A 55,697-nucleotide genomic window follows, 5' to 3' on the forward strand; every position below is an offset into this window, starting at 1 on the left:
GGATCGAGGACATTTGCTTTAAAGATATTCACTGGGCGAAAGAGCTGTACGGCGTGCTGGAAGCGCGGGGTCAATCGCCTGTGCAACGTCCTCTGGCGGCGCTGAACACGGCTTTTGCGGCGGATGGGATTGCGATTCATGTCTCAGGCAAGCCGTCCAAGCCGATCAGCTTTATTTATCGCCATGCCTCGGAAACCTCTGACGCGATGCTGCACCATATCATCCGCGTCGAAAGCGGTGCCGAGGTGACGATCCTTGAAAATGGCCCTGCCGCCTCGCGTTTCAACAAATGCATGGAGATCGACATTGCCGATGGTGGGGTGTTGCATCACGTGCGGGCGCAAGGCCGCGATCACGAACGTCGTGCCGCGACCCACATGTTCACGCGTCTGGGGCAGGAATCGGTCTACAAATCCTTCACCCTGACTGTGAATGGCGTGCTGACGCGCAACGAACAAGTGGTCGAGCTGACCGGAGACGATGCGGTGGCCCATGTTGCCGGTGCCTGCGTTGGTGACGGCGATTTCCATCACGACGATACCGTCTTCATCACGCATGACGCCGTGAATTGCGAAAGCCGTCAGGTGTTCAAGAAGGTGCTGCGCAACGGTGCCACCGGCGTGTTTCAGGGCAAGATCCTTGTCAAGGAGGGCGCGCAGAAGACGGATGGCTATCAGATCAGCCAATCGCTGTTGCTGGACGACGACAGCCAGTTCCTGGCCAAGCCCGAGCTTGAGATCTATGCTGATGACGTGGCGTGTTCGCACGGTTCGACCTCGGGCGCGATTGATGAAACGGCCCTGTTCTATCTGCGCTCGCGCGGGGTTCCGACCAAAGAGGCGACCAACATGCTGACGCTGGCGTTTCTGGCCGAGGCTGTGGACGAGATCGAAGATGACGCCCTGTCACAGGCCATTGTTGATCGCCTTGAAGGCTGGTTGTCGCGGCACAGCTGATGCCGGTGACGTCGGATATCGCCGCCACGTATCGAGGGCCAGGGCGCGTTGTGCGTCGGCTGCTCGATCTGGGCCAGCGCGAAGATCGCGCGCTGGTCTTTGTGATGGCGTTTTGCATTGTAGCTTTCGTTGCGCAATTGCCCGGCCTGTCTCGCCGTGCCCATCTGGAAGGGCTGGAGCTGAATATGCTCATGGGCGGGGCGTTGCTGGGCACGGTGATCATCCTGCCCCTGTTCTTCTATCTGCTGGCGTTCGTCTCACATGGCGCCGCGCGGTTGGTTGGAGGGAAGGGGACAGCTTACGGCGCGCGGGTTGCTTTGTTCTGGGCGCTGTTGTCCTCTACCCCGCTGGTGCTGTTGAACGGTCTGGTGGCAGGGTTCATCGGGCCAGGGCCGACACTGACTGCGGTCGGGCTGATCTGGTTCGTGGTCTTCCTGTGGTTCTGGCTGGCAGGGTTGCGACAAGCGCAGAGGATTACGCAATGAACGGAATATCTTTACCCGATCTTGCGATCATGACGCTAACAGACCCGGCTCAGGCGGCACGGCATCTTTTGGCCCTGCGTCCGGGGCGTGAAGTCCTTTGGCTTGCTTTTTTTCTGGCCGTGGTTTTGAACGGGCTTGTTCAGGTCGGGATTGATCAACTGGTCCCAGTGCCCGAAGGTGTGCCGGTTCCACCGCCCGATCCGGTAGTCATGAATCTGTTCCTGTCTGCGGGGACAATGCTGATGGGCATCGTGGCTTTTTTTCTGATAGGTCGGTTTTTAGGCGGCGTTGCGCAGTTCGAAGACATAATGATCCTGTCTGTCTGGCTGCAGTTTCTGCAAACGGCTGCCCTGACCATTACTTTGTTGGTGTCACTGGTGGTGCCGTTCCTGATGGCGCTGTTCCTTCTGGCAACGGTCATCGTAAGCCTTTACGTCACACTGCATTTCATCAATGAGGCGCATAAATTCGGCTCGATCTTGAAATCCTTTGGGGTCATTGTGCTGTCCGCTCTTGTGGCGATGCCATTGGTCCTTGCTCTGGCGCCCAGCGGGCCTGTCTAGGAAGAATACTATGTACGATGTACAGAAAATCCGCGCGGACTTTCCGATCCTTTCGCGTGAAGTGAACGGAAAACCGCTGACCTATCTGGATAATGGCGCTTCGGCCCAGAAGCCGCAGGTGGTGATCGACGCGGTGACCCGCGCCTACGCTGAAGAATACTCAAACGTACACCGTGGATTGCACTATCTGTCCAATTTGGCGACCGAAAAATACGAGTCCGTACGCGGCACGATTGCGAAGTTTCTGGGCGCTGCAGATGAGGATGAGATTGTCCTGAATTCTGGTACGACCGAAGGGATCAACCTCGTCGCCTATGGCTGGGCCATGCCGCGTCTACAGGCAGGGGATGAGATCGTGCTGAGCGTGATGGAGCATCACGCCAACATCGTCCCCTGGCATTTTCTGCGCGAACGGCAAGGTGTTGTCCTGAAATGGGTTGACGTGGATGCCGAAGGTGGGCTGGACCCACAGGCTGTCATTGACGCTGTTGGCCCCAAGACCAAACTGGTTGCCGTCACTCAATGTTCCAACGTTTTAGGCACCGTTGTGGACGTCAAAGCGATCACCGAAGGGGCCCATGCCAAAGGTGTTCCGGTTCTGGTCGATGGCAGCCAGGGTTCGGTACACATGCCGGTCAATGTTCAGGACATTGGTTGCGACTTTTACGCGATCACCGGGCACAAGCTCTATGGCCCATCCGGGTCTGGTGCGATCTACATCAAGTCCGAACGTATGGCTGAGATGCGTCCCTTTATCGGGGGCGGCGACATGATCAAAGAGGTCAGCAAGGATCAGGTGATCTACAATGATCCGCCGATGAAGTTCGAAGCCGGAACACCGGGTATTGTGCAAACTATCGGACTGGGCGTGGCGCTGGATTACATGATGGACTTGGGGATGGAGAACATTGCCGCCCACGAAGCTGGTCTGCGCGACTATGCGATGGAGCGGTTGACGGGCCTCAACTGGTTGCAGGTTCAGGGCACCCGTGCTGACAAGGCCGCCATTTTCAGCTTTACGCTGGACGGGGCAGGGCATGCGCATGATGTATCGACCATTCTGGACAAAAAAGGCGTTGCGGTGCGCGCAGGCCACCATTGCGCCGGTCCGTTGATGGATTTCTACGGGGTCACTGCCACCTGCCGGGCGAGCTTTGGGCTCTATAACACCAAGGATGAGGTCGACACACTGATCGACGCGCTGGAACTGGCGCATGATCTCTTTGCTTGAAACCTGTTTGTTCCGGGTGGATTTGCAGTTGCACCCGGATCGGAACAAGGTTAGCTAACGGCCAAGGCACCTGTAGCTCAGCTGGATAGAGCGCTGCCCTCCGAAGGCAGAGGCCAGAGGTTCGAATCCTCTCAGGTGCGCCATTTTCCTTTGAATTTTCCTGTTCGCGCTCTGGGTCGATTGAATCTGGACAGGGGACGCGCGCGCAAAAAAACCGCCGGGTCTTGGGGGCCGGCGGTCGAGAATACGGGTTGGTTTTGTATGTTGGTGCTTACCCGCCCCAACTACGGATATCGCCGCAATCCATGTGCACGAAATTCGAGCGATAGTATTTGCCCACCCCGCCCGCACGGCAGGATATGGCGGCCTTGGCCATCTGCGAGACTGACCGGGACGACAAGCGCAGGTCAGCGGCCTGACCCTTCATATGAAGTGAGTTCTTGGCCACGCGGCGCGATCGGGACCGAAGCATCGCGTTGGTCTGAGGTGAGCGGTAGCCAGACAGCAGCGTGTAGGGTTCGTCAACGTCCAGCAGATTATGTGAGGCAGCCATGATGTCGATGGTGCGCAGGTCCATGTCCTTGACTTGGTCCGTCCGCCAGTCACGCATGAAGTGGTTCACTTCTTTGACAGCGTCCTTGATGTATTTTCCATCGACCCAATATATCATATCGATACGCTCGCCGGTGCGCCCGGAATACATCCGGATACGGCGAATGTCGCCGCCGCCGCGGAGGAAACCTGCTGCGTTGGAATATGTTGGTGCTGCAACCACTGCCGTTGCCGCAAATGCGCCCAATAGGGCCCGCCGGGTCATACCCGAGGAACTGCTCGTCGTCATTTTATGTTCGTCCCGTACTGTTCCTGCCTGCACACGATGTTACGTGCGCGTTCTTAATTTTTTCCCATCCCAAGTACGGGTTTTATGGCACAGACGCAAAATCCAGCCAAGAAGTCTTTCATATTCATCTTTTCAAGGGGGAATTTTCGGCAGTTTTTTGCGCAGATGACACAAATCCGTATAATTTTCAGGCGCCAAGGGTGAGCGGGACTGTGGTCGATGCAAACGCGCATCAGGCGGGTAAAGAAGCATCGATGTGATGTATTTGTGAATGGACAAGCCCGTCGACCGGCCAGCATATTTGTTCGGCGTGGATACAGGCGCGCGTAGAGTGTTGAAGAATAAAGGTTATCCCATGCGAGCATTTTTTCGTGCATCCAGTGTTCTCGCTCTTGCTGCTTGCTTGGCGGCCACGACCGGCGTGGCCAACACTCCCGACAAACCGGCCACTGCCTTTCAGATGGCCGTGGCCGAATCTGCTCCGTCCGGGTCGGAGATTGCTGATTTTTACCGCGCGAACGGGTTTACACCGATTTGGGTGGGAGAGACGCCAGAACATGCGACGCGTCGTGCGAGCCTGATTCAGGCGTTGGCCACTGCCCATATGCACGGCCTGCCCGATGCCTATAACGTCGAGGCGCTGTTGACCAAGATGCAAGAGGCCCGTTCGGTCCGGGATCTGGGCGCTGTCGAAATGGCGCTGAGCCGGACCTTTATCGCATATGCAAATGACCTTTATTCCGGAGCGCTCCGGCCTGCGGATATCGATGAGGGGTTGGTGCGCAAGGTACAGCGCCGCTCGACCGTGGATCATATGCAAGGGGTCGTGTCCGAGAACGCGGCCTATTTTGATCAACTTGCGCCGCAGACCGCCCAGTATCGGGCATTGATGAAGCAGAAAGTAGCCTTGAAAGCTTTGATCGATCAGGGCGGATGGGGTGCGACTGTGCCTCAGGACAAGCTGGAACTTGGTGATACCGGTCCCAATGTGATCAAGCTGCGCAACCGGTTGGTTGCCATGGGTTATCTGAAACCCACCGCCAGCCCGCGCTTTGATGACGCGATGCTTGCCGCTGTGAAGGACTTCCAAACTGCGCACGGATTAGCCTCGGACGGGGTCGCGGGGCAGGGGACGATTACTGAACTGAACCGCTCAGCCTCAGACAGGCTGCGGGCGGTCTACGTGGCGCTGGAGCGGGAACGCTGGTTGCCGCGCGAGCGGGGCGAGCGGCATATTCTGGTCAATCAGGCGGATTTCTCGGCCAAGATCGTTGATGATGGCTTGGTGACGTTTGAAACGCGTGCGGTCATTGGAAAGAACGTTCACGATCGCCGCAGCCCGGAATTCTCGGATGAGATGGAGCATATGGTCATCAACCCTAGTTGGTATGTACCACGCTCGATCATCACAAAAGAATACCTGCCGCAGCTGCAATCGAACCCGAATGCGGTGAACCATATACATATCACTGATCGCAGTGGGCGGCAGATTGACCGGGGCGCAGTGGACTTTACCCAATTCACCGCGCGCAACTTCCCGTTTGCGATGCGTCAGCCGCCCAGCAAAAGCAATGCGTTGGGGTTGGTGAAGTTCATGTTCCCCAACCAGTACAATATCTATCTGCATGATACGCCCCAGAAATCTCTGTTCGCGCGCGAGTCGAGGGCGTTTTCGCATGGCTGTATCCGGCTGGCGCAACCCTTTGAGTTTGCCTACGCGTTGCTGGCCAAGCAGGAGGAAAACCCAAGGGCGTTTTTCCAGCGGGTTCTGGCAACCGGCAAGGAAACCACGGTGCCTCTGAAACAGCACGTCCCGGTGCATTTGATCTATCGCACGGCCTATATCGGCCCCAAAGGCGAGGTTCAGTATCGCCGTGACGTCTACAGCCGAGATCAGAAAATCTGGGACGCTTTGCAGAAAGCGGGGGTGGCCCTGCCGGACGTTCAGGGGTAATCACCGGATTAGGCCTTAATCCGGGGAACCCGACATGCACTATACCATTCAGCAGATTGCCGATGCCCTTGGCGCGGAATGTCAGGGCGATGTCAGCCTGATCATCGCGCGCGCAGCGGAACCGGCGGATGCAGGTCCTGATGATCTGGCGATGGCAATGTCCCCCAAATATGCCGAGGCTTTGGGCAACGGCGCGGCCCGCGCGGCCGTGTTGTGGGAAGGTGCGGATTGGCAGGCCATGGGGTTGCAGGCCGCCATCTTTGTTCCGCGTCCACGGATGGCAATGGCGGGGATCACCGCGATGCTGGACCGGGGGCAGGGGATTGCGCCCGGCATTGACCCGTCAGCCGTTGTCGACCCAACGGCAGAGATCGGCGAAGACGTCTCGATCGGCCCATTGGCGGTGATCGGCGCTCGGGCCAAAATCGGCGCGGGTTCGGTTATCGGGGCGCATTGTGTGGTCGGGATGGATGCAGTTCTGGGTCAGAACGCCATGCTGCGCGAAATGGTCAGCATCGGTGCCCGCGCACAGATCGGAGACCGCTTTACCGCGCAACCCGGCGCGCGTATCGGCGGCGACGGGTTCAGCTTTGTCACGCCCGAGGTGTCGGACGTTGAAAACGTGCGCAAGACCATGGGCGACAAGGGCGACGCACGGGCCCAAAGCTGGTTGCGCATTCACTCACTTGGCGCGGTCGAGATCGGTGATGATGTCGAAGTTGGCGCCAACTGCACTGTCGACAATGGTACGATCCGCAATACCCGGATCGGCGATGGCTCGAAACTGGATAACCTTGTGCATGTAGGCCACAATACCCGCGTAGGGCGCGATTGCTTGCTGTGCGGGCAAACCGGTGTGTCAGGCTCGGTCGAGATTGGAAACAACGTTGTTTTGGGCGGTCAGACCGGTGTGGTCGACAATATTTTTATTGGCGATGGCGTGATCTCAGGCGGTGGCACAAAGATCCTGTCCAACGTACCAGCGGGCCGTGTCATCATGGGTTATCCGGGAATAAAAATGGAATCTCATACGGACATTTACAAAGCGCAACGCCGCCTGCCGCGCATGGCCCGTGACGTAGAGGCGTTGAAAAAGGCTGTTTTCAAACAGTCGCCGAGTGATTAAATCACCCTCAACGGGATAATCAGAGGATCGACATGAGCATCACCGATCGCGTCATCGCCATCATCGCCGAACAGGCCGTGCTGGACCCTTCGGATGTGACGCCCGAAAGTACGCTCGAAGATCTGGGGATCGACAGCCTTGGGCTGGTCGAAAGCATCTTCGCCATCGAGGAAGAGTTCGACATCTCAGTCCCGTTCAATGCCAACGAGCCGACAGCCAGCGATTTTGACATCTCGAATGTCGCTGCGATCATCGCCGGTATCGAAAAGCTCGTGTCGGAAAAGGTCTGACGCAGGATCATGAAACGCGTTGTTATTACCGGTGCGGGCACGATCAACTCGTTGGGCCACTCCGTTCCGGCGACGCTTGAGGCGATGCGCGAGGGGCGCTGCGGTATTTCCGAACTTGAGTTCCGCGATGTCGAGCGCCTTGCCATCAAGATTGGCGGTCAGGTGCGCGGGTTCGAGGCCGAGGGCCGGTTCAACCGCCAACAGATGACCCTGTATGATCGGTTTACGCAATTCACCCTGACGGCGGCAAAAGAAGCAATCGAACAGTCTGGGATCGAATTTCATGGCGATCTAGCGGCGCGCTCAGGCGTTGTTTTGGGAACAGCCGGTGGCGGCGTGTCGACCTGGGATGACAATTACCGCTCAGTCTATGAGGACGGTAAGAACCGGGTTCACCCCTTTGTCGTGCCCAAGCTGATGAACAACGCGGCGGCCAGCCACGTATCTATGGAACATAACCTCAAAGGGCCCAGCTTTACGGTCTCGACCGCCTGTGCCTCGTCAAATCACGCGATGGCTCTGGCGTTCCAGATGGTGCGCAGCGGCGCGGCCCCGGCGATGCTGACGGGTGGAGCGGAATCCATGCTGTGCTTTGGCGGCGTCAAGGCGTGGGAAGGGCTGCGGGTCATGTCCAAAGACGCCTGCCGTCCGTTCAGCGCAAACCGCAACGGTATGGTTCAGGGCGAAGGCGCAGGTGTCTTTGTTTTTGAGGAGTACGAACACGCCCGCGCGCGTGGGGCCGAGATCCTGTGTGAAGTGGTGGGGTTTGCCATGACTTCGGACGCCGCAGATATCGTGATGCCCAGCAAACAAGGCGCGGCTCGGGCAATTTCGGGCGCTTTGGCGGATGGTGGGATCAATGCCGATCAGGTGGGCTATATCAACGCGCACGGAACCGGCACGGCGGCCAATGACAAGACCGAATGCGCGGCTGTGGCGGATGTCTTTGGTCCGCATGCGGATGATCTGATGATCTCGTCCACCAAATCCATGCATGGACACCTGATCGGCGGCACCGGTGCGGTAGAACTGTTGGCCTGCATTATGGCCCTGCGTGACGGCGTGATTGCGCCTACGATCGGCTATGAGGAACCTGACCCGGAATGCGCTTTGGATGTGGTTCCGAACGAAGCCCGCAAAGCCAAGGTAGAAGTTGCGCTGAGCAATGCGTTCGCCTTTGGTGGCCTGAATGCTGTTCTTGCTCTAAGGCAAGTCTAAAAGGAACGCGCTGTCTTCTGACAGCGCGCTCCGGCGGTTCGGTTAGTTTTGCGCAGGCTCAAGCGTATCAAAACCAGCGGTGAATCCGGCCAGCGAGACTTCCATTTCCAACAACTGAGTCGGTGCCAACAAAGACACCAACGACAGCGTTGCCGTTGTCCCTGCTTTCATTGCGTCAATGTCACCTTGAGTGAACCCAAGCTGTGCGAGGCATCCGACCGGGTTGCAATGGTGATAGTTGTACCGCTTGCCAGGTGCGCCGTCGATGGACAGAGCAAGCTGTGCCTGCAACAGGATTTCAAGCGGAACTACGACCGTTGCTCGGGCGGCAGCAGGAGAGCCCTCGGGCAGATTCTGAATAGTGATGTCGGCAATGGGCTGCCCCTGGTCACCGGCCAGAATTTGGCGGAGGAAACAGGGATCTTCACCTGCTTCAGTCTTCACACACGAGATCATCCAATCACCGTGCTCTTCTTTGATGTAGCGGCTACCTACGCGTGGTCCTTCCTCGCCAAGATCCAAATCCGCACCAGCCTGAGTCTGCGGAGCAGTTGTAGTGTCGGCTTGATTTTCCTGCGCCGCGACCGCCCCGGCCCAAAGCATGGCGGCAACAACATTGAGAGTGAGAAGTTTCTTGATCATGAACGCCTCGGTTCTGTGGATACGCTTTTTGCACGGTCTAACACTGTTCCGGCAGGGTGTCAGGCACTATGCCAAGAAAATGCGTTGATGTGATCGGATTTTTGCCTGTCCACAGATGAAAACTATCGTTGGAGCAACAAAAAAAGGGAGCCGGTGGAGCGGCTCCCTTTTCTATAATTTTCTCCCCGTCGGACTGGCCGACTTAGTTATGCGCAGACGTTACGAGAGGGAATCGCGGCGGTCAACTGCTAACCTGAAAAATTGATCACTTCGGCGGTTTTCGTGAAAAAAGCCGCGCCCAAAGGCGCGGCCAGTCGACAGGGAGGAAGTCTGCCGCCTGCTTCCGGTTTGGTTACAGGCGGCGAATAGACTATCGCAGTTATTTGTTAAATTTGTATGCTGCCCTCAGACCGGTGGAAATTGGGGCAAATTTCATATGCAAAACAATATCTTTTTGGGCGGAGCCGGGGATGGCTACAGCGAACCGGAAAACCTGACGCTGAAATACGCCAACCGCCACGGGCTGATCGCGGGTGCGACCGGGACCGGAAAAACAGTGACTCTGCAAATTCTGGCAGAGGGTTTCTCGCAGGCCGGGGTGCCCGTATTTTTGTCGGATGTTAAGGGCGATCTTTCGGGGTTGGCCAAGGCGGGCAGCGCAGCGCACAAACTTCATCAGGCGTTTCAGGATCGCGCCCAGACAATCGGGTTTTCGGACTATAGCTATGGCGCTTGTCCGGTCACGTTCTGGGATTTGTTCGGAGAGCAGGGTCATCCCGTCCGCACCACTGTAACCGAGATGGGTCCGCTGCTGTTATCGCGCTTGATGGACCTCAGCGAGGCGCAGGAAGGTATCCTGAACATTGCCTTCCGTGTGGCTGATGACGAAGGGATGCCACTGCTTGACCTCAAGGACCTACAATCGCTGCTGGTTTGGGTGGGAGAGAACCGAGGCCAGCTTTCATTACGGTTTGGCAATGTCTCGACATCTTCGATTGGTGCGATCCAACGGCGGCTGCTGGTGCTAGAAAATCAGGGCGGCGCGAACCTGTTTGGTGAACCCGCACTGGAACTGGCTGATCTTATGCACACCGACGCGCAAGGGCAGGGAGTCGTGAACATCCTCGCCTCGGACAAGCTGATGGGGTCGCCCCGGCTTTATGCGACGTTCCTGCTGTGGCTGCTCAGCGAATTGTTCGAAGAACTGCCCGAGGTGGGCGACCCCGACAAGCCTAAACTGGTATTCTTTTTCGACGAAGCGCATCTTCTGTTCGAAGATGCACCCAAGGTTTTGGTGGACAAAGTGGAACAAGTCGCACGCCTGATCCGGTCCAAGGGCGTGGGGGTGTATTTCATTTCCCAGAACCCCGCCGACATACCCGAAGATATTCTGGGCCAATTGGGCAACCGGGTTCAACATGCGCTGCGGGCCTTCACCGCGCGCGACCGCAAGAACTTGCGTCTGGCGGCGGAGACCTACCGAGAGAACCCCGCTTTCGATACCGAAGCCGCGATCCGCGAGGTCGGCGTAGGCGAGGCGGTCACTTCGATGCTGGAGAAAAAGGGCGTACCTGGCGTGGTCGAGCGGACTTTGATTCGTCCGCCGGGGTCTCAGTTGGGGCCAATCACGAAGGCTGAGCGTCAAGCCATTGTTGCCGCTTCGTCGATGGAGGCGAAGTACCGAGAGCTGAAGGACAGAAAATCGGCCTTTGAAATCCTTCAGACCCGCGCAGATGCGGCCGCTCAGGCGGCAGAAAAGGCCGAGGAAGAAATCGAAACCCAATCCGTGGCCGAGCGGGAATTCGCAACGGCACGCAGATACTCCGGCAGCCGGGTTGGGCGGTCATCCTCACGCGTGATGCGCAAGAAGGACAGCTTTGCCTCCGCCATGAGCGAGGCGGTCATCAAAGAACTCAAAGGAACAACAGGCCGCCGCATCGTGCGCGGCATTCTGGGCGGGTTGTTCAAAAGCAGGTAGGGCCGGGGACAGTCGCGGACCGCTCCGGCGACGGGCTTATCCCTTAAGGCGGCGCTGGCCTTCTTGCTTGCAATAGGCGTCCGCCTCGGGGACCGTCATTTTGGTGGCCGGGAAATCAATCGCGCGGTCCCAAATGACGCGATCAGGGCGGTACAGTTGGCACGTAACTTCACCCTTCGGAGTTTGGACTTTGACCGGTGTGGTTTCAAAATCTTCCGGGCTTGGAACGCAAGCTGCCAATCCGGCGATCAGAGGAAGCAGCAGCAGTGATTTGGTCAGCGTCGAAGTCATGTGAACTCTTTTATACTCAACAGGGTAGTCGCATCATTCTACGGATTTTCTAAATTCCCGTAAACGCGTGGGATTTCGGCCAATGTCAAACTGGTTGTACCCCGTCTAGACGGACAGCGCGCTTAGATCAAGAAACCGCGCCTGAAAAGAGGCACGGTTTCGTCGCTTTTGAGATAACTGTTACTTTTCTGGTATCAATCCGCGTGGGCTGAACCTGAGGACGATCAACAGTATCAAACCCATCGTGAACAGGCGCATATGGGCAGCGCTGTCGATCAGATGCGCCTTCAATGCGCTGCCTTCGGGCATGGTTGAAGTAATCAGGTTCATCAGCCAAAGGCCCATCGGCTCGACCTGGACCCACAGGAACCAGATCAGGAACGCGCCCAGAACCGCGCCGAAATTGTTGCCCGAGCCGCCGACGATCACCATCACCCAGACGAGGAAGGTAAAGCGCAGCGGATTGTAGGTGCCCGGCGTCAGCTGCCCGTCCAGTGTGGTCATCATCGCGCCCGCAATACCGCAGATCGCGGAGCCCAGAACAAAGATCTGCAAATGGCGGCGGGTGACGTCCTTGCCCATCGCCTCGGCCGCAACTTCATTGTCGCGAATGGCGCGCATCATCCGTCCCCATGGGCTTTTCAGCGCCATCTGTGCCATCCAAAGCAGCACCAGCAGCACTATGGTGAACAGCAGCGAATAGCCCAGCTTGACCGAAAGCGTCGAGGCCGTGACTGGATCAAGACCTAGCCATTCGGCGCGAGCGATGAAACCGGGATCGGCCTGCAATTCGACCTCATAGCCGACCACGGGCGCAGGGCGCGGGATGCCGTAGACATTCTTGACGCCGCGGGCCAGCCAGTCCTCGTTCTTCATGATGGCGATAATGATCTCGGCAATACCCAGCGTCGCAATCGCCAGATAATCCGAGCGCAGACCCAACGCGGTTTTCCCGATCAACCAGGCGGCACCTGCAGCCAGCAGACCTCCGGCGGGCCAAGCAAGCAGAACGGGCAGGTTCAGACCTCCGATATTACCCGCGACGGCGGGGTCGATGGCCTCAATTGAGGCGACGTTGGGGTCGAAAATGGCGCGGTAGACAAAGAAACCGATGATCAGAATGCCGATGATCGCCAATGTTTGCACCCGCCCTTTGGGCATCTTCTGCGCGGTGATCACAGCGGCCACAACCGTCGCGGCCCCCAGCAGCAGCGCGAGGATGACGCCAAAGCCCCCGCCGGTCCATGCGCCCGGCGTCGGTGGGGTGGAAACCAGCACAACCGCTAGCCCGCCCAGCGCGACAAAGCCCATGACGCCGACGTTGAAAAGGCCCGCAAAGCCCCATTGCAGGTTCACCCCGATGGACATGATGGCCGAGATCAGCCCCATGTTCAGGATCAGGATCGCCGCGTTCCAGCTTTGCGTGAACCCGGTCAGCAGGATCAGGCTGCCGACGGCAACGAAAAGCAGCGTATTCTTGACAGTCTCGGTCATACCGCTTTCCCCTTGAACAGGCCCGTGGGTTTAAACAGAAGCACAATCAGCAGGATCACGAAGCTGACGGCGAATTTGTAATCAGTGGACAGAAATTGGACCAGGCCAGAGGGCTCAAGGCTTTCAGGGGCCAGATAGGTCAGTACCTTTTTCCATGCGTAGGTGATGGTCACCTCGGAAAAGGCGATGATGAAGCCACCCGCAATGGCCCCCAGCGGATTGCCAAGCCCGCCCACGATGGCCGAGGCAAAGATCGGCAGCAGAAGCTGGAAATAGACGAAGGGTTTGAAACTTTTGTCGAGGCCATAGAGCACACCCGCCGTGGTCGCCAGCGCGGCAACGATGATCCATGTGATCATCACCACGCGTTCCGGGTTGATGCCGGACAGTAGGGCCAGATCCTCGTTATCCGAGTAGGCCCGCATCGACTTGCCGGTGCGTGTTTTGTTCAGAAACCAGAACAGCAACGCAACGGCGACAACAGCGACGATCACGGTGATGCCCTGAGAGGTCTTGATCGCCAGCCCCTCGCGCAGCCCGGTCATCGCTTTGAAGTCGCGCGCCGAGACGATGAACCGCTCTCCGTCCGAAAAGCGCTGATCATCCGGGCCGATGATGAACCGCACGATCCCGTTCATGATGAACATCACGCCCATCGACACGATCACCAGAATGACCGGCTTGGCCTTTTGTTCGCGGTAGAACCTGTAAACCAGCCGGTCCGTGATCAGTACAAGCACGATACAGCCCAGAATTGCAAAGGGCAGGGCCAGCAGAGCGGTGGGCAGCGGCCCGAAACTGACCCCTGCGGCCTGCAGGCCCCACGTGACCAGAACAGCGATCATCGCGCCAAAGGCCATCGTGTCGCCATGGGCAAAGTTCGAGAACCGCAGGATGCCATAGATCAGCGTCACCCCCAAAGCCCCCAGCGCCAACTGGCTGCCATAGGCGATTGCGGGAACAAGAACGAAGTTGGAGAGCGCCACAAGGGCGTTGAGGAAGTCCATTAGTTTATCACCGTGCAGGCGCCATCATGGTTATAGGAAGTGTAACGCGTTGGAAGATCATCCATGCGCCACATGGCACCGCCTTGCAGAGAAGCTTCCATTGTCGATGCAATAACCATCTTCGAGAAAGCTCCAAAGTCTTTTTCACCGTTTCCTGAAGACATTGAATCGAAAACGAGCAGCTCCCCTATTTCGCCAAATTCTGCTTCTTGTTCGTGGGAATTTAGAGCGTCGAACAATTTATACTGATCCTCAGATTTGTAGTGTCTGACGATCATCCAGATATCGTATTTTTTGCAGTCCTGATTGTCTCTGGTACACTCAGGTCCGAACTTACAGGAAAACAGAGAAGATAGGTTTTGAGCCTGATCGGCAAAAGCGACTGTGTTTGCCGTAAACAGAATTGCTATCGGAGCAACCGGGTTGAACTTCAGAAACATCCTCACCCCCCCAAGAAACTCTTACGCACTTCTGGATCAGCCAGTAATTCCTTGCCCGTGCCGGTATAGGCATTCCGCCCTTGAACCAGCACGTATCCCTTGTCCGCGATCTCCAGTGCCTGACGGGCGTTCTGTTCGACCATCAGGATCGGCAGCCCGGTGCGGGAAACCTCGATGATCCGGTCGAATAGCTCATCCATCACGATGGGCGAGACGCCAGCGGTGGGTTCGTCCAGCATCAGCACCTTAGGTTGGGTCATCAGCGCGCGGCCCACGGCGACCTGCTGGCGTTGGCCGCCCGACAGCTCTCCGGCGGCTTGGTTGCGTTTGTCGCGCAGGATCGGGAAGAGGTCATAGACCTGCTCCATCGTTCCCGAAATATCGTCGCGGCGGATGAAGGCACCCATCTCAAGGTTTTCTTCCACCGTCATCGAGGTGAAGATGTTCGACGTCTGTGGCACAAACCCCATGCCCTTAATCACCCGATCTTGCGGCGACAGTTTGGTGATGTCTTCGCCGTCCAGTCGAACAGCTCCGGCGCGGACGTCCAGCATTCCGAAGACCGCCTTCATCGCGGTCGATTTTCCTGCGCCGTTGGGGCCGACGATCACGGCGATTTCGCCTTTATCGACCGCGATGGTGCAGTCATGCAGAATGTCGGGCCCCTTGCCGTAACCGCCGGTCATAGTGTCGCCGATCAGGAAGGGGCCGCCCTCGACCTTATGCGTCTCACCGCTTTTGCGATGGGCGGGGGTCATGGTGCCGACACCATGTGTGTTGGTGATTGAGGCGTCCTTGTTGCCCTTGTCGTCGTGATAAGGATTGTCGCTCACGCCAGCGGTCATGTTTGGGCCTCCAGCTTGTCTTTGTTTTTCAGGCCGGTGCCCAGATAGGCCTCGATCACGTGCTCATTGGCCTTGATCTGATCCAGAGTACCTTCGGCCAGCACCTTGCCTTCAGCCATACAGATGACCGGGTCGCAGATCTTGCCGATGAAATCCATGTCATGTTCGATGACCACGAAGGTATAGCCGCGTTCCTTGTTCAGGCGCAGGATCGTGTCGGCGATGGTCATCAAAAGGGTACGGTTCACGCCCGCGCCAACCTCGTCCAGAAACACGATCTTGGCGTCGACCATCATGGTGCGACCCAGTTCCAGCAGTTTTTTCTGTCCGCCCGAGACCTGACCGGCCTTGTGATCGGCCAGATGTTCGATGGTCAGGAACTCCAGCACCTCATCGGCCTTGGCCTTCAATGCGCGTTCTTCATCGGCAATGCGTTTGCGCCCGAACCACGTGTTCCAAAGCGATTCACCTGATTGCGCACCCGGCACCATCATCAGATTCTCGCGGCAGGACATCGAAGAAAATTCATGCGCAATCTGGAAGGTGCGCAGCAGGCCCTTGTGAAACAGCTCATGCGGGGGCAGGCCGGTGATATCCTCACCATCCATATGGACCTTCCCGCTGGTCGGCGGCAGAACGCCCGCGATCACATTGAACAGAGTGGTTTTTCCGGCCCCGTTCGGCCCGATCAGACCGGTGATCGAGCCCTTTTGGATTTCCAGCGATGCCCCGTCTACCGCATGAAACCCGCCGAAATGCTTGTGCACGTCTTCGACGACGATCATCTTTTCCCCTAGCCGCCGTTTTCCGGCGTTGTTGCCACATTCCTGTACGAATGGTGCGGGCTTTTGTCATTGAAACAGCCCGGACACAAGGCCCGGGCTGCTTGTTTTTATGACTGTTAACCTTGGATCAACGGAAGTTGACGGTTTTGTTCTCGCCGTCGGTCACTTCGATCTCGCGGTACGAACCCGCGCTTTCGCCGGGGCCGATCAGCTCAACGCCGGACGCGCCGACATAGTCGATGTCCTGACCTGCGGCCAGCAGTTCCAGACCCTTGGCCAGCTCACCTGGGTAGATCTTTTCACCCGGTGCGTTGGCGACGTCCATGATCTTGCTGCCGTAATCGGCGGGGCTGGTCGAGCCTGCGGCCTGCATGGCCAGCATGAACAGCGCAGCTGCGTCATAGGCTTCCGGCGAATAAGGCGACGAACCGTCGAAACCGGCGGCTTCAGCCATTGCAAAGTACTTCTCGGCGCCCTCGCCACCCGAACCGGCGATCTGACCGAACGAGCCGTTCAGGTCCGGGCCAACATTGTTGGGAAGCGAGTCACCGATCATGCCGCCGGGCAGACCGAACGTGTCAAACGCACCGCTGTCCAGTGCCGACTGGATGATACCCAGACCACCTTGGTCGAGATAACCCGCGACAACCAGAATGTCGCCACCGGCCGAGGCCAGCGCGCCCACTTCGGCCGAGTAGTCGGCCTTGCCGTCTTCGTGTGCGGCAACGATGGTCACTTCGCCACCTGACGCCTCAAACGAGGACTGGATCGCGTCTGCCAAACCCTTGCCGTAATCGTTGTTGGTGTAGGTCAGTGCAATCGAGCTGATGCCACGGTCATTCAGGATGTCCGCCATCACCTGACCTTCACGCGCATCCGACGGCGCGGTGCGGAAGAACAGGCCGTTGTCTTCCATGGTCGACAGGCCGGGCGAAGTCGCCGATGGCGAAATCATCACCATGCCGTTTGGAATAGCGACGTTCTGCAGGATCGCGCCGGTCACACCCGAGCAGTCGCCGCCAATGATGCCAGCAACTCCATCTGCGATCATACGCTCTCCGTTCGAGGTCGCCAGGCCATTGTCGATACAACCAGTATCGGCGCGGGACGCGCTGACTTTGGTGCCGTCCAGCAGCTTGCCAGATTCGGTGACTTCGGCCATTGCCAGTTCCGCACCTGAACCCATCGCCGGGGCCAGTGATTCAATCGGGCCGGTGAAGCCGAACAGGACGCCCAGCGTGATATCTTCGGCCAGAGCCGGACCAGCCAGCAGAGCGGATGCCGCAGTTGCAGTAAGCAGCTTTTTCATATGGTTACTCCCTATTGTGAACGTATTCGTTCTGGTCACGACCCTAGGCAAGCTGCTCGGAAAAGAAAAGTCCTAACGCAAACGTGTTTTTGCGCAAAGGAAAGCTATTTGGTCTCATAGGGCTGACGCAGTGATTTTGAAGGGAAAAATGATGGTCCGAGCATTTGCGCTTCTTCTTTTGACGCTGCTAAGCGTCCCGCTGCGTGCTGAGGTCTTAAGCACCTCTTCGGGTTCAGTGCAGGTTGAGCCGATGGTTCAGGGGCTGGATACGCCGTGGGCCGTCGGAATTATGCCTGACGGATCGTTTCTGGTGACAGAACGGGATGGAGAGTTGCTGCATGTCTCGGATGGCAAGGCAAAGAAGGTGCGCGGTGTCCCAAAGGTTGCGGCAAACGGACAGGGTGGGTTGCTGGATGTGACAATCGCCCGTGATTTCACGCAAAGCCGGGAGATTTTTCTGACCTTCTCAAAGCCTCAACGGGGTGGGGCCGGTACCGCTCTATCCGTGGCGCGGCTGTCTGAAAGCGGGGATCGGCTGACCAATCTGCGGGTCCTCTTCGAAGCCGTTCCCGGAGGGTCCGGTGGTCGACATTTCGGTTCGCGTGTGGTCGAGGCCAACGACGGCACTTTATTTGTCACTATTGGGGATCGCGGCGACCGCCCCCAAGCGCAGGAAACGTCCAACCCTATTGGTTCAGTGATCCGCGTGAACCGTGACGGAACAGTTCCTGCGGATAACCCGTTTGTGGGGGCGCCGGATGTTCGGCCCGAAATCTGGTCCTATGGCCATCGCAACCCACAGGGGGCCGGATTGGACGCACAGGGCCGCTTGTGGGCCGCAGAACACGGTGCGCGCGGCGGGGATGAGGTGAACCTGATCCAACCCGGACGGAATTACGGCTGGCCGATCATTTCGTACGGTCGTCACTATTCGGGTAAGAAGATTGGCGAGGGCACTTTCAAAGATGGGCTTGAACAGCCGAAATTTTATTGGGACCCGTCCATCGCACCCTCGGGTCTGTTGGTTTATTCCGGCAAGCTATGGCCGCAATGGGCCGGCGATATATTCGTTGGCTCCCTGAAGTTTGACTATATTGCCCGTCTCGCAGGATCGCCCCTGACCGAGGTCGAAAAGATCGAGGGCTCAGCGACAGAACGAGTCCGCGATATTGTGGAAGCGCCGGACGGGGCGATCTGGTTTATCTCTGTCGGGCAGGGCGCGGTTTACCGGATGACACCGGGTTAAACAGACAGTTTCCCGCCTTGAGCGCCTCGCTCGCGATATGGCGTGGTGTTGTAATGGGCGCGGTAGCATTTCGAGAAATGCGACGGGCTGGCAAAGCCACAGGCCAGCGCCACGTTGATCACGCTCATATCGGTCTGCATCAGCAGGTTTCGCGCCTTGTGCAGCCGCAGCTCCATGTAATACCGCTTGGGTGAGCGGCTCAGGTAGCGCCGGAACAGCCGTTCCAGCTGGCGCGTGGACATGCCGACATCCTTGGCCAGAATCGAGGGCGAGATCGGCTCTTCGATGTTTTTTTCCATCATAAGGATGACCTGGCTGAGCTTTGGATGCCGAACCCCGATCCGGGTGGGGGTCGACAGGCGCTGCGTGTCCTGATCCGTGCGGATCGACGAATAGATCATCTGATCCGCCACCGCATTCGCCAGATCTTCACCATAGTCATCCGCGATGATCTTCAACATCAGGTCGATGGACGAAGTCCCGCCCGCCGTCGTCATCCGGTTGCCGTCGATCTGGAACACGGATTTCGTCAGCTCGACCTCATCGAATTCCTCGATGAAGCTGTCCGAATTCTCCCAGTGGATTGTCGCGCGTTTGCCATCCATCAAACCAGCCTTGGCCAGAGTGAAGGCTGCTGTACACAATCCGCCAATTTTCAATCCCCGCCGCGCCTCGCGTCGTACCCAATTGAGCACCTTCTTGGTGGTGGCGTTCTGAACATCTACGCCGCCGCAAATCAGGATCACGGCATCGCGCTGAAGTTCAACGAGATCGGAATCAAGTTTGAAGTTGGCTCCAGCCGAACATGTAACGGTGTCACCGCCTTCACCGGCAAAGGTCCAGGTGTACAGCTCTTTATCGGCCATACGATTGGCGATGCGCAGGCTGTCCAGTGCCGACGCAAAAGACAGCAAAGAGAACTTGTCCAAAAGGACAAACACGAAATTCTTAGGGTTGGCCGCAGTGTCTTGCACCGTGACAACTTGGCGTTGCTCTTGCATGGCGAGGTGTCCTTGATTCGCCGCCAGGGGACGATAGGTCCGGCGGCACGTATTAAAACCACCATGATCAAAGCTTGTTTACGACGTCAAGGGGGCGCAATTGGGATATGGTCACTCTGTCACGCATTTTGTATAGAGACGACCTGAATACTTCAGCGGAGATCAAAGCTATGACCGAGTGGCAAAAAACGAACTGGCGCAACAAGCCCCGAGTTCAGATGCCAGATTATACCGACGCGGCCGCGCTGGCCAAGGTCGAGGCCCAGCTTGCCCAGTATCCCCCGCTGGTTTTTGCGGGCGAGGCACGGCGGTTGAAACAACACCTGGCTGCGGCTGGACGGGGTGAGGCGTTCCTGCTTCAAGGCGGCGACTGTGCTGAAAGCTTTGAACAATTCAGCGCGGATGCGATCCGTGACACGTTCAAGGTAATGCTGCAGATGGCGATGGTTCTGACCTATGGTGCCAAGGTGCCGGTGGTCAAAGTTGGCCGTATGGCCGGTCAGTTCGCCAAACCGCGCAGTGCCCCGACCGAAGTGGTGGATGGTGTGGAACTGCCCAGCTACCGTGGTGATATCATCAACGAGCTGGCCTTCACTCCCGAGGCCCGCATTCCGAATCCGTCCAAGATGCTGCAAGCCTACACGCAGGCGGCGGCCACGCTGAACCTGCTGCGCGCGTTTTCGACTGGTGGTTTCGCGGATATGAGCCGCGTGCATTCCTGGACGTTGGGCTTCACGGATGAGCAGGACGTTCAAAAGTATTCCGAGATCGCCGACCGCATTCAGGACACGATCGACTTTATGGATGCTGCCGGAATCACCGCCGACACCACGCACGAGTTCTCGACCGTCGAATTCTACACCAGCCACGAAGGGCTGCTGCTGGAATACGAAGAGGCGCTGACCCGTCTGGATTCGACCTCTGGCAACTGGCTGGCTGGCTCGGGTCACATGATCTGGATCGGCGACCGTACCCGTCAGCCCGACGGCGCGCATGTTGAATTCTGCCGGGGCGTACAGAACCCGATCGGTCTGAAATGCGGTCCGACCACGACTGCCGAAGACCTCAAGGTTCTGATGTCCAAGCTGAACCCCGAAAACGAAGAGGGTCGCCTGACCCTAATTGCGCGGTTTGGTGCAGGCAAAGCGGGTGAGCATCTGCCGCGCTTGGTGAAGGCCGTCAAGGAAGAGGGTGCCAATGTGACCTGGGTCTGCGATCCGATGCATGGCAACACGATCAAGTCGGCCACGGGTTACAAGACTCGCCCATTCGATTCGGTCCTGCGCGAAGTCCGTGATTTCTTTGGCGTCCATCAGGCCGAGGGCACCGTCCCCGGCGGCGTGCATTTTGAGATGACCGGTCTGGACGTCACCGAATGCACTGGCGGCGTGCGCGCAGTGACGGAAGAGGACCTCTCGGACCGCTACCACACCGCTTGCGACCCGCGTTTGAACGCGTCGCAATCGTTGGAACTGGCGTTCCTTGTGGCCGAAGAACTGACGAACCTGCGCCGTAACCGCACTAAACGTGCGGTTGGCTAAGGCGGCGCGCTTCTTTACGCGAACCCAAAGGGGGCCAAGTTGTTTGGGCTGAGCTTCCTTTGGGCACGTTTGCGCCGTCGGCATTCTCGTAAGGCGTCACAGAGTTTCTACTGCCTGACGCCTTACTTGCAGAATCTCGACCCGATCGAGAATCCAAGAACCCGTATGCGCGCCGATGGCCGGTTCGAGCGCGAGGTTGGGCGAGACAAAAAAACCGGCAAGACGATCTGGTTGCCGGTTCTAAAATAACATCGGGTTCCGAACTCAGTCGTCGCGCGACACGACCAGCCGCAGGTGCGAACCCGGACGTTTGAATTCTGTCTGATCTTCGGCAAAACCAACCACAGACGGCCGTGCCGGTTTTTGAGGGGCCTGAACATCTGAGACGGGGCGCAGTTTCTGATCCGAGACGTCAAAGCGCCGTGGGGTTGCACCGATCACGCCGTCGCTGACCATCACGCCCAGAATGCGGCTGACATCACCCAGATCGCTTTTCAAAGGCAGCAGGATCATCCGTGCCTGCATTCGGGTGCGACCCAGTGCGCCGGACGAGATCAACCCAAGCTCCGCAATCGCGGGCTTGGCAAAGACTTCTTCCAATACGTCGGTGATTTGAGTCCGCGCACCCGGTTCGAAAAACGCTGTCAGAGGCATTCCGCGTACCTCCATACCTGCCAGGTTGTTCAGATGGCTGCCCGCAAGGCGAAACCTTGCCAGACCGGGTGCGATGCGTTCCAGGATGAAGGTGTATTCCAGAATATTCTCGAGTCCGCGCGGATCAATCTGCGACCGCATGGGCACACCGTCGCCCGTCAGCAACGCTGTCCAATATGCCTCAGCCTGCCGGATGGGGGACAGGCTGCGCCCACTGTCAAAACGATCCATTGCGACGATCTTTCCAAAGTTTGACCCGGAACCGTTCCCGAAAAACGTCTTCATTTTCATCACCCTAGTGTCAATCGACCGTCATTTTCATAAAATGCCACATATCGGGGACATCACCGACTGACCACCCCAACAGCAACCAGATTGACACGGGTTAATACAATTTTGGAGGAATTCTTTAATGAATGGTTAACTGGGTACTGGATGCGACAAACTCAGCAAACTCTTGCCCTGCGCTGGTGGTTGGCTTTAGGTGCTGGCGGAATAGGGCCATGGGCTATAACGAAAGGTCGGCTATGATCAGATCCATGACGGGCTTCGCCTCGGGCAAAGGCGCTTTGGGGCCGCATAGCTGGACGTGGGAGCTGCGCAGCGTCAACGGCAAGGGGCTGGACATGCGCATTCGCGTTCCTGATTGGCTGACAGGGCTGGAGGCGGCGCTGCGGGCGCAGATGTCCAAGGCGCTGAGCCGGGGGAATGTCACCTTGTCGCTGCGCTTGAACCGGGACGAATCCGCGCCTGAGATCGTGTTGAACGAAACGGCCATGGCCGCAGCCCTGGCGGCGGTGAAGCGCACCCAGCAGATGGCGGAGGAAGCTGGCGTAGCACTTGCAACGCCAAGCGCTGCCGATTTGGTGGCGCTAAAAGGCATGCTGGATGCAGGGGCCGATGTGGATGATCCGACCGCTCTGGTAAAGCAACTCAGCACCGAATTTGCGACCGTTCTGGCCGAGTTCATCGCCATGCGCGAGGCCGAGGGGCAAGCGCTGGCCAAGGTTCTAGACAGCCAGCTGGATCAGGTGGCAGCTTTCACCGATCAGGCCGCCGGGCTGGCCGAACAGCGCAAGGACAAGATGGCCGATGTCTTACGCGAAAATCTGGCCCGCGTGCTGGAAAACGCACAAAGCGCAGATCCGGACCGGGTCGCGCAAGAACTGGCGCTGATCGCGGTCAAAGCGGATGTGACCGAGGAAATCGACCGCCTCAGAACCCATGTCACGGCCGCGCGTGACTTGCTGGCACAGGATGTGGCCGTGGGGCGCAAGCTGGATTTTCTGATGCAGGAATTCAATCGCGAGACAAATACCTTATGCTCCAAGGCGCAAAGCGCCGAACTGACCTCGGTAGGGCTTGAGTTGAAAGCCGTAATTGATCAGATGCGAGAGCAAGTGCAGAACGTGGAATAACGACAGGAACACCCTTATGGCGGATCGACGCGGCCTACTCATTATTTTGTCTTCACCTTCGGGGGCGGGCAAATCCACTTTGGCCCGGCGGCTGATGCAGTGGGACAGCGACCTTGAATTCTCGGTCTCGGCCACAACGCGCGCCCCACGTCCGGGTGAGGAACATGGCCGCGAATACTTCTTCCTCAGTGAGGATGCGTTCAAACAGCAGGTCGCCGACGGTCAGATGCTGGAGCACGCGCATGTATTCGGGAATTTCTATGGCTCACCCGCGGGGCCGGTGCGCGAGTCGATCAACAGCGGCAAGGACGTGCTGTTTGATGTTGACTGGCAGGGCGAGGTGCAGATTCGCAACTCAGATCTAGGCAAGCACGCTTTGTCGATTTTCATCCTGCCGCCCTCGATCCCCGAACTGCGTCGTCGGCTGGAAAGCCGGGGTCAGGACGCCGCCGACGTGATCGCCAAGCGGATGCTGAAAAGCTGGGATGAGATCAGCCACTGGGGCTATTACGACTACGTTCTGGTGAATGACGATCTGGATGCGACTGAGGAAAAGCTGAAGACCATCGTCAGCGCCGAACGCATGCGGCGTATTCAGCAACCGGTGCTGCAAAACCACGTTCGCACGCTGCAAAACGAATTTGAGGAATTGTCATGACGGTCTACGCCCTCGGCCCGCACACGCCGCAAATCCACGAGGACACATGGGTCGCGCCCGATGCCAACCTGATTGGGAAGGTGGTGCTGGAGCAGTGGGCCTCGGTCTGGTTTGGCTGCACCATACGCGCCGATCACGAAGAGATCCGCGTGGGCGAAGGCAGCAACGTGCAAGAAAACTGCGTGATGCATATTGATGCGGGCTATCCGCTGACGATCGGCAAGAACTGCACCATTGGGCATAAGGTCATGCTGCATGGCTGCACGATCGGGGAAAATACTCTGATCGGGATGGGGGCAATTGTCCTGAACGGCGCAAAAATAGGAAAGAATTGCCTGATCGGGGCAGGGGCGTTGATCACTGAAGGCAAGGAAATCCCGGATAATTCGCTGGTGATGGGTGCACCGGGCAAGGTGGTGCGAGAATTGGATGCGGCTGCGGCGCAAAAGATCACGTTCAGCGCTCTGCATTATCAGGAAAATATGCGCAAGTTTCGTGAAACTTTGACACCCGTGCCCTAGAACGCCCTCGAATATCACCGAGTACCAACGATGTCAGACGATCTGCTTGCCGAAATTGTGTCGGCCATTCCCCTACCTGCCCTGATGGTCGATCAGACCGAGCGGATCATAGCGGCCAATACAGATGCACGGACGTTGCTTGGGCAAAACATCGTCACCCGTCATTTTGCCACCATCCTGCGTCAGCCGCAGGTGATTGAGGCGATGGAGCAAAGCCTGCGTGACAAGGGGCGGGCGAAGACGCGCCACCTTGCAAATGACGGCGCTCAGGACACCACGTTCGAGGTAGAGTGCCGCTATATGAACGGTGTTGGCGCTGTCTCAGGCGGGGCTGTTCTGGCCGTTTTTCAGGATGTGACCCATCTTGAACAGGCCAGTCAGATGCGGCGCGATTTTGTCGCCAATGTCAGTCACGAACTGCGCACGCCGCTGACCGCGTTGATGGGCTTTATAGAAACCCTGCGCGGCCCCGCCCGCGAAGATGCCGCCGCGCGCGAGCGCTTTCTTCAGATCATGACGGATGAGGCCAACCGCATGAACCGGCTGGTAGGGGACTTGCTGTCGCTGAACCGGGTCGAAAGCGAAGAACGGGTGCGACCACGAGAGGAGCTGGACCTGTCGGGCTTGCTCCAATCCACGATAAATTCACTGCGGCCACTGGCCGAGGATGCGGAAGTTGAACTTCGCCTTACCAATGATCCCCAGGGACCGGTGTCCTTGATCGGTGACAGCGATCAGTTGCGGCAGGTTTTTACCAACTTGATCGAGAACGGAATCAAATACGGCGGTAGCGGCGGCTTGGTTGAAGTACGAATTCAGTCTTTCGAACGGGACACCGCCATGCGCGGCCCGGCTGTGCGGGTTCAGATTTCGGATAAGGGGCCGGGTATCGACCCGACTCACCTGCCGCGTTTGACCGAGCGATTCTACCGGGCAGACAATCACAGGTCCCGGCAATTGGGTGGAACCGGTTTGGGGCTGGCGATCGTAAAACATATCGTCAATCGGCATCGCGGGCGCTTGCGGGTGGAAAGCGAGTTGGGCAAAGGGTCTGTTTTCACAGTGATTTTGCCGCAGCTAAAACCGGAAGAGGCTCAGGTTTGACGCCCGGCATACCGGGATTGTCACAAAGTCATAGCTGAATCTGCCGGTTTGTCATGAAACCGTTACAAACCTGTCACAAAAGGCTTACGCACGGCTCTTAGGGGTGCGGCAAGATCATCATGGGGGTGATCAAAAACAACCATTCTCAAGGAGACTGAGATGTCCTTTGTAAAACTGTCGGCTTCTGCTCTGGCGATTGCTGCCGTTTCGGCCACTACCGCTGCTGCACGTGATCAGGTTCAGGTTGCCGGTTCCTCGACCGTTCTGCCTTACGCTTCGATCGTTGCCGAAGCCTTCGGTGAAAACTTCGACTTCCCGACCCCTGTTGTTGAATCGGGCGGTTCCTCGGCTGGCCTGAAGCGTTTCTGCGAAGGTGTTGGCGAAAACACCATCGACGTTGCCAATGCTTCGCGCGCCATCCGTGAAAAAGAAGTAAAAGCCTGTGCCGAAAACGGCGTGACCGACATCATCGAAGTTCAGATCGGTTATGATGGCATCGTTTTCGCCTCCGACATCAACGGCAACTCGTTCGAGTTCACGCCGGAAGATTGGTACAAAGCCCTGTCCGCACAGATCGTTGTTGACGGTCAGCTGGTCGATAACCCGAACAAAACCTGGGCCGACGTGAACCCTACTTTCCCGGCGCAGCCGATCGCAGCTTTCATCCCGGGCACCAAGCACGGCACCCGTGAAGTGTTTGAAGACAAGGTGATCCTGGCCGGTTGTGAGCACCTGGGCGACTTTGACGTTTACAAAGCAGCCAACGGCGACGACAAGAAAGCTGCCGAGAAAGCCTGTATCGCTCTGCGTACGGACGGCGTTTCGGTCGACATCGACGGCGACTACACCGAAACTCTGGCGCGTATCGACAGCAACAAAGACGGCATCGGCGTCTTTGGTCTGGCCTTCTACGAGAACAACACCGACAAGCTGCAAGTTGCAACCATGTCCGGCATTGTTCCGACCACCGAGTCGATCGCAACCGGCGAATACCCAGTCTCGCGTCCGCTGTTCTTCTACGTGAAGAAAGCGCATATTGGCGTGATCCCCGGCCTGAAAGAATATGCTGAGTTCTTCGTCGCCGACGAGATCGCAGGCCCCGATGGTCCGTTGGCTGAATACGGCCTGGTTTCGGATCCCGAGCTGGTCAAAGTTCAGGAAGCTGTTGCGAACGAAACCGTTCTGGGCGGCGGCTCCTAATCACCCTTGCTTATGGAACCGGGGCGGTTTATGCGCGCCCCGGTTCTTTTTGACTCTTCTCCAGCCATTCCGACGGAGTTCCCATGGCACTATCCTGGCTGTTGCTCATCCTGCTTGCATTCGCAGTGATCGGATATTTCGCGGGGCGGTCCCGTGCCCTTGCAAGCGTAGGAGGAGACGCGCGCGATCTGCACTCTCTGCCGTCCTATTATGGCTACAATGTTGCGCTGACGGCGCTGGTGCCGGCGCTTGGCATTCTGGTCGTCTGGTTGCTGGCGCAGCCGATGATCGTAAACAGCACAGTCACCGGCATGATCCCCGACCACGCGATCCCTGAAGGCGCTGACCGCGGCCTGATCATGAGCGAGGTTCGGCGCGTTTCGAACGGGTTGGCCGGGGCCGTTGCGACCGGCGCGCTGAGCGAAGCGCAGGCTGGGAATGCCGATGCCGATATTGCCGAGCTGACCCAGACGTTGAAAGACTCAGGTCAGGTCCTGACTCAGGAGATTACCAAACCTATTCTGGCCGCGGCCCAGAAATACCGCAGCATGACGTCGACCGGAACGATAGCCATGCAGGTGATCGTTGTGATCGTCGCGCTGTTTGGTGCAGCCTTTGCCTATATCCGAACGCACAAGGAATTCCGCGCCCGCAACGTAGTGGAACAAGGCGTTCTGGCGCTGTTGCTGCTGGCGGCCTCGATTGCGATCCTGACAACGGTGGGCATCGTTTTGTCCATGTTCTTCGAGACGCTGAACTTCTTCCAACTGCACTCGTGGAAAGACTTCTTCTTCGGCAGCACATGGGCCCCGAACTTCCGTGGCGGCTCGGAACTGTCGATCCTGCCGCTTCTGTGGGGCACGCTCTATATCTCGGTGATCGCGTTGTTGGTGGCGGTGCCAATTGGCCTGTTCGCCGCGATTTACCTGTCGGAGTATGCCTCAGGCGCGACCCGCTCCATTGCCAAGCCATTGCTAGAGATCCTCGCCGGTATCCCGACCATCGTTTATGGTCTTTTTGCCTTGCTGACGGTTGGTCCTGCGCTGGTGTCGATGTTCGGCGAAGGCGGGGCGCTGGGAGTGGGCTGGATGGCCAGCTCGAACGCGGTACTAACGGCGGGTTTGGTTATGGGCATCATGCTGATCCCGTTCGTGTCGTCGCTGTCCGATGACATCATCAACGCGGTGCCGCAGTCGATGCGCGATGGCTCTCTGGGGCTGGGCGCTACGCATTCCGAGACTGTCCGTCAGGTGGTGCTGCCGGCCGCGCTGCCGGGGATCGTCGGAGCGATCTTGCTGGCCGCCAGCCGCGCCATCGGTGAGACGATGATCGTGGTGATGGCTGCCGGTGCAATCGCCAAATTCTCGGGCAACCCGTTCGAGGCAATGACCACGATCACCACTCGGATCGTCAGCCAGTTGACCGGCGATACCGACTTTGCCAGCCCTGAAACGTTGGTTGCGTTCGCGCTGGGTTTGACCCTGTTCATCATTACGCTGGGGCTGAACATCTTCGCCCTCTACATCGTACGCAAATACCGGGAGCAGTACGAATGACCGATATTTCCCAAACGCCCGCTGCTGCTCCGGCTGCGAAACCCAAAAAGGGGTCGTTGTTCGAGCAAGACGCACGGACCAAAAAGCGCAATGCAGCCGAATCCCGGTTTAAGATGTATGGCATTGCTGCCATCGGTATCGGCCTGCTGATGCTGATCGTGCTGGTCACAAACATTGTGACCGCAGGCACCGGCGCGTTCCAGCAGACGTTCCTTGAACTGAATGTTGAGCTGAAAGAAGACAAGCTGGACAAGAAGGGCAACCGCAATATCGAGGATATCAAGAAGGTCTCGACCTTTGGCTACGCGCCGCTGATCGCCTCGGCGATTGAGACGGAAGTGCAAGAGCTGGGTATCCAGACCGATCTTTCGCCCAAGGAGATGGGCAAAATCCTGTCCAAAGCCGCACAGGCCGAGCTGAGGAACTATGTGATCGCCAACCCCGATGAGATCGGCAAGACGGTCAGCTTCCGCTTTTTGGTCAACAGCCGTGTCGATGGCTATATGAAGGGTCGCGTGACCCGCGAATCCATCGCCAATGACAAAAGCATCACGGTTGCCCAGCTGGATTTCGTAGATCAACTGCGGGATGCGGGCGTGCTGTATAAGGCGTTCAACCCCGATTTCATCTTCGGCTCGGACGCGTCCGACCAACGGCCCGAGGCTGCGGGGATCGGTGTTTCGATGCTGGGCTCGCTGTTCATGATGTTCGTGGTGCTGGCTTTGGCGCTGCCGATTGGGGTGGCCGCCTCGATCTATCTTGAGGAGTTTGCGCCGCAGAACCGGCTGACCGATATCATCGAGGTGAATATCTCGAACCTGGCCGCCGTGCCGTCGATCGTGTTCGGTATTCTGGGTTTGGCCGTGTTCATCAACTACATGCATCTGCCGACCTCGGCACCGCTGGTGGGTGGTCTGGTTCTGACGCTGATGACTCTGCCGACGATCATCATCTCGACGCGTGCGTCGTTGAAGGCGGTTCCGCCGTCGATCCGCGATGCCGCACTTGGGGTAGGGGCCTCGAAAATGCAGGCGGTGTTCCACCATGTCTTGCCGCTGGCCGCGCCCGGTATTCTGACCGGCACCATCATCGGTCTGGCGCAGGCGCTGGGGGAAACCGCGCCGCTGCTGCTGATCGGGATGGTGGGCTTTATCGCCTCGAACCCGCCCGACGGGCTGGTGGCGGGCTTCCTGTCACCGAACTCGGCCATGCCGGCGCAGATCTACGAATGGTCCAAACGCGCTGACCCGGCCTTTTACGAACGCGCATGGGGAGGGATCATCATCCTGTTGATCTTCCTTGTGACAATGAACACCATCGCGGTCATCCTGCGCCGCCGCTTTGAACGCCGCTGGTAAGGGGCTTATTATGAACGACATGACACGAGTGGAGAGAGCCGTGGACTCCAAAGCCATCAAGATCGCCGCGAATAATGTGCAGGTCTACTACGGTGAGACGCACGCTATCAAAGACGTCAACGTCGAGATTGAAGACAAGACCGTGACCGCCTTTATCGGCCCGTCGGGCTGCGGCAAGTCTACCTTCCTGCGCTGCTTGAACCGGATGAATGACACGATCGACATCTGCCGGGTTCAGGGCGATATCCTGCTGGATGGCGAGGATATCTATGACAAGCGCGTCGATCCGGTACAGCTGCGCGCCAAAGTGGGCATGGTGTTCCAGAAGCCGAACCCTTTCCCTAAGTCGATCTATGACAACGTAGCCTACGGCCCGCGCATCCACGGCCTTGCCAAGAACAAGGCGGAACTGGATGAGATCGTTGAGAAATCCCTGCGTCGCGGTGCGATCTGGGATGAGGTCAAGGATCGTCTTGACGCCCCCGGCACCGGCCTGTCGGGCGGTCAGCAGCAGCGCCTGTGCATCGCCCGCGCCGTAGCGACCGAGCCCGAGGTTCTGCTGATGGACGAGCCTTGCTCGGCCCTGGACCCGATTGCAACTGCGCAGGTCGAAGAACTGATTGACGAGTTGCGCTCGCGTTATTCGGTGGTGATTGTGACCCACTCAATGCAGCAGGCCGCGCGAGTCAGCCAGAAAACTGCATTCTTCCATCTGGGCAACCTCGTCGAGTTCGGCGAGACGGGTCAGATCTTCACCAACCCCGAAGATCCCCGCACCGAAAGCTATATCACCGGCCGGATCGGCTGAGGACAGGTATCTGATCATGACCGAACAACATATTGCATCCGCCTTCGACCGCGATCTAGAAGCCATTCAGGCCCACATCATGAAGATGGGCGGGCTGGTCGAAGCCGCCATCATGGGTGCGGCCCGGTCGCTGGAAACGCGCGACGAGGAACTGGCGCAACAGGTCCGCGCAGGTGACAAGGCCATCGACGCGCTTGAGGAACTGATCGACGAGGAAACCGCCCGCCTGATCGCGCTGCGTGCGCCAACAGCCAGCGATCTGCGTCTGGTTCTGTCGGTTCTTAAAGTCTCTGGCAACCTTGAACGCATTGGCGATTATTCCAAGAACATCGCCAAACGTACCACGGTTCTGGTTAATGCGGGTGAGATCAACGGTAGCGCCGCAGCCTTGCGTCGCATGGCGCGTGAAGTCGAGCATATGCTGCGCGACGCGCTGGACGCGTACATCCAGCGTGACGCAGAATTGGCGACCGACGTGATCAACCGCGATGAAGAAGTGGACCAGATGTATAATGGTCTGTTCCGCGAATTTCTGACCTTCATGGCAGAAGATCCGCGCAACATCTCGTCCTGTATGCATCTGCATTTCATCGCCAAGAATATCGAGCGTATGGGCGATCACGTCACCGCAATCGCCGAGCAGGTCGTGTATCTGGTGACCGGCGAACGCCCCGCCGAAGCGCGGCCAAAGGCCGATGTAACCTCGCAATCCGTCTGAGGAGATTTCTGAGATGTCTGCCGATCAACCCACAGTGCTGGTGGTCGAGGATGAACTGGCCCAGCGTGAAGTGCTGGCTTATAATCTTGAAGCGGAAGGGTTCCGCGTATCCAAGGCGGCTAATGGCGACGAAGCCATGTTACTGGTGGACGAAGACAGCCCGGACATCATTGTCTTGGATTGGATGATGCCCAACCTGAGCGGGATCGAAGTCTGCCGCCGCCTCAAATCACGCCCTGACACACGCTCGATTCCGATCATCATGCTATCGGCCCGCACTGAAGAGGTCGATAAGGTGCGCGGTCTGGAAACCGGTGCTGATGACTATGTAGTCAAACCCTATTCGGTGGTTGAACTAATGGCACGGGTGCGGACGCAACTGCGCCGCGTGCGCCCGGCGACGGTTGGTATCCGATTGGAATTCGACGATATCATTCTGGACTCTGAAACTCACAAGGTCAGCCGCGGCAGCAAGCCTTTGAAACTGGGCCCGACTGAATTTCGGCTGCTGAGCACGTTTATGGAGAAACCAGGCCGTGTCTGGAGCCGTGAGCAATTGCTCGATCGGGTTTGGGGTCGCGATATCTATGTCGACACCCGAACGGTGGACGTCCATATCGGTCGCTTGCGTAAAGCTTTGACGCAACATGGCGGCGACGACCCAGTTCGAACCGTTCGCGGCGCGGGATACGCGTTGGGGTAGGGCGCGCGCTACCCTATGAGTTTTACTCATGAGGAAATGCAAAACTCTTTCTGTCCTTTGGCGCATCACCGGGTTAGGTTGCGCCGAAGCTGACAGAGCGGAGAAGCCCCATGAACGCCCCAGATACCAAACCGACCTTGCGTGCCAAAGATGCGCCGGACCTTGGGCGATTTGCGTGGGAGGACCCATTTCGCCTGTCTGATCAGTTGACTGAAGACGAACGGATGATCGCCGACAGCGCGCGGGCCTATGCGCACGAGAAACTGCAAACGCGGGTTCTGGAAGCGTTTCAGAACGAGGAAACCGATCCCGAGATTTTCCGCGAGATGGGCGAAATGGGCCTGCTGGGCACCACGATTCCCGAAGAATATGGGGGTATCGGGGCAGGGTATGTCGCCTACGGTCTTGTCGCGCGCGAGGTTGAGCGTGTGGATTCCGGCTATCGCTCGATGATGTCGGTGCAAAGTTCATTGGTGATGTACCCGATCTATGCCTATGGCAGTGAAGAACAGCGCCGCAAATACCTGCCGAAACTGGCCAGTGGTGAATGGATCGGTTGCTTTGGCCTGACAGAGCCCGATGCGGGCTCTGACCCGGCTGGTATGAAAACTCGAGCGGAAAAGATCGACGGCGGCTACCGTTTGACCGGTAGCAAGATGTGGATTTCAAACTCTCCGATCGCTGATGTTTTTGTCGTTTGGGCCAAGTCCGACGCACATGACGGGAAGATCCGGGGCTTTGTGCTTGAAAAAGGCCTGAAGGGCCTGAGCGCGCCGAAGATCCAAAACAAGATGAGCCTGCGCGCCTCGATTACCGGCGAAATCGTGCTGGACGGAGTTGAGGTTGACGAGGGCGCTTTGCTGCCCCACGTACAGGGGTTGAAAGGACCGTTTGGCTGCCTCAATCGCGCCCGGTATGGTATCAGTTGGGGTGCCATGGGGGCCGCGGAATGCTGCTGGCACGCGGCGCGTCAATACGGGCTGGACCGCAAGCAATTCGACAAACCCTTGGCGCAGACACAATTGTTCCAACGCAAACTGGCGGACATGCAGACCGAAATCGCGCTTGGTTTGCAAGCCAGCCTGCGTGTTGGTCGTTTGATGGATGACGCTGCTGCTGCGCCCGAGATGATCTCGATCGTAAAACGCAACAATTGCGGAAAAGCGTTGGACATCGCGCGGATGGCACGGGACATGCATGGGGGCAACGGTATCTCGCTGGAATTCCAGGTGATCCGCCATATGGTCAATCTGGAAACCGTGAACACCTACGAGGGGACGCATGACGTGCATGCGTTGATCCTGGGGCGTGCGCAAACGGGCCTGCAAGCCTTCTATTGAGTTTCGCGTAATTGGTATTATGGTAAAATAATGCCTGCGCGTGATTTGAACTTTGCACAGTTCCTCAAAGCCTTACGATGCTCTCCTGATAACCACTTCAGGAGCGCAAAATGCAATTGAACGGAAAAACCATCGTCATAACCGGCGCCGCTGGTGGTATTGGTAAAGGTCTCGCCGAACGGTTTGCGCAGCTTGGTGCAACGGTCGTCTGCTCGGATGTTGACTTGGACGCAGCGGAACGCGTTGCGAGCTCCATCGGTGGTCACGCTCTGCACTGCGATGTGTCCAGCGAAGATCATGTGAAGGCGTTGATCGATACCGTCGAAGATCAGATCGCGCCAATTGATCTGTTTTGCGCGAATGCCGGGATTTTGACGCTCGGCGGTTTTGATACACCCGATGCGGATTGGGATCGAACGTGGAAGATCAATGTCATGTCGCATGTCTGGGCCGCGCGACATCTGGTTCCAAAGATGCTGGCACGCGGCGGCGGTTATTTTTTGATGACCGCATCGGCTGCCGGGCTGTTGAATCAACCTGGTGCTGCGCCGTATGGCGTCACAAAACACGCAGCCGTTGGATTTGCCGAGTGGCTGGCGCTGACATATGGGCGCAAGGGTTTGAAAGTTTCGGTTCTGTGCCCACAGGCGGTGCGTTCAGACATGACCAAGGGATACGAAGTGTCTGTCGCGTCGATCGACGGTATGCTCGAACCGTCCGAGGTCGCGGAAGCCTGTGTTCAAGCCATTGAAGCAGAGCAGTTTCTGATCCTGCCGCATCCGCAGGTTCTGGACTATATGCGCCACAAAGCGACCAATTATGATCGGTGGCTGGGCGGAATGCAGAAGCTAAATCAAATTTTTATCGAGGATAATTGATCAAACTACCGCGCTCGTCGCATCAACCCTTCCTGTGCGATAGATGCAACCAATATGCCGTCCTGTGTGTAGATTGAACCACGATTGAAGCTGCGACCTCGACCGCCCCAGGGCGAATCCATTGAATACAGGTGCCACTTGTCGAAATGCACCGGTGCGTGGAACCACAAGGCGTGATCCAGGCTGGCTCCGTTGACCTCACCGGTAAACCAACTCAGGCCGTGGGGTCTTAGTCCCGAGCTGAGCAGGTACATGTCCGAAGCATAGGTCAACAGCAATTGCTGGGTGATTTGGTCCCTGCCCTGTGCGGCGTTCATTCGAAACCAAATGGCGTTTCGATCGTCGGACTTGTCAGGCGCGAACAGGTCCAGATGGTGGACTTCGCGTACATCGATCGGACGGTCGCGCATCAGCTCGGATCGCAGACGTTCGGGAACTCGATCCAGATATTGTCGTCTGACCTCGGACCGCGCGGGCAATCCCTCGGGGCCGGAGATGTCGGGCATTGGATGCTGGTGGTCCCAGCCGTCATCTGCAATATGGAAGGAGGCCGACATGTTAAGGATTTGTTTCCCGTGTTGGATCGCAATGACTCGGCGGGTGGTGAAAGAACCTCCATCTCGGGCCCGATCTACTTGATAAATAACGGGAATTGACGGATCGCCGGGGCGAATGAAATAGGCGTGCAAAGAATGGCACAGACGGTCTTCCACGGTACGGTATGCAGCAGACAGGGCCTGGGCGACGACTTGTCCACCAAATATCCGCGTCGGCGTTTCACCACCCGACCCTGTGCCACGAAACAGATCAACCTCAAGCCGTTCCAAAGACAACAGATCCAGAAGAATATGTTCGGCTTCGGTCATGTGGGGCTCTCCGATCTGTCTATGACATGGCGTAACAGGCTGCTGAAGGTCATTCAATCATTGCCCCAAGGACAAGCCCCTTGAGTTCCGACCGTGACGGATAGGAACTAGACGGCGAAAGCTGCGTAAAGAAGACGACAGTCACGTCATTGCTGCGGTCGATCCAGAAAAAGGTCGAGGCCATGCCGCCCCAACTGAAATCTCCCAAAGAGCCCGGTGTGGCTGTTCGACCCGGATCAATCACCACCGAACCGCCAAGGCCAAAGCCGGTACCTTCCATCGGTTGTTCCGCAAAACTACTTGGACCCATCGAGGCAATGTCGCCCGCTAAGTGATTGCGCATCATGAATTCTACCGTTCTGCTGCTGAGCAGGCGGTGTCCATTCCCCTGCCCCTTATTTCGCAATATCTGGACGAATTTAGCATAGTCGTCGATTGTGCCGACCAAACCGCCGCCCCCAGAGCACATGGTGGTGTCGAGAAAGGCAGAATCTTCGTAGCTATCTGTCAAACGCAGGCTGTCACCACCGGTCTCAGCCGAATTCAGATCCATCGCATTGCCAGCTAAGGGCGTGTAGAGTGATGCAAAACGGTCCCCGGCATCTTTGGGAACAGTAAATCCGGTCTCAGACATACCCAGCGGGTCAAAAATCTCTTCCTGAAAGAACTGATCCAGCGTTTTGCCAGACACGATTTCCACGACCCGGCCGATCACGTCGATGCCCACCGAATATTCCCAACGACTGCCGGGATGGAATGCCAGCGGCAGGTCAGCGAGCGCAGTCACCCGGTTCGCCAAAAGATCCTCACGCGGGCCAAAGACGATGGATTGATTTTCCATCGCACTCGGCAGCAGCCCGGGGTTAAACGGATAGCTCAAACCACTTGTATGGGTCAGCAATTGATGCAAGGTCGGGGTTGTCGAGGGTTCGGTTTGGTCCATCCGGCTTGCGCCCGGCACAAGGGCATGCATATTCGAAAACTCTGGAAGAAAGTCAGATACCTGCGCGTCGAGGTGAAAGTTTCCGCGTTCGGCAAGCATCATCAATGCCACAGACGTCACTGGCTTGGTCATTGAATAAATTCGGGCAATCGTGTCGCGCTGGAAAGGCAAGCTCTGCTCCACATTCCGAAGCCCGCAGGCGTGGAAGAATGCCTCTTGACCCTGATGGTGGATCAGGACGGAACTTCCTGCATACTTCCGCTCATCCACATAGCGTTGCATCCACATCGGAATGCGCCCGAGGCGGGAAGGGTCGAGCGTGGTCTGACTGCACATGTGGACGTCCTGACATTGCCTATCAATTCCCCGGATTTTGCCGGGCGTGGTCACCTAACGCAATGGGGATGCAGCTATTTCCATATGGCTGTTACACTCAACGGGTTAAAGAATCGACGAGTCGGGATGGAAGGATCAAAATCATGTCACAAACTCTGGATTTTATATATGATTTTTGCAGCCCGAACGCATTTCTGGCTCATAAGGTGATGCCAAAGCTGGTGGCGGATCATGGCGTGCAGATCAATTATGTGCCAGTTCTTCTGACGACAATTTTCAAAGCGACCAACAACCAAAGCCCGTTTCAGGCATTCTCGGAAAACCGTCAGAAAACTGCTTATCTGACCCATGATCTCCATCGCTATGCCCGTCGGCGCGGCGTAAGTTTTCATATGAGCCCCCATTTTCCGATCAACACCAAATTCGCCATGCGCGGAGCGGTCTTTGCCTCGGGAAAACAATGGGAAGCCAAATACATAGACGCGATCTTTGATGCTATCTGGGTGCATGGTCAAAAAGCAGATGAGATTACGGTGCTGATGGATATTCTACAAGACAACGAACTGCCTGTCCGAAAACTGCGCGAAGCGATGACAGAGCCGGGCATTAAGCAGCAACTAAAGGATCAGTCCAAAAATGCGGCCAAGCGCGGTGTTTTTGGTGTTCCCACATTTTTTGCAAGCTCCGAGATGTTTTTTGGCAAAAACAGCTTGCCCAATCTGGAACTTGAATTGTCACGTAGTGTGTGAGTTTGCGCCCTCAAGCGCTTTCAAGCCATACTGGGCAAACATCGGAACATAACCACCTAATTTTCTGGCTCTTTCCGGGTCCGAGGCATTGCCGTCCAAGGCGCGTTTGTAGACACCTTGCAGGATACCGGCCATGCGGAAAAAATTGAAAGCAAGGTAGAAACCGAAGTTGTCGATGCCCGGCAGTCCGCGGCGCTTGCAATAGGCTGCAATGAACTCGTTGTCCGACGGCAGGCCGAGGCTGGATCGGTCGATGCCTGCCAGGCCCCGCCCCTCTTTTCCCGGTGGCATTTGCCACTGCATGATCACCGCCGCCAGATCGGCATAGGGGTGGCCGATCGTAGAAAGTTCCCAGTCCAGAACGCCAATACAACGGGTGCCGTTCTTTTCGAATAGCATGTTGTCGATGCGATAGTCCCCATGAACCAGCGTTCTCTGGCCGTCATCAGCAGGCATTGACGCGTCGAGTAAAGAAATCAGTTGGTCCATCTGAGCAATGGTTTTGGTCTCGGACGCGCGGTATTGCTTGGTCCAGCGTGAGATCTGCCGTTCGAAATAATTTCCCGGCGGTCCAAAGTCGGAGAGGCCCACGTCCTGGATATCGACCATGTGGAGCTCGGCCAATACGCGGTTCATCTCTTCAAAAACACCGGCGCGCGTTTCCTTGGTTTCGCCTGTCATAGTCGGCTCAAGGAAGTTACGACCGTCCAGGCGCTCCATTACGTAAAAGGCCGATCCAATGACGGTGTCGTCCTCGCACAAAAGGAACATTTCGGGCACCGGCACTCGACTGTTCGACAGGGCTTTTTGAACCCGAAATTCCCGGTCCACGGCATGAGCGGATTTTAGGAGTATGCCAGGAGGTTTACGCCGCAAAACATAGACTTGCGTCGGTGTCTTCAATTCATATGTTGGGTTGGACTGACCGACGGCGAATTTAGTGGCCTCCAACGGGCCTCGATAGCCGTCGAGATGCGCGCTGAGATAGGCATCAACGGCCTTCAGGTCCAATTGCGTGTCCGTGGACATATCAGTCTCCTTACCGCTCACAGGGCCTCTGCGAAGATATTTCCCGCGGTCACCACATTAATCCCACCCGAAACCGGGATGACGGCTCCCGTGACATAGCTGCCGCCGCGACCGCACAGAAACAGCATGCAGCCCGCAATATCCTCATCCGCGCCGACCCGACCCAGCGGAACTGACTTTCCGACTTTGTCGCGGGTGGTTTCATCGGCAGTGGCAAAGGCGGTCATACGCGACACAAACGGCCCCGGTGCCAAGGCGTTGACTGTGATGTGGTAGGGCGAGAATTCCTTGGCCATGATCTTGGTCAGGTGCAAAACCGCTGCTTTAGAGGCTGAATAGCTGTAGGCGCCGTCGCCCATCGGTACCTCACCCATGACCGATCCCACATTGACAACACGGGCCGGATCATCGGCCGAACCTGATTTCATAAGCGTTGGCAACAGTTTCTGGGTCAATTCGAATATACCTGTTACATTCACCGACATGACCTTATCCCAGGCCTCATAAGGGAACTGTCCCATTGGCGCACCCCAAGACACGCCTGCGTTATTCATAAGGATATCAAGCTTGTCCGTGCGGTTGTGAACCTCGTCCACCAGCGCATCCACACCCTCTTTGCTACCAACGTCACCGGCAAACCCCTCTGCGCTGCCGGGCGCGTCCAGCGCATTGAGTTCGGCTGCTACGGTCTCGCACGCGTCCTGCTTGCGCGAGGCGATGAGAACCCTTGCACCGGCCCGTACCAGGGCTTCGGCGGCCATGCGGCCAATTCCCGTGGCACCGCCAGTTACCAGGGCTGTCTTTCCCTCTACCGAGAATAGGGATTCGGGTGTCATCGGGTGCTCCTCGTGTTTGTTCATTTGGCGCTGACATGGTGTCTGCATACGCGTACCGCTGCAACGTCATATCCTTGACAACGTATCGGGCTGCGCCAAACTTCCTCCTGTAGGAATAACAGGGATAACGGGGTCAACATGCAAGCTTTACTCAGCGTCGCTCCGGGTGGACCAGAAACTTTGGAACTGACCACCCTGCCCGATCCGCAGCCGGGCAAGGGCGAGTTGTTGGTGGGCGTCAAAGCCGCCGGGGTGAATTTTCCTGATACGCTGATGATCCGGGACCTCTACCAGATCAAACCGCCGCGCCCTTATGCTCCGGGTGGCGAGATTGCGGGTCAGGTGCTGGCGGTAGGTGAAGGTGCCGCTGGGTTCGAAGTCGGCGACCGTGTGTTGGCGCTGACCGGTCATGGCGGCTTCGCAACACATCTGACTATTCAGGCTTCGACTGCGGTGAAGTTCCCGGATTCCATGCCCTTTGAGGATGCCGCGTGTTTCATCTTTACTTACGGCACCTCTTATCACGCTCTGAAGGATCGCGCGGCGCTGAAGGCTGGCGAAACCCTGTTGATTCTGGGGGCTGCGGGTGGAGTAGGAACCGCTGCCATCGAATTGGGCAAGGCAATGGGCGCGCGTGTCATCGCCGCCGTGTCATCGGAAGAAAAAGCCGCGTTCTGTCGACAAGTTGGGGCGGATGATACAATCGTTTACGCGACCGAAATGGATCGGGACGCGCAAAAGGCTTTTTCATCCGATATCAAGGCGTTGGCTGGGCCAGTTGGTGTCGATGTTGTCTATGACGCGGTCGGCGGAGACTATGCGGAGCCCGCATTGCGTGCGATGGCGTGGGGTGGTCGTTTTCTGGTGGTGGGATTCCCGGCTGGGATTCCCAAAATTCCTCTGAACCTGCCACTGTTGAAAGGCTGTCAGATTGTTGGAGTGTTTTGGGGCGCTTCGGTCTTCAGAGACCCTGCAGGACACGCGGAGAACGTGCAGGAACTGTTCCAGTTCTACGACGCTGCCAGGATCAAGCCGCAAATCAGCACGACGTTTCCACTGGAAAAAGCCGCTGAGGCTTTGTCCTTACTATCCGGGCGCGGTGCCTTGGGCAAAATTGTCGTGACGATGCTCTGACAACCCTACAATAAGGGAGGGCCGGTGTTGCGTTGCAGCACTGCGTTCGGGCAACCAGGAAAGTGACGCAGCGCTGGCGGTGGACAAGGGGACCCATTGGCGTTTAAGAACCAAAAAAAACGGGAACAGTGAAAAAAATGCGTAAAGCTCTGATTTTAAACGGCCCGAACCTGAATCTGCTGGGCACGCGTCAGCCAGAGGTATATGGTAAAACAACCCTGAAAATGGTTGAGGAAATGTGCGTAACGCACGGAGAAACAATCGGTTTCGAAGTCGCACATATGCAGTCGAACCATGAAGGTGCCTTGCTGGACGCGATCCACGCAGCCAAAGGGACGCAGGACGGCATCATCCTGAACGCCGGTGCCTATACCCATACGTCTATTGCGCTGATGGACGCTATCGCCTCGGTCGAGCTTCCCACCATCGAGGTGCATCTGTCAAACATCCATGCACGCGAGAGCTTTCGCCATACCTCGTATATCTCGAAAGTTGTCGTCGGCCAGATTTGTGGCTTTGGTGCGCAAAGCTACATCCTGGCGTTGGACGCGCTGGCTGGGTTCCTTGACCGTGAGGGCGCTTAATGAGGCTGAGTGAGTATCTTTATTTCCTGAGCTACACCAAAACGCTTGAGGAATTGTGGGATGCCCACTGCCGCCAAATGGCTGAATACGGCTTCGACCGGCTGTTGTACGGGTATACGCGCTACAAGACCCCGACCTCGTTGGGCGACCCGGAAGATTTTGTCATTCTCACCAACCATACCAAACCCTATCTGGATGGGTTCCTGCGCAGTGGGCTTTATTTTCATGCGCCGATGCTGAAATGGGCGCTGGAAAATGAAGGTGCGGCCAGTTGGCAGATGACGCAGGATATGATGATGTCCGGCGCTTTGACTGCGCAGGAGTTGGAAGTGCTTGAGTTCAACCGCTCGAAGGGTGTTGTTGCCGGGTATACGGTTAGCTTTACGTCAGTGTCGGCGCGGTCGAAAGGTGCGATTTCTCTATCTGCCTGTGGCGCACGGTCTCAGGAAGATGTGGATGCAATCTGGGCAGAGCACGGCGAAGATATTTTGCTGATGAACAATATGGCGCATCTCAAGATCCTGACCCTGCCTTACAACGCTCCAAACAGAGCTCTGACAAAGCGCCAAAGAGAGGCGCTGGAGTGGGTCGGAGATGGAAAAACCACGCAGGATATCGCGCTGCTGATGGGCCTGACAGCAGCCACTGTTGAGAAACATTTGCGTCTGGCGCGTGAGTCGCTGGCGGTCGAAACCACAGCCCAGGCGGTTCTGAAGGCATCTTTTCAAAATCAGATGTTCGTGATGGAGGCCTAAACCCCAATTTTTTGACGCTCACCTGCGTCAATTTACCTAGGGTAAGGAAAACATTACTTTTCGATTCTGACCCGTAGTTGCAAAATGAGAGCGTTCCGTGAGTGGTGGCTTTAGCCTGGGAACATTTGGTCGGATCTTTGTGATTTCAGGGCTCTCCGGCCGCTCTGACACAGGGGCGTCTATTCGTCCACGTACCTATGTCGGAAATCCGGGGGGCCTCGACCATCCCCATCATGCGGGGCCCCCCAACCCTATCCTTCAATGCCAGGCGCTTCGGCGTCTTTTTTTGTGCGCGCAAGAAAAAACCGGCCACGCCTTGCGCGACCGGTTCTTAAAGTGTCCCGGACCCCAAGAGGTCCGGAAAATCGCTTAACCCTGGGCTGCTTTTGCAACTTCGGCGGCGAAGTCTTCTTTTTCCACCACGATGCCTTCGCCAACTTCCAGACGGATAAAGCCGGTGATGGTTGCGCCTGCTTCTTTGGCGGCTGCTTCAACGGTCAGGTCAGGGTTCACAACGAACGACTGGTTCAGCAGAGTTGATTCAGCCACGAATTTCTTCATACGGCCTTCGATCATCTTCTCGATCACCTGCTCCGGTTTGCCGGATTCGCGGGCGATGTCCATCTGAACCTGCTTTTCCTTCTCGACGACCGCCGGGTCCATGTCGGCCTCGGACAGAGCTGCCGGGTTCACAGCTGCGATGTGCATCGCAACCTGCTTGCCGATCGCTTCGTCGCCACCGGTCAGAGCGACCAGAACGCCGATTTTGCCCATGCCGTTGGTGGCTGCGTTGTGGACGTAAGACACAACAGTGTCACCCGACAGTTTCGCCATGCGGCGCACCGACATGTTCTCGCCGATGGTGGCGATCTTGTCGGTCAGAGTGTCGGCAACGGATTTGCCACCCAAGTCAGCCGCCAGCAGAGCGTCAACGTCTGCAACGCCTTCGGCTGCAAATGCGATCTTGCCGACCATTTCCTGGAATTCAGCGTTTTTCGCAACGAAGTCGGTTTCCGAGTTCACTTCGACAGCAACACCGTTGCCACCGTTGACGTGAACAGCAACCAGACCTTCTGCTGCGGTACGGCCCGATTTCTTGGCCGCTTTCGCCAGGCCTTTGGTGCGCAGCCAGTCAACGGCCTCGTCCATGTTGCCGCCGGTTTCGGTCAGGGCTTTTTTCGCGTCCATCATGCCTGCGCCTGTGCTGTCGCGCAGTTCTTTAACCATTGCTGCTGTGATTGCCATCTTTTGGCTCTCCTCAATTCAAACGGAATTGGGGCAGGTCATACCCTGCCCCATGTGTCAATTACGTGACGGGCAGCTTACGCTTCAGCCGGAGCTTCAGCGGCTTCTTCTGCAACGACTTCTTCAACCGGTGCTTCTTCGAATGCACCCAGGTCTACGCCAGCAGCACCCATCTGAGCGGTCATGCCGTCCAGAGCGGCGCGAGCGGCCAGGTCACAATACAGACCGATGGCGCGGGCTGCGTCGTCGTTGCCGGGGATGATGTAGTCAACACCGTCGGGCGAGCAGTTGGTGTCGACAACAGCCACAACCGGGATACCCAGCTTGTTGGCTTCGGCGATGGCCAGTGCTTCTTTTTTGACGTCGATGACGAACAGCAGATCAGGAACGCCGCCCATCTCGCGGATACCGCCCAGCGAAGCCTGCAGCTTCTGTTGGTCACGCTCCATGCCCAGACGCTCTTTCTTGGTCAGGCCTTCTGCGCCGGCTTCCATTGCTTCGTCGATCTGGTTCAGACGGTTGATCGACTGGGAAACGGTTTTCCAGTTGGTCAGCGTACCGCCCAGCCAGCGGTGGTTCATGTAGTACTGAGCCGACTTTTCAGCCGCTTCGGCGATCGGGCCAGCGGCCTGACGCTTGGTACCAACGAACAGAACGCGGCCACCTTTTGCAACGGTGTCACGAACAGCCTGCAGAGCCTGATCCAGCATCGGAACGGTCTGGGTCAGGTCCATGATGTGGATGCCATTGCGCGAGCCGTAGATGAACGGGCCCATGCGGGGATTCCAACGCTGTGTCTGGTGACCAAAGTGAACGCCAGCTTCCAGCAGCTGACGCATGGTGAACTCGGGAAGAGCCATGCTATTTTCCTTTTCCGGTTTACGCCTTGGCGGGGGTGAAAGAAGCGGATGCTCCAACCGGCGGGCCTGATGAGGATGTCTCCCTGCAAAAAGCCCAAACCCCGCCTGCGGGTTTGAATGGCGCGCGTATACGGCAGGTTTTGGTGCAACGCAAGAGGCTTTCGCCCCTATTTTTCAAGCCGCGCCAAGCTATGGGCATGACGGACGGCTTCCTCGCAATGAGCAGCCAACGCTTTGCGGTTTTCAAAATCGCTGACCTTGGCGGGTGTGTGGTAGATCAACTCGACCCAGCCTTGCCGACGGGCGCCCAGCGTTTTCAGCAAATGCGGACCGAAATCCATATCTCCCCACCACCCATAGAACCTGTTGGGTTGTCCGGCAGGTGCATGGTAAATAACGGAAACCGGCTGCACATACATGAATTCGCGCAGTTCATCTGTAAAGAATGCAGCAAAGAGTGTTGTTTTAAAGGGCAAAACCCTGATTCCATCGGTCGAGGTGCCTTCCGGGAAGAACACCAACTTATGACCTGCGGACAAGCGTTCCTGAAACAACAAGGTTTGCTCGCGCGCCTTTTTACGGTTGCGTTCGATGAAAACCGTACCGGTTGCGCGGGCGAGCCAGCCGATGCCGGGCCACCTTGCAACCTCGGCCTTGGAGACGAAATAGACCCTTTTGCGAGCATTAAGTGCGAAAATATCCAACCACGAAGAGTGATTGGCCACCACTGCCCCACGTTGCGTCATCAACTCACCCGAGCTGCGAAATCCCATCCCCAGAATGCGAAACGCGTTTCGGCAGACGAATTGCGTGATGAAGGGCGTGATTGGGCGACGCACCCCATAGAGCGGTCGTTCGATCAGTCGCAGGATCAGTAGAATAATCAGACCGCCGAAGACTAACACCGCCAGTGGCAGACCACGCAAGATGACCAGAATCCAGCCGATAAGGCCCAACTCAATGGGATCAGGCGCGTCTTCGCTGTGCCAGGATGCGTCGCTCAAGGGTTATGCTCCGGAATAGATGCGCCGTTGGCGCTCGTTCATACGCGCTGTGTCCAGGATCAGGCACACGTCCGTTGTGTTGAAGGCATAGTCGATGAAAGCGCCCTCGCCCACGAACCCGCCCAGCCGAAGATAGGCTTTGATCAGCGCTGGAACCTGCACCATGGCTGCACGGCGATCCAGCGCATCCACGTCCACCAAGTCCATCGGCTGAAACACATCGGGTTGCGCCCGCACCCTCAGGTCTGGCGGGGCGAGGTGGTTGTGATGCAACATCGACAGAGGCTGCTCCAGCGCCTGAACATCAGTGCCATGAAAGCTGGCGACGCCGAACAGAACTTCAATCTGGCGCGCGTTCACATAGGCGGCCAGACCGTTCCACAGATGATACATTGCCGTGCCGCCGCGATAGTCAGGGTGGAGGCAGGATCGCCCCAATTCCAACAGCTTGCGACCGCTGTCTTTCAGAACGCTCACATCATATTCGTCTTCGGAATAAAACTGCCCCAGATCTGCTGCACGTTCACCCGGTAACAGCCTGTAAACGCCCACAGTTTCGCCGGTCTGGTCGTCGATGGCCAGCATATGGTCAAAATACGGGTCGAACCGGTCCTGCTCTAGCCCTGCGTCGTGGTCCACCATCTCTCCGCCACCGCCCAGTTCGCGCACGAAGACGTCATAGCGCAGCCGCTGCGCGGCACGCAGTTCGGCCTCGGTCTCGGCGAGTTTGACGGTGAAGGATGGGCCTGTACCCGACATCAGAAAGTCCCTGTGGTTTCAGGGCTGATACCGCAGGTGTCGGGGGAATGGCAACATCGCCTGAACCGGTTGGATGTTAACTATTCCTAAACCAGTTTCACGGATCAAAGACGGGCATCAGGGCGATGCGAGATCCGTCAATCACCACCTTTCCCTGCTCGCGGAAGTTCACGGTGATCTTGCCGCCGATATTGGACTGCACCTGTCCAATGCCCCAATCGGGGAAATCGGGGTGGCGGACAAACATGCCCGGTGCAAGAATGGCATTGAGGTCTGACATGACTGGGCTCCGGGTCCGGCGGCAGATACAGCAGGAGGTACGCATGAGCGCAACAGACGTCAACCTGGCCGAGCTGATCGGCTCGCGGATCTGTCATGATCTGATCAGCCCGATCGGCGCGATCACCAACGGGCTGGAGCTGCTGGAAATGGTTGGCGGCACCCAAGGCCCCGAGATGGAGCTGATTTCGGGTAGCGTCGGCAGCGCAGGCGCGCGTATCCGCTTTTTCCGGGTGGCGTTTGGATCGGCCAGCGATCAACCCCTGGGCCGCGCCGAAGTCAGTGCCTTGCTGAAAGATGTCGAAGCCGCAGGTCGCGTTCGTGTGAGCTGGAACCTGACCGAGGCGGTGCCGCGCAATCAGGTCAAACTGGCGTTTCTGGCGCTGATGTGCTGCGAAAGCGCGATGCCCTTCGGGGGTGAGGTGACGATCCGCAACGATGTCGATCAATGGACCGTGACGGGCGTGGCAGACAAGCTGAACATCGATAGCGATCTGTGGAATAACCTGCCCAAGGGTCGGTTTGCTGATAAGGTCACCCCCGCCAAGGTGCAATTCGCCCTTCTGCCGGAAACGGCGCATGCGATGCGGCGGCGGATTACGGCGGAAACCACCGCAACCCGCGTCGAGATCAGGTTTTAGGCGCGGACCGTCCCGTTGCCCCGCACAAGGTATTGAAAACTGGTCAGTTGGGCGGCCCCAACCGGCCCACGGGCATGCATTTTGCCCGTGGCAATCCCGATCTCGGCCCCCATTCCGAACTCGCCGCCATCGGCGAACTGGGTTGAGGCGTTGTGCATCAGGATCGCGCTGTCCAGCCGTTCAAAGAACCGGACCGCAGCTTGCGGGTCCTCGGTCATGATACAGTCGGTGTGGTTCGAGCCGAATTGACGGATATGCGCGATGGCCTCATCGATATCTGCTACGGGCTTAGCGGCGATGATACTGTCGAGGAATTCTTTACCCCAATCCTCATCCGTCGCTTTCAACGCACCGTCGAGAGCCAAGGAGCCCTCGGCGTGAATCTCAACTCCGGCGGCCAGCAGCGCGGTGATGACATCCCGCCCCAGCGTTTCAGCAATGTCCTGATGGATCAGCAGGCACTCGGCGGCACCGCATATCCCCGTCCGCCGGGTCTTGGCGTTCAGCACGACCTCAAGAGTTTTCGCGGGGTCTGCCGCCTTGTCGATATAGATATGAACAATGCCTTCGAGATGAGCAAAGACAGGAACGCGGGCTTCGCGCTGAACCAATCCGACCAGCCCCTTGCCACCACGAGGCACGATCACGTCTACAAAGTCCGTCATGGTGAGCAATTCCTGAACGGCTGCTCGGTCGCGTGTGGGTACTAGTTGGATCGCGTCTTCAGGCAGGTTTGCGGCCTTCAGACCCTCGACCAAACAAGCATGGATCGCGCCAGACGAATGGAAGCTTTCCGAGCCCCCTCGCAGGATCACCGCATTGCCCGATTTCAGGCACAGCGCACCCGCATCCGCTGTTACATTCGGGCGGCTTTCATAGATCACTCCGATCACACCCAGAGGCGTGCGCACGCGCTGGATATGCAGCCCCGAGGGCATGTCCCATTCGGTCAGAATCTCGCCCACCGGGTCGGTCTGATCGGCCACCGTGCGCAGCCCATCGACCATCCCCTGAATTCGGGATTCGTCCAGCATCAGACGGTCCATCATCGCTGGGCTCAGGCCCTTGTCGCGCCCAAATTCCAGATCCTTCTTGTTGGCTTCGATAATCTCAGCGCGGCGAGCCCAGACGGCCTCGGCCGCGGCGATCAGAGCGGCGTGTTTGCGTTCTGCACTGGCAAAGGCCAACTCAGCAGCAGCAGCCTTGGCGCGCGCGCCCAAATCGGCCATCAGGGCGGGAATGCTGTCGAAATCCTTCATCTTGGGTGCCTTTCCTGTTGTCCTATAGCGCCAGATCGTCCCGGTGGATCAACACGGCGCGACCAGGATAGCCCAGCGTTGCCTCGATCTCGGATGATTTACGCCCTTTTATCGCGTCCGCCTCTTGCGCGGTATATCGGCTGAGACCCTGCGCCAAACGCCGCGCCTGCGGGTCGATGATGGCCACAGGATCGCCGCGCTGAAAATCGCCGGTCACTTCGACAATACCTGCAGGCAGCAAGCTTTTGCCATTTCCAAGCGCACGCGCCGCGCCGGCATCCACCACAATCTCGCCACGTGGCTTCATCGCCGAGATCCAGCGTTTGCGCGCCGCGTGCGGATCGACGGTGGCCGTGAACCACGTGCAGTTCGCACCATTCTCAAGCGTATTCAACGGGTTCAAGGGCGATCCTTCGGTAATCGCCATATCGCAACCCGCTGCCGTCGCCATCTTGGCCGCCAGCAATTTAGTCTTCATCCCACCCTTGGAAAGGCCCGAACCAGCGTCACCGGCCATCGCCTCGATCTCGGGCGTGATGTCCTTAATCACATCATAGCGCGTGGCCGAGGCGTCCTCGGTCGGGTTCCCGGTATAGAACCCGTCCACATCCGACAGCAGGATCAGTTGATCGGCGCCGACTGTAACAGCGATTTGCGCCGCGAGGCGGTCATTGTCGCCATATCGGATCTCATCTGTGGCGACTGTATCGTTTTCGTTGACAATCGGGACAACACCCAGTCCCAACAGGGTCTCAAGCGTCGCGCGCGAGTTCAGATAGCGGCGGCGATCAGAACTGTCCTCTAGCGTGACAAGAACTTGCGCCGTGGTGATATTGTGCGGCGCAAGAGCCTCCTCATAAGCGCGGGCCAGCCGGATTTGACCGACAGCGGCAGCGGCCTGAGATTGTTCCAGCGGCAAGGTCGCCATCGGCAGGCCCAGTACCCCACGCCCCAGAGCAATCGACCCAGAGGACACCAGAATGACATCCGTCCCCTGCCCCTTGAGCCACGCCACGTCCTGCGCCAGCGAATGCAGCCAGTCGGACCGCAACAACCCCGTATCCCGATCCACCAGCAAGGCAGATCCGATCTTTACAACCAGACGTTTCGCCGAGGTCAGGGTTGCCAAGGCGCGGCCTCCTCGGCGGGTTTGTGACGAAGGCGGTTGTCGTCAATTTCCGCGCGCAGGGCGCGCAGAACCTCGGTCACGCCCAAATGTGCGACGCCAGACATAGTCATGACTGGGCCGCCTACGGCCTCTTCCAACTCAGACTTGGCCAGTTCGCGTTCCTCATCATCCAGCGCGTCGACCTTGTTCAGCACGGTGATCCGGGGTTTCTCGGCCAGCTCACCGCCATAAGCCTCAAGCTCGTGAATGATGGTGCGGTAATCCTCGGCCACGGTTTCCGAGGTGCCATCGACCAGATGCAGCAAAACCGCGCAGCGTTCCACATGGCCCAGAAAGCGGTCGCCGATACCGCGCCCTTCATGGGCGCCTTCGATCAGGCCGGGGATGTCGGCCACAACGAATTCGACGCTATCCACACCCACAACACCCAGATTGGGATGCAGCGTGGTAAACGGATAATCGGCAATCTTGGGCCGTGCGTTCGAGGTGGCTGCCAGAAAGGTTGACTTGCCCGCATTGGGCATCCCCAAAAGGCCTACATCGGCGATCAGTTTCAGCCGCAGCCAGATGGTGCGGTCGATCCCCGCCTGACCCGGATTGGCCCGGCGCGGGGCCTGGTTGGTGGCCGATTTAAAGTGCAGGTTGCCGAAGCCGCCATTGCCGCCCTTGGCCAGCAGCACGCGCTGCCCGACCTCGGTCAGGTCGCAGATGACGGTTTCTTCGTCCTCGTCCAGAATCTCGGTCCCAACAGGTACGCGGAGGACAATGTCATCGCCATCCTTACCGGTGCGCTGCTGCCCGCGGCCGGGCTGGCCGTTTTTGGCAAAGAAATGTTGCTGATAACGGAAGTCGATCAGCGTGTTCAGACTGTCTACAACCTCAACCCAGACGGAGCCGCCCTTGCCGCCATCGCCGCCATCCGGACCGCCATATTCGATGTATTTTTCGCGCCGAAAGCTGACGCAGCCGCCACCTCCGGCCCCGGACCGGATGTAGACCTTTGCAAGATCGAGAAATTTCATGACTGTCCCCTACTGCAAAGGCCCCATCGGCCACAAGTCAGAGTTTCTTTGTATATGTCCAGGTGGACACGTTCGCGTCACGCGCCACCGAGTACGTTTCGGCGTCGCCCAGATATTCGAACCCGCAATGGGTCAAGACCCGCGCCGAGGCCGGGTTGTCTTGAAACACGCTGGCGAACATCGTGGCGTTTTCCAGCGGGTTCGCCGCAACCAGCGTTTCCACCGCCATCGAAGCAATTCCGGTGTTCCAATAGACCGGCGCAACCCAATAGCCCACCTCGGACTGGTTGCGATCCAGCCGTGTCAGCGAGATCAAACCGATCAGTTCCGGCCCGCCGTCCTTGGTGGCATCCATCGCCCAGACGTCTTCGTCCCGGTCCTCGGACATGGCGCGGTTCACAAATGCCTCGATCGAGCCAGGCGGCAATGGATGCGGAATAGACGACGTCATCCGCGCCACGCGCTCATCACCTGCATAATGTTCAATGAGACCCATATCCGACCGGCGCAACGGGCGCAGGTCGAACCGCTCGGTTTCAATCACCGGCTGGTTTATTATTGTCTCAAGCTTCATGAGTGCGGTCCTCCTCCGAACAACACGTAAATTGCGGACGTAACAGTGAAACCAATTACAGCCCACATCAGATATTTGCGGCCCAGACGATCTTCAACCGCATGGGCAATGCGTCCCTGAAACAGGGGCGGTATGGTGCTTGCTGGGAGTGTCATCGGGCTCATAGGTCAAAACTGTGTTAAAAACGAGAAAAGGGACCGGCATTTTCTGCCGGTCCCCCATTTATTTCTAAACCTTTAGGGTTTCGGCTTACTCTGCGGCCTCCGCCACTGGCAGGACCGAAATAAAGGTGCGGTTCTTGAGTCCCTTGTGGAACTTCACGGCGCCATCAACAGTTGCAAAAATGGTGTGATCTTTGCCCATGCCCACGCCTTCGCCCGGCCAGAACTTGGTGCCGCGCTGACGTACGATGATGTTGCCTGCGATGGCCGCCTGGCCACCATAGAGTTTCACGCCAAGGCGGCGACCAGCAGAGTCGCGACCGTTACGGGAGGAACCGCCAGCTTTTTTATGTGCCATTCTCTCTCTCTCCTTAGCCTTGAGCCAGCTCTTTGGCTTGCTCAACCCATTCGGGCTTCACTTTGATGGTGTCGATAGCAGCAATCTGCTCGTCCGACAAGGCGGCTAGAGCGCTAAAGCTCTCGATACCTGCGTCGTTCAGCTTTTTGGCAGCGGCGGGGCCGACACCGTTCAGCTTGGTCAGATCGTCAGCAGCAGCCGCAGCGGCGGCGGGTGCTTCTGCCTTGGCTTCAGCTTTCTTGGCAGGCTTTGCAGCAGGTGCCGCTTCGCCAGCCGGTGCAGAACCGGTAGCTGCTTTGATGCCCGACTTATCAGCGCCCGACGACAGGATGTCGGTGATTTTGACCAGTGTCAGTTTCTGGCGGTGGCCAACAGTACGCTTCGAGCTGTGCTTACGACGGCGTTTGACGAACTTGATGACCTTGTCACCTTTGATCTGTTCGATCACTTCGGCTTGTACGCCTGCGCCTTCAACGAAAGGTGCGCCAACAACCGGAGCGTCACCGCCCAGCATCAGAACATCGTTGAATTGAACTTTTTCACCTGCGTCGGCAGCCAGCTTTTCAACGCGGAGGATATCACCCGCCTGAACCTTGTACTGCTTGCCGCCAGTCTTGAGGACCGCAAACATGCGTCTTTCCTTTGTCTAACCGCGTTCTGTGGTCCCCTTGCGGGTGTTGCCGGCTTTCGCCACCTCGAACAGCGCGCCCTTTTCGGGCCGTGTGACGACCCTTGGGATAGTCCCGATGGGTCAATAATAACGAGACCCGGCGCGGAGGAACCGGCCGGGATGCGCGCTTATCCATAGAATGCAGGACAAAGTCAACATCAAAAGCAACTCAAAGATCAGAGCCGCGCAGTACCTGTGAAACTGCAAGACCCAACCGGTAATAGATCTTGTCATAGGTGCGGTCGAAACTGTCGAAAAAGGCCTCGTTCACGGCGCGGCCGGTCTGGGTCCGCGAAAAGGCGATGTTCTCGCGCAGTTGCGCCTCGTCCAGGGGTTGATAGGCCATCAGAAGGAAAGAATACAGCCACGTACGCGTTTCTTGTGTGATGGCGTCTTTTTCAGCGAGAAGCTGGGCCAGAACCTCGCCATCATCGCCGCCAATTTCGGAATTCAAGCCTCGGAAAAAGTTATAATCTGCGCTCACGGCGCTTTTAACATTCTTCTCGATCAACTCGTTGACCTCGATATACTCATCCACCAGTTGGAAGAATGTGCTGTCCTGATCCTGTGCGGAATACGCGTCTTGCGCCATCTCTTCTATGGTGTCGTCCTGAAAAGCCTGACGGGCAGAGTTTTCAAGCCGCACAACGGTCTGTCCCAGATCGCTTTCGAAAAACAGCACGGCGCGTTCCATTTGGCTGTCTGACAGCGTTTCCACAAAGGCGGTGGAAAACTGGTCGCGCATCCAGTCGGGATCATAGATCATATCGACTTGTGTTGCGAAATAGGCCCCGCCTGCCCCGTCCAGCATCGTTGTGTTGATCTCTTGCGCCTGCATCTGCCCTTCGTGGCGCAGCAGTTCGATCACCTCGTCCATGTGCAGGGCCGTCATCAAACGGTCAATCTGCTCGGCGACCGCTGGGGTCACACTCAGGGCAAGTGAAAGGACGGCCGCCAGCAGTCGCATCAGATGTCCTGTGCTGGGTGAAGATCGGCCATCCGCGCGGCCAGAACTTCGAATTTCATCGCCATGATTTCATATTGGATGGCATTGAGCAGTTCATAGACCTCTTGCATCAAGGGTTGTTCTAATGCGTCAGCATAGGCGGTCACGTCGGCATCCGAGAAATCCTGATACGTGTAGGCCGCGCCAGCCAGTGCCGAAAGCTGAATGGCTTGCCGCATGGCGCCTTCGTTCTGTTTCATCAACTCACGCAGATCGCCCGCATCCATTTGCAGGTCGATCACACCGGACGCGCTTGCGGCCAGCAGAAACCGGATCTGGATTTCCTGCAGCGCCCGCAGCGCGGTGCCGCTGGAATCGATCGCATTGTTCATGCGCTTCAACTCTTCGACCCGCTGTGACCCTTGCTGAATCAGGTCGGCGACGATCTTCTGGCCCTCCAACTGCTTGGCATCTTCGTCTTCGTGGATATGAGCGGCGTTTTCCGCCACGACCAGCCGCTGCCCCAGATCCGAGGCATAGAATTCGACCGCGTGTGTCAGCGCCTCATTGCTGAGCGTTTGTTCCAGAATAGCCACTGCGGTTTCATGCATATCTTCAGTGTCGAACACTTCTTCGGTTAGACGCGCCCAGTCCGAACCGAACCCTTCAGGATCAATGCCCAACATCTGCGGCGCCGAGGCCGAGGCCAGCGCGATACTTTGCAGCGCGACGTCAAAGCCGGTGGTGGTCAGAAAGGCTTCGATCCGGTCGCGATCCGCTGTGGCCGCATGGGACGGCAACGCGGCCAGCGCGAAAAGAAGCAGTGTAACGGGCAATGCGAAGAAGCGAGCGATATGTGTCATGGACATAGACCCTAGGTGATTTACGCCATCAGGCAATGGAAAATCCCAGAAGAGTGAATTTGGGGAATTTTCTGCTTGCACCCCTGCGCGTTCCTCACTAAATCCCCCCCTCACAGACCCCCGCGGAGAGGTGCCGGAGTGGTCGAACGGGGCGGTCTCGAAAACCGTTGTGGGTGCAAGCCCACCCAGGGTTCGAATCCCTGTCTCTCCGCCACTTTCCCTAGTGACGCCCAATTCCGAGACACCCGCCGGACGGCGTGTTCTTGCCTGCTGGTTGGGCCGTATCGGCACAAGGTAGCCCAATTCGCCTGGGTGACGCTTGACGCACGCAATTCCCCTTGGGCAATGCATATATTCAAATCATCTTAAGTTTATAAAACTAAAGGAGATTCGTATGATGCAGAAACTAATTCCAGCTATCCTTGTGGCAGCGATAGTGGCGGGCGGTTATTATTACCTCAATACGTCAGAGGCGCCCGAACCGGCAACGGCGACGGCCCCGGATGAGACACCCTCTGAGACCATTGGGGAAACAGCCAGCCAGCTTGTTGATCAGGCCGGCCAGGAAGTCGCCGCTCTGGCCGATCAAGGGCAGGACCTGATGAACCAGTGGATCGAAGACGGGATGCTGACCGTTCAGAATTTCGACTACGATACCCTTATGGCGTCGGTTCAGGACAGCGATCTGGCGCAGGACATCAAATCACAGGCCACAGCTATCTTGGAGGAGATCAAGGCCTCGCCCGAAACGCTTGCCGCGAAAATTCAGGAACTGCGGGACTTGTTGAACGCAAATTGAGTTCTGCAATTGCCTGCGCCGTTGCGCTACGTAAGCTTTGCCCTGCGTTGACCCTTGCCGGATCACGTGATTGGCTGGCCTGAGGGTTACAATGCCAACAGACGTTTTTGTATCAAACCATACACAGGATGCTTCAAGCTGTTGTTTTCGGGGGATTGAAATGAACACACCGCCATCAACCATGTTTGCCGTTGTTCAAACACAGGACGGGTATTCGGGAACGGCCACCGGCCCAGCAGTGGAAGACGCCGCAGAATGGTTGAGTGAAGCGGAGTTGCCGGTGCCCGCTCCGGGCCCCGGTCAGGTGTTGATCAGGCTTCGCGCGGCCTCGGTAAATCCGTCGGATATTCACTTTATCAAAGGCGAATACGGCCAGCCCCGCGTTAAGGGAGCCGCCGCAGGGTTTGAGGGATGCGGCGATGTGGTTGCGACAGGTGCCGGGGCCGAAGTCCTGAACGGTCAGCGTGTGGCCTTCGTTGCGGCGGGCGCCGGGGCGTGGGCTGAATATGTGGTGACACAGGCGATGATGTGCATCCCCCTGAGGCCCGAGATTTCGGATGAGGACGGCTCGGCCCAGATCGTGAACCCGATGACGGCCATGGCGATGGTGGATATCGCGCGAAATGCCGGCGAGGCTTTCATAGTCTCTGCCGCGACAAGCCAGTTGGGCAAGCTGATGTGCAGTTTGGGTCGCGATCTGGGCCTGAAACCCATTGCCATCGTGCGCCGGGCGGATGCGGTAGACAGTCTGAAGGATCTTGGCGCGCATGAGGTTCTGGTGACGTCTAACCCGGACATGCCGAAAAAACTAACCGACTTGTGTCACGCGCTGAAACCGCGCGTTTTCCTGGATGCGGTGGCCGACCAGATATCCGAGCAGGTGTTTTGTGCCATGCCAAACGGCGCGCGCTGGGTCTGTTATGGCAAGCTCAGCCCCGATCTGCCCAAACTAACCCAGATGGGCCAGATGATTTTCATGGGTAAGCAGATCGAAGGCTTCTGGCTAACCAAGTGGATGACCACCACCCCGCCCACCGATCAGATGCGGGTTGTGGCCGAGGTTCAGGCGCGTTTCGCCGATGGTCGTTGGAAAACAGATGTTGCAGATCGCCTATCGCTCAGAAACGTGGTGTCAGAACTGGCCCATGCGCTAAAAAAGAGTGACGGAAAGGTGATTATCACCCCATAGTAGAACAAAGCCCTTTGGTCATCGTGGCCGAGGGGGACGAAGAATGCCGGACAAACCGGTATTGGGAGGTGAAGTTGGATAACGCGCAGCTGCTGATTAGCGGGCTGGCGAATGGCTGTGTCTACGGCCTGATCGCACTCGGTTTTGTTCTGATCTACAAAGCGACCGAGGCGGTGAATTTCGCGCAGGGCGATTTCATGATGCTGGGCGCGTTCGTCACCATCGGCCTGACCAATACCGAATATATGGGGCTGCCATTCTGGTTGGCGCTACCAATCTCATTGGGGATCATGGGAGCGTTGGGATATCTGCTGGATCGGTTGATCATCCGACGGCTGTTCGGAGAAAGTCAGACGGCTGTGGTAATCCTGACCATCGCCTTGGGCTTTGTGATCCGCTTTGTGGCCGGGCTGATCTGGGGGCACGAGCCGCAGACGCTTCAGAACCCGCTGGCCGGGAAAGAGGTGCGGTTCGGCGGGCTGGTGCTGGGGATGGAGGATGTGGCCGTCATCATCGTCACCATCCTGCTGACATGGGGGCTGTATGTT

59 protein-coding genes and 2 tRNA genes (2 of these 61 cut by a window edge) are annotated in these 55,697 nt (G+C 57.6%); 33 read left to right on the forward strand and 28 right to left on the reverse strand.

Going from position 1 to position 55,697, the window contains the following annotated elements:
* From ACR0CA_RS02225 to ACR0CA_RS02245, 5 genes are all read left to right on the forward strand, one after another.
* On the forward strand, positions 1-956 hold the 3' portion of the coding sequence (locus ACR0CA_RS02225) for a SufB/SufD family protein (RefSeq protein ID WP_480504293.1). The gene continues 325 nt to the left of window position 1, outside the view; only the last 956 of its 1,281 coding nucleotides appear in the window; its start codon lies beyond the left edge, outside the window; it ends in the stop codon at positions 954-956.
* Positions 956-1,441: a YIP1 family protein gene (locus ACR0CA_RS02230; protein WP_170769783.1), complete on the forward strand. Its 486-nt coding sequence runs from the start codon at positions 956-958 to the stop codon at positions 1,439-1,441. Before ACR0CA_RS02225 ends, ACR0CA_RS02230 begins: the two co-directional genes overlap by 1 nt.
* A complete protein-coding gene (locus ACR0CA_RS02235) occupies positions 1,438-2,004 on the forward strand; it encodes a YIP1 family protein (RefSeq protein WP_480897319.1) in 567 nt (188 codons plus the stop codon). The genes ACR0CA_RS02230 and ACR0CA_RS02235 overlap by 4 nt, the downstream gene beginning before the upstream one ends.
* 10 nt (positions 2,005-2,014) lie before the next feature.
* Positions 2,015-3,235, forward strand: a complete 1,221-nt coding sequence (locus tag ACR0CA_RS02240; RefSeq protein ID WP_480897320.1) for a cysteine desulfurase — start codon at positions 2,015-2,017, stop codon at positions 3,233-3,235.
* 66 nt (positions 3,236-3,301) lie between these two features.
* Positions 3,302-3,378: transfer RNA gene (locus ACR0CA_RS02245), tRNA-Arg, on the forward strand.
* 128 nt (positions 3,379-3,506) lie between these two features.
* Here ACR0CA_RS02245 and mepK read toward each other — a convergent pair.
* Positions 3,507-4,076 (reverse strand): peptidoglycan L,D-endopeptidase MepK, encoded by a 570-nt coding sequence (gene mepK / locus ACR0CA_RS02250; protein WP_170786808.1) that lies wholly within the window; start codon positions 4,074-4,076, stop codon positions 3,507-3,509.
* Positions 4,077-4,431: 355 nt separating this feature from the next.
* On the opposite strand from mepK, the gene ACR0CA_RS02255 reads away from it, so the two are divergent.
* The 4 genes from ACR0CA_RS02255 to ACR0CA_RS02270 are packed head-to-tail and all read left to right on the forward strand — an operon-like array spanning position 4,432 to position 8,664.
* Complete coding sequence (locus ACR0CA_RS02255) at positions 4,432-6,030, forward strand: L,D-transpeptidase family protein (RefSeq protein ID WP_480897321.1); 1,599 nt, start codon at positions 4,432-4,434, stop codon at positions 6,028-6,030.
* Positions 6,031-6,064: 34 nt separating this feature from the next.
* Positions 6,065-7,156, forward strand: a complete 1,092-nt coding sequence (lpxD, locus tag ACR0CA_RS02260; protein WP_480897322.1) for a UDP-3-O-(3-hydroxymyristoyl)glucosamine N-acyltransferase — start codon at positions 6,065-6,067, stop codon at positions 7,154-7,156.
* A 32-nt stretch (positions 7,157-7,188) separates the two neighbouring features.
* Complete coding sequence (locus ACR0CA_RS02265; protein ID WP_170786803.1) at positions 7,189-7,446, forward strand: acyl carrier protein; 258 nt, start codon at positions 7,189-7,191, stop codon at positions 7,444-7,446.
* A gap of 9 nt (positions 7,447-7,455) precedes the next feature.
* A complete protein-coding gene (locus tag ACR0CA_RS02270; RefSeq protein WP_170769776.1) occupies positions 7,456-8,664 on the forward strand; it encodes a beta-ketoacyl-[acyl-carrier-protein] synthase family protein in 1,209 nt (402 codons plus the stop codon).
* A gap of 42 nt (positions 8,665-8,706) precedes the next feature.
* On the opposite strand, the gene ACR0CA_RS02275 is transcribed toward ACR0CA_RS02270, so the two are convergent.
* Positions 8,707-9,306 carry an invasion associated locus B family protein gene (locus ACR0CA_RS02275; protein WP_170769775.1) on the reverse strand — a complete coding sequence of 200 codons (600 nt, stop codon included), beginning with the start codon at positions 9,304-9,306 and terminating at the stop codon, positions 8,707-8,709.
* A 436-nt stretch (positions 9,307-9,742) separates the two neighbouring features.
* Here ACR0CA_RS02275 and ACR0CA_RS02280 point away from each other — a divergent pair, with 436 nt between their 5' ends.
* A complete protein-coding gene (locus tag ACR0CA_RS02280) occupies positions 9,743-11,284 on the forward strand; it encodes a helicase HerA-like domain-containing protein (RefSeq protein ID WP_170769774.1) in 1,542 nt (513 codons plus the stop codon).
* 36 nt (positions 11,285-11,320) lie between these two features.
* Here the strand turns inward: ACR0CA_RS02280 and ACR0CA_RS02285 are convergent, their stop codons facing one another.
* The 7 genes from ACR0CA_RS02285 to ACR0CA_RS02315 form a co-directional block, all read right to left on the reverse strand.
* Positions 11,321-11,575: a hypothetical protein gene (locus ACR0CA_RS02285; RefSeq protein WP_170769773.1), complete on the reverse strand. Its 255-nt coding sequence runs from the start codon at positions 11,573-11,575 to the stop codon at positions 11,321-11,323.
* A 180-nt stretch (positions 11,576-11,755) separates the two neighbouring features.
* On the reverse strand, positions 11,756-13,069 hold the full coding sequence (locus ACR0CA_RS02290; RefSeq protein ID WP_480897323.1) for a branched-chain amino acid ABC transporter permease: 1,314 nt from the start codon (positions 13,067-13,069) through the stop codon (positions 11,756-11,758).
* A complete protein-coding gene (locus tag ACR0CA_RS02295; RefSeq protein WP_170790892.1) occupies positions 13,066-14,076 on the reverse strand; it encodes a branched-chain amino acid ABC transporter permease in 1,011 nt (336 codons plus the stop codon). Before ACR0CA_RS02295 ends, ACR0CA_RS02290 begins: the two co-directional genes overlap by 4 nt.
* The gene (locus ACR0CA_RS02300; protein WP_480897324.1) at positions 14,076-14,516 is read right to left on the reverse strand and encodes a hypothetical protein; all 441 of its coding nucleotides are present in this window, start codon (positions 14,514-14,516) and stop codon (positions 14,076-14,078) included. Before ACR0CA_RS02300 ends, ACR0CA_RS02295 begins: the two co-directional genes overlap by 1 nt.
* 2 nt (positions 14,517-14,518) lie before the next feature.
* A complete protein-coding gene (locus ACR0CA_RS02305) occupies positions 14,519-15,349 on the reverse strand; it encodes an ABC transporter ATP-binding protein (protein ID WP_170769848.1) in 831 nt (276 codons plus the stop codon).
* Positions 15,350-15,357: 8 nt separating this feature from the next.
* Positions 15,358-16,146, reverse strand: coding sequence for an ABC transporter ATP-binding protein (locus tag ACR0CA_RS02310; protein ID WP_480897325.1), 789 nt, complete (start codon positions 16,144-16,146; stop codon positions 15,358-15,360).
* A 127-nt stretch (positions 16,147-16,273) separates the two neighbouring features.
* Positions 16,274-17,455: an ABC transporter substrate-binding protein gene (locus ACR0CA_RS02315; RefSeq protein WP_170769768.1), complete on the reverse strand. Its 1,182-nt coding sequence runs from the start codon at positions 17,453-17,455 to the stop codon at positions 16,274-16,276.
* Positions 17,456-17,606: 151 nt separating this feature from the next.
* Here ACR0CA_RS02315 and ACR0CA_RS02320 point away from each other — a divergent pair, with 151 nt between their 5' ends.
* Positions 17,607-18,701 (forward strand): PQQ-dependent sugar dehydrogenase, encoded by a 1,095-nt coding sequence (locus tag ACR0CA_RS02320; RefSeq protein ID WP_480897326.1) that lies wholly within the window; start codon positions 17,607-17,609, stop codon positions 18,699-18,701.
* Here ACR0CA_RS02320 and ACR0CA_RS02325 read toward each other — a convergent pair.
* On the reverse strand, positions 18,698-19,702 hold the full coding sequence (locus ACR0CA_RS02325) for a GlxA family transcriptional regulator (RefSeq protein ID WP_170786786.1): 1,005 nt from the start codon (positions 19,700-19,702) through the stop codon (positions 18,698-18,700). The two genes, ACR0CA_RS02320 and ACR0CA_RS02325, sit on opposite strands and share 4 nt — an antisense overlap.
* A 170-nt stretch (positions 19,703-19,872) precedes the next feature.
* On the opposite strand from ACR0CA_RS02325, the gene ACR0CA_RS02330 reads away from it, so the two are divergent.
* Positions 19,873-21,243 carry a class II 3-deoxy-7-phosphoheptulonate synthase gene (locus tag ACR0CA_RS02330; RefSeq protein WP_480897327.1) on the forward strand — a complete coding sequence of 457 codons (1,371 nt, stop codon included), beginning with the start codon at positions 19,873-19,875 and terminating at the stop codon, positions 21,241-21,243.
* A gap of 264 nt (positions 21,244-21,507) precedes the next feature.
* Here ACR0CA_RS02330 and ACR0CA_RS02335 read toward each other — a convergent pair whose 3' ends face one another.
* On the reverse strand, positions 21,508-22,128 hold the full coding sequence (locus ACR0CA_RS02335; RefSeq protein WP_480897328.1) for a PAS domain-containing protein: 621 nt from the start codon (positions 22,126-22,128) through the stop codon (positions 21,508-21,510).
* Between the two features lie 296 nt (positions 22,129-22,424).
* On the opposite strand from ACR0CA_RS02335, the gene ACR0CA_RS02340 reads away from it, so the two are divergent.
* From ACR0CA_RS02340 to ACR0CA_RS02395, 12 genes are all read left to right on the forward strand, one after another.
* A complete protein-coding gene (locus ACR0CA_RS02340; RefSeq protein WP_480897329.1) occupies positions 22,425-23,315 on the forward strand; it encodes a YicC/YloC family endoribonuclease in 891 nt (296 codons plus the stop codon).
* A 16-nt stretch (positions 23,316-23,331) separates the two neighbouring features.
* Positions 23,332-23,973: a guanylate kinase gene (gene gmk / locus ACR0CA_RS02345; protein WP_480552135.1), complete on the forward strand. Its 642-nt coding sequence runs from the start codon at positions 23,332-23,334 to the stop codon at positions 23,971-23,973.
* Entirely contained in the window at positions 23,970-24,494 is a 525-nt protein-coding gene (locus ACR0CA_RS02350; protein ID WP_480897330.1) for a gamma carbonic anhydrase family protein, read from the forward strand. The genes gmk and ACR0CA_RS02350 overlap by 4 nt, the downstream gene beginning before the upstream one ends.
* Positions 24,495-24,524: 30 nt before the next feature.
* Positions 24,525-25,598 (forward strand): sensor histidine kinase, encoded by a 1,074-nt coding sequence (locus ACR0CA_RS02355; protein WP_480897331.1) that lies wholly within the window; start codon positions 24,525-24,527, stop codon positions 25,596-25,598.
* Positions 25,599-25,757: 159 nt separating this feature from the next.
* Entirely contained in the window at positions 25,758-26,798 is a 1,041-nt protein-coding gene (locus ACR0CA_RS02360) for a substrate-binding domain-containing protein (RefSeq protein ID WP_480897332.1), read from the forward strand.
* A gap of 83 nt (positions 26,799-26,881) precedes the next feature.
* Positions 26,882-28,354: a phosphate ABC transporter permease subunit PstC gene (gene pstC, locus ACR0CA_RS02365; RefSeq protein WP_480897333.1), complete on the forward strand. Its 1,473-nt coding sequence runs from the start codon at positions 26,882-26,884 to the stop codon at positions 28,352-28,354.
* Entirely contained in the window at positions 28,351-29,712 is a 1,362-nt protein-coding gene (pstA, locus tag ACR0CA_RS02370; protein ID WP_170769757.1) for a phosphate ABC transporter permease PstA, read from the forward strand. Before pstC ends, pstA begins: the two co-directional genes overlap by 4 nt.
* Positions 29,713-29,722: 10 nt before the next feature.
* Entirely contained in the window at positions 29,723-30,520 is a 798-nt protein-coding gene (gene pstB / locus ACR0CA_RS02375) for a phosphate ABC transporter ATP-binding protein PstB (RefSeq protein ID WP_170769756.1), read from the forward strand.
* A 16-nt stretch (positions 30,521-30,536) separates the two neighbouring features.
* Complete coding sequence (phoU, locus tag ACR0CA_RS02380; protein WP_170769755.1) at positions 30,537-31,238, forward strand: phosphate signaling complex protein PhoU; 702 nt, start codon at positions 30,537-30,539, stop codon at positions 31,236-31,238.
* A gap of 13 nt (positions 31,239-31,251) precedes the next feature.
* A complete protein-coding gene (gene phoB, locus ACR0CA_RS02385; RefSeq protein ID WP_170769754.1) occupies positions 31,252-31,941 on the forward strand; it encodes a phosphate regulon transcriptional regulator PhoB in 690 nt (229 codons plus the stop codon).
* A 110-nt stretch (positions 31,942-32,051) separates the two neighbouring features.
* Positions 32,052-33,281 (forward strand): acyl-CoA dehydrogenase, encoded by a 1,230-nt coding sequence (locus tag ACR0CA_RS02390; protein WP_480897334.1) that lies wholly within the window; start codon positions 32,052-32,054, stop codon positions 33,279-33,281.
* A gap of 110 nt (positions 33,282-33,391) precedes the next feature.
* Entirely contained in the window at positions 33,392-34,159 is a 768-nt protein-coding gene (locus ACR0CA_RS02395) for an SDR family oxidoreductase (protein WP_480897335.1), read from the forward strand.
* Between the two features lie 5 nt (positions 34,160-34,164).
* Here ACR0CA_RS02395 and ACR0CA_RS02400 read toward each other — a convergent pair whose 3' ends face one another.
* Together ACR0CA_RS02400 and ACR0CA_RS02405 are read right to left on the reverse strand one after the other, a co-directional pair.
* On the reverse strand, positions 34,165-35,025 hold the full coding sequence (locus tag ACR0CA_RS02400; protein ID WP_480504314.1) for an acyl-CoA thioesterase: 861 nt from the start codon (positions 35,023-35,025) through the stop codon (positions 34,165-34,167).
* Positions 35,026-35,074: 49 nt separating this feature from the next.
* The gene (locus tag ACR0CA_RS02405) at positions 35,075-36,304 is read right to left on the reverse strand and encodes a serine hydrolase domain-containing protein (protein ID WP_480897337.1); all 1,230 of its coding nucleotides are present in this window, start codon (positions 36,302-36,304) and stop codon (positions 35,075-35,077) included.
* Between the two features lie 143 nt (positions 36,305-36,447).
* Here ACR0CA_RS02405 and ACR0CA_RS02410 point away from each other — a divergent pair, with 143 nt between their 5' ends.
* Positions 36,448-37,053: a DsbA family protein gene (locus ACR0CA_RS02410; protein WP_480897338.1), complete on the forward strand. Its 606-nt coding sequence runs from the start codon at positions 36,448-36,450 to the stop codon at positions 37,051-37,053.
* On the opposite strand, the gene ACR0CA_RS02415 is transcribed toward ACR0CA_RS02410, so the two are convergent.
* On the reverse strand, positions 37,039-38,082 hold the full coding sequence (locus ACR0CA_RS02415) for a phosphotransferase family protein (protein WP_480504317.1): 1,044 nt from the start codon (positions 38,080-38,082) through the stop codon (positions 37,039-37,041). The genes ACR0CA_RS02410 and ACR0CA_RS02415 overlap by 15 nt on opposite strands.
* Before the next feature lie 17 nt (positions 38,083-38,099).
* Positions 38,100-38,918, reverse strand: a complete 819-nt coding sequence (locus ACR0CA_RS02420) for an SDR family oxidoreductase (RefSeq protein WP_170769747.1) — start codon at positions 38,916-38,918, stop codon at positions 38,100-38,102.
* A 138-nt stretch (positions 38,919-39,056) separates the two neighbouring features.
* Between ACR0CA_RS02420 and ACR0CA_RS02425 the strand changes: the two genes are divergently transcribed.
* The 3 genes from ACR0CA_RS02425 (at position 39,057) to ACR0CA_RS02435 (ending at position 41,391) form a co-directional block, all read left to right on the forward strand.
* Positions 39,057-40,052 (forward strand): NADPH:quinone oxidoreductase family protein, encoded by a 996-nt coding sequence (locus ACR0CA_RS02425; protein WP_480504319.1) that lies wholly within the window; start codon positions 39,057-39,059, stop codon positions 40,050-40,052.
* 137 nt (positions 40,053-40,189) lie between these two features.
* Positions 40,190-40,636 (forward strand): type II 3-dehydroquinate dehydratase, encoded by a 447-nt coding sequence (aroQ, locus tag ACR0CA_RS02430; RefSeq protein ID WP_170769745.1) that lies wholly within the window; start codon positions 40,190-40,192, stop codon positions 40,634-40,636.
* Positions 40,636-41,391 (forward strand): helix-turn-helix transcriptional regulator, encoded by a 756-nt coding sequence (locus ACR0CA_RS02435; protein WP_170769744.1) that lies wholly within the window; start codon positions 40,636-40,638, stop codon positions 41,389-41,391. Before aroQ ends, ACR0CA_RS02435 begins: the two co-directional genes overlap by 1 nt.
* 369 nt (positions 41,392-41,760) lie before the next feature.
* Here the strand turns inward: ACR0CA_RS02435 and tsf are convergent, their stop codons facing one another.
* The 5 genes from tsf to ACR0CA_RS02460 form a co-directional block, all read right to left on the reverse strand.
* The gene (tsf, locus tag ACR0CA_RS02440; RefSeq protein ID WP_170354186.1) at positions 41,761-42,636 is read right to left on the reverse strand and encodes a translation elongation factor Ts; all 876 of its coding nucleotides are present in this window, start codon (positions 42,634-42,636) and stop codon (positions 41,761-41,763) included.
* 77 nt (positions 42,637-42,713) lie between these two features.
* On the reverse strand, positions 42,714-43,496 hold the full coding sequence (gene rpsB, locus ACR0CA_RS02445) for a 30S ribosomal protein S2 (RefSeq protein ID WP_170769743.1): 783 nt from the start codon (positions 43,494-43,496) through the stop codon (positions 42,714-42,716).
* Positions 43,497-43,663: 167 nt separating this feature from the next.
* The gene (gene olsA, locus ACR0CA_RS02450) at positions 43,664-44,500 is read right to left on the reverse strand and encodes a lyso-ornithine lipid O-acyltransferase (RefSeq protein WP_480897339.1); all 837 of its coding nucleotides are present in this window, start codon (positions 44,498-44,500) and stop codon (positions 43,664-43,666) included.
* A gap of 3 nt (positions 44,501-44,503) precedes the next feature.
* The gene (gene olsB, locus ACR0CA_RS02455; RefSeq protein ID WP_480860372.1) at positions 44,504-45,259 is read right to left on the reverse strand and encodes an L-ornithine N(alpha)-acyltransferase; all 756 of its coding nucleotides are present in this window, start codon (positions 45,257-45,259) and stop codon (positions 44,504-44,506) included.
* Between the two features lie 97 nt (positions 45,260-45,356).
* The gene (locus ACR0CA_RS02460; RefSeq protein WP_170769740.1) at positions 45,357-45,539 is read right to left on the reverse strand and encodes a DUF3553 domain-containing protein; all 183 of its coding nucleotides are present in this window, start codon (positions 45,537-45,539) and stop codon (positions 45,357-45,359) included.
* A gap of 43 nt (positions 45,540-45,582) precedes the next feature.
* On the opposite strand from ACR0CA_RS02460, the gene ACR0CA_RS02465 reads away from it, so the two are divergent.
* The gene (locus ACR0CA_RS02465) at positions 45,583-46,179 is read left to right on the forward strand and encodes a histidine phosphotransferase family protein (RefSeq protein WP_480897340.1); all 597 of its coding nucleotides are present in this window, start codon (positions 45,583-45,585) and stop codon (positions 46,177-46,179) included.
* Here ACR0CA_RS02465 and ACR0CA_RS02470 read toward each other — a convergent pair.
* The 8 genes from ACR0CA_RS02470 to ACR0CA_RS02505 all read right to left on the reverse strand — a co-directional run bounded on the left by ACR0CA_RS02470 (position 46,176) and on the right by ACR0CA_RS02505 (position 53,161).
* A complete protein-coding gene (locus tag ACR0CA_RS02470) occupies positions 46,176-47,438 on the reverse strand; it encodes a glutamate-5-semialdehyde dehydrogenase (protein WP_480897341.1) in 1,263 nt (420 codons plus the stop codon). The genes ACR0CA_RS02465 and ACR0CA_RS02470 overlap by 4 nt on opposite strands.
* Positions 47,439-47,460: 22 nt before the next feature.
* A complete protein-coding gene (gene proB, locus ACR0CA_RS02475; RefSeq protein WP_170786742.1) occupies positions 47,461-48,567 on the reverse strand; it encodes a glutamate 5-kinase in 1,107 nt (368 codons plus the stop codon).
* Positions 48,555-49,589, reverse strand: a complete 1,035-nt coding sequence (obgE, locus tag ACR0CA_RS02480) for a GTPase ObgE (RefSeq protein WP_480897342.1) — start codon at positions 49,587-49,589, stop codon at positions 48,555-48,557. Before obgE ends, proB begins: the two co-directional genes overlap by 13 nt.
* 37 nt (positions 49,590-49,626) lie before the next feature.
* Positions 49,627-50,163, reverse strand: a complete 537-nt coding sequence (locus tag ACR0CA_RS02485; RefSeq protein WP_170769735.1) for a GNAT family N-acetyltransferase — start codon at positions 50,161-50,163, stop codon at positions 49,627-49,629.
* Between the two features lie 249 nt (positions 50,164-50,412).
* Positions 50,413-50,682, reverse strand: coding sequence for a 50S ribosomal protein L27 (gene rpmA, locus ACR0CA_RS02490; RefSeq protein ID WP_010440093.1), 270 nt, complete (start codon positions 50,680-50,682; stop codon positions 50,413-50,415).
* Between the two features lie 13 nt (positions 50,683-50,695).
* Positions 50,696-51,313, reverse strand: a complete 618-nt coding sequence (locus ACR0CA_RS02495) for a 50S ribosomal protein L21 (protein ID WP_480873802.1) — start codon at positions 51,311-51,313, stop codon at positions 50,696-50,698.
* Positions 51,314-51,521: 208 nt separating this feature from the next.
* Positions 51,522-52,319, reverse strand: a complete 798-nt coding sequence (locus ACR0CA_RS02500) for a DUF2059 domain-containing protein (protein WP_480504330.1) — start codon at positions 52,317-52,319, stop codon at positions 51,522-51,524.
* Positions 52,319-53,161, reverse strand: a complete 843-nt coding sequence (locus tag ACR0CA_RS02505; protein ID WP_480897343.1) for a DUF2059 domain-containing protein — start codon at positions 53,159-53,161, stop codon at positions 52,319-52,321. Before ACR0CA_RS02505 ends, ACR0CA_RS02500 begins: the two co-directional genes overlap by 1 nt.
* Before the next feature lie 124 nt (positions 53,162-53,285).
* Between ACR0CA_RS02505 and ACR0CA_RS02510 the strand changes: the two genes are divergently transcribed.
* The 4 genes from ACR0CA_RS02510 to ACR0CA_RS02525 all read left to right on the forward strand — a co-directional run.
* A tRNA-Ser gene (locus ACR0CA_RS02510) sits at positions 53,286-53,375 on the forward strand.
* 183 nt (positions 53,376-53,558) lie between these two features.
* Complete coding sequence (locus tag ACR0CA_RS02515; protein WP_480897344.1) at positions 53,559-53,960, forward strand: hypothetical protein; 402 nt, start codon at positions 53,559-53,561, stop codon at positions 53,958-53,960.
* A gap of 160 nt (positions 53,961-54,120) precedes the next feature.
* Entirely contained in the window at positions 54,121-55,149 is a 1,029-nt protein-coding gene (locus tag ACR0CA_RS02520; RefSeq protein ID WP_480897345.1) for an alcohol dehydrogenase catalytic domain-containing protein, read from the forward strand.
* A 74-nt stretch (positions 55,150-55,223) separates the two neighbouring features.
* Positions 55,224-55,697, forward strand: the 5' portion of a protein-coding gene (locus ACR0CA_RS02525; RefSeq protein WP_480552116.1) for a branched-chain amino acid ABC transporter permease. It continues 402 nt past the right edge of the window; only the first 474 of its 876 coding nucleotides appear in the window; it begins with the start codon at positions 55,224-55,226; its stop codon lies off the right edge, out of view.

The sequence above is a fragment of the Ruegeria sp. F12 genome, assembly GCF_056533885.1.

Coding starts and splice junctions, on each gene's coding strand:
- ACR0CA_RS02230 (WP_170769783.1), top strand. CDS start 956: ATGCCGGTGACGTCGGATATCGCCGCCACGTATCGAGGGCCAGGGCGC.
- ACR0CA_RS02235 (WP_480897319.1), top strand. CDS start 1,438: ATGAACGGAATATCTTTACCCGATCTTGCGATCATGACGCTAACAGAC.
- ACR0CA_RS02240 (WP_480897320.1), top strand. CDS start 2,015: ATGTACGATGTACAGAAAATCCGCGCGGACTTTCCGATCCTTTCGCGT.
- mepK (WP_170786808.1), bottom strand. CDS start 4,076: ATGACGACGAGCAGTTCCTCGGGTATGACCCGGCGGGCCCTATTGGGC.
- ACR0CA_RS02255 (WP_480897321.1), top strand. CDS start 4,432: ATGCGAGCATTTTTTCGTGCATCCAGTGTTCTCGCTCTTGCTGCTTGC.
- lpxD (WP_480897322.1), top strand. CDS start 6,065: ATGCACTATACCATTCAGCAGATTGCCGATGCCCTTGGCGCGGAATGT.
- ACR0CA_RS02265 (WP_170786803.1), top strand. CDS start 7,189: ATGAGCATCACCGATCGCGTCATCGCCATCATCGCCGAACAGGCCGTG.
- ACR0CA_RS02270 (WP_170769776.1), top strand. CDS start 7,456: ATGAAACGCGTTGTTATTACCGGTGCGGGCACGATCAACTCGTTGGGC.
- ACR0CA_RS02275 (WP_170769775.1), bottom strand. CDS start 9,306: ATGATCAAGAAACTTCTCACTCTCAATGTTGTTGCCGCCATGCTTTGG.
- ACR0CA_RS02280 (WP_170769774.1), top strand. CDS start 9,743: ATGCAAAACAATATCTTTTTGGGCGGAGCCGGGGATGGCTACAGCGAA.
- ACR0CA_RS02285 (WP_170769773.1), bottom strand. CDS start 11,575: ATGACTTCGACGCTGACCAAATCACTGCTGCTGCTTCCTCTGATCGCC.
- ACR0CA_RS02290 (WP_480897323.1), bottom strand. CDS start 13,069: ATGACCGAGACTGTCAAGAATACGCTGCTTTTCGTTGCCGTCGGCAGC.
- ACR0CA_RS02295 (WP_170790892.1), bottom strand. CDS start 14,076: ATGGACTTCCTCAACGCCCTTGTGGCGCTCTCCAACTTCGTTCTTGTT.
- ACR0CA_RS02300 (WP_480897324.1), bottom strand. CDS start 14,516: ATGTTTCTGAAGTTCAACCCGGTTGCTCCGATAGCAATTCTGTTTACG.
- ACR0CA_RS02310 (WP_480897325.1), bottom strand. CDS start 16,146: ATGATCGTCGTCGAAGACGTGCACAAGCATTTCGGCGGGTTTCATGCG.
- ACR0CA_RS02315 (WP_170769768.1), bottom strand. CDS start 17,455: ATGAAAAAGCTGCTTACTGCAACTGCGGCATCCGCTCTGCTGGCTGGT.
- ACR0CA_RS02320 (WP_480897326.1), top strand. CDS start 17,607: ATGGTCCGAGCATTTGCGCTTCTTCTTTTGACGCTGCTAAGCGTCCCG.
- ACR0CA_RS02325 (WP_170786786.1), bottom strand. CDS start 19,702: ATGCAAGAGCAACGCCAAGTTGTCACGGTGCAAGACACTGCGGCCAAC.
- ACR0CA_RS02330 (WP_480897327.1), top strand. CDS start 19,873: ATGACCGAGTGGCAAAAAACGAACTGGCGCAACAAGCCCCGAGTTCAG.
- ACR0CA_RS02335 (WP_480897328.1), bottom strand. CDS start 22,128: ATGGATCGTTTTGACAGTGGGCGCAGCCTGTCCCCCATCCGGCAGGCT.
- ACR0CA_RS02340 (WP_480897329.1), top strand. CDS start 22,425: ATGATCAGATCCATGACGGGCTTCGCCTCGGGCAAAGGCGCTTTGGGG.
- gmk (WP_480552135.1), top strand. CDS start 23,332: ATGGCGGATCGACGCGGCCTACTCATTATTTTGTCTTCACCTTCGGGG.
- ACR0CA_RS02350 (WP_480897330.1), top strand. CDS start 23,970: ATGACGGTCTACGCCCTCGGCCCGCACACGCCGCAAATCCACGAGGAC.
- ACR0CA_RS02355 (WP_480897331.1), top strand. CDS start 24,525: ATGTCAGACGATCTGCTTGCCGAAATTGTGTCGGCCATTCCCCTACCT.
- ACR0CA_RS02360 (WP_480897332.1), top strand. CDS start 25,758: ATGTCCTTTGTAAAACTGTCGGCTTCTGCTCTGGCGATTGCTGCCGTT.
- pstC (WP_480897333.1), top strand. CDS start 26,882: ATGGCACTATCCTGGCTGTTGCTCATCCTGCTTGCATTCGCAGTGATC.
- pstA (WP_170769757.1), top strand. CDS start 28,351: ATGACCGATATTTCCCAAACGCCCGCTGCTGCTCCGGCTGCGAAACCC.
- pstB (WP_170769756.1), top strand. CDS start 29,723: ATGAACGACATGACACGAGTGGAGAGAGCCGTGGACTCCAAAGCCATC.
- phoU (WP_170769755.1), top strand. CDS start 30,537: ATGACCGAACAACATATTGCATCCGCCTTCGACCGCGATCTAGAAGCC.
- phoB (WP_170769754.1), top strand. CDS start 31,252: ATGTCTGCCGATCAACCCACAGTGCTGGTGGTCGAGGATGAACTGGCC.
- ACR0CA_RS02390 (WP_480897334.1), top strand. CDS start 32,052: ATGAACGCCCCAGATACCAAACCGACCTTGCGTGCCAAAGATGCGCCG.
- ACR0CA_RS02395 (WP_480897335.1), top strand. CDS start 33,392: ATGCAATTGAACGGAAAAACCATCGTCATAACCGGCGCCGCTGGTGGT.
- ACR0CA_RS02400 (WP_480504314.1), bottom strand. CDS start 35,025: ATGACCGAAGCCGAACATATTCTTCTGGATCTGTTGTCTTTGGAACGG.
- ACR0CA_RS02405 (WP_480897337.1), bottom strand. CDS start 36,304: ATGTGCAGTCAGACCACGCTCGACCCTTCCCGCCTCGGGCGCATTCCG.
- ACR0CA_RS02410 (WP_480897338.1), top strand. CDS start 36,448: ATGTCACAAACTCTGGATTTTATATATGATTTTTGCAGCCCGAACGCA.
- ACR0CA_RS02415 (WP_480504317.1), bottom strand. CDS start 38,082: ATGTCCACGGACACGCAATTGGACCTGAAGGCCGTTGATGCCTATCTC.
- ACR0CA_RS02420 (WP_170769747.1), bottom strand. CDS start 38,918: ATGACACCCGAATCCCTATTCTCGGTAGAGGGAAAGACAGCCCTGGTA.
- ACR0CA_RS02425 (WP_480504319.1), top strand. CDS start 39,057: ATGCAAGCTTTACTCAGCGTCGCTCCGGGTGGACCAGAAACTTTGGAA.
- aroQ (WP_170769745.1), top strand. CDS start 40,190: ATGCGTAAAGCTCTGATTTTAAACGGCCCGAACCTGAATCTGCTGGGC.
- ACR0CA_RS02435 (WP_170769744.1), top strand. CDS start 40,636: ATGAGGCTGAGTGAGTATCTTTATTTCCTGAGCTACACCAAAACGCTT.
- tsf (WP_170354186.1), bottom strand. CDS start 42,636: ATGGCAATCACAGCAGCAATGGTTAAAGAACTGCGCGACAGCACAGGC.
- rpsB (WP_170769743.1), bottom strand. CDS start 43,496: ATGGCTCTTCCCGAGTTCACCATGCGTCAGCTGCTGGAAGCTGGCGTT.
- olsB (WP_480860372.1), bottom strand. CDS start 45,259: ATGTCGGGTACAGGCCCATCCTTCACCGTCAAACTCGCCGAGACCGAG.
- ACR0CA_RS02460 (WP_170769740.1), bottom strand. CDS start 45,539: ATGTCAGACCTCAATGCCATTCTTGCACCGGGCATGTTTGTCCGCCAC.
- ACR0CA_RS02465 (WP_480897340.1), top strand. CDS start 45,583: ATGAGCGCAACAGACGTCAACCTGGCCGAGCTGATCGGCTCGCGGATC.
- ACR0CA_RS02470 (WP_480897341.1), bottom strand. CDS start 47,438: ATGAAGGATTTCGACAGCATTCCCGCCCTGATGGCCGATTTGGGCGCG.
- obgE (WP_480897342.1), bottom strand. CDS start 49,589: ATGAAATTTCTCGATCTTGCAAAGGTCTACATCCGGTCCGGGGCCGGA.
- ACR0CA_RS02485 (WP_170769735.1), bottom strand. CDS start 50,163: ATGAAGCTTGAGACAATAATAAACCAGCCGGTGATTGAAACCGAGCGG.
- rpmA (WP_010440093.1), bottom strand. CDS start 50,682: ATGGCACATAAAAAAGCTGGCGGTTCCTCCCGTAACGGTCGCGACTCT.
- ACR0CA_RS02495 (WP_480873802.1), bottom strand. CDS start 51,313: ATGTTTGCGGTCCTCAAGACTGGCGGCAAGCAGTACAAGGTTCAGGCG.
- ACR0CA_RS02500 (WP_480504330.1), bottom strand. CDS start 52,319: ATGCGACTGCTGGCGGCCGTCCTTTCACTTGCCCTGAGTGTGACCCCA.
- ACR0CA_RS02505 (WP_480897343.1), bottom strand. CDS start 53,161: ATGACACATATCGCTCGCTTCTTCGCATTGCCCGTTACACTGCTTCTT.
- ACR0CA_RS02515 (WP_480897344.1), top strand. CDS start 53,559: ATGCAGAAACTAATTCCAGCTATCCTTGTGGCAGCGATAGTGGCGGGC.
- ACR0CA_RS02520 (WP_480897345.1), top strand. CDS start 54,121: ATGAACACACCGCCATCAACCATGTTTGCCGTTGTTCAAACACAGGAC.